We start from the raw sequence: 54970 nt of genomic DNA, 5'->3' as shown, positions 1-54970 counted from the left end.
GGCTCGATCGGGTCCCTGCGGTCACGATCGCTGGCGGTCTGCTGCTTGCGGCCGGCCTCGATCTCGGCCCGGGTCAGCGGCACGGCCTGCTGCCAGTTCTCTTTCTTGACTTCCTTCTTGCGGGCCTCGATCGCCGCCTTGCGCTTGGCGATATCGGGGTCCTTCGGCCAGTTCGGCGCGTTGGCCTGGGCGGCGGAGGCCGGCGCCGGCAGATCGAGCTTCGGCGGCACCACAAGCGGCGACCGCTCGCGGTAGTCGATGTCCTTGTTCGCCATGCTCTTGGCGCCGATGCCGGTCATCAGATTGTCGATGATCCGTTCCTCAAAGCTCATGCCGTCGTCGCCGTCATCGTCGTCGCCGGCGCGCACCGGGCCGGCGGTCATGACGAGGCCGATGCCGGCCGCGACGAAGGCCAGGCGCAGGCTGCGCAGCAGCGCCGGGTGGGATGTCTCGCTCAGGTCGTTTCGGGCCTTGATGTTGCGCATCGCGCCATTCCCATTTCGAAATTCGGTAAGGCGTTCACCGGCTTAGGCACAGTCCGCCGCGGGCAGCCTATCGACTGCCGATCGGCTCGTATCTGCCCGGATCAGGGCGCTTTTGCGGCGGGTACCCCCAGCATGGAATCATACAATAGTGCTGCCACGCCAGCAACGATCGCCACATCGGCGAGGTTGAACACATACCAATTGAAGGTTTTTCCGGCGATTTCGACGTGAAGCAGGGCAAAATCGACCACGGCCCCGTAGGCAAAGCGGTCGATGCCGTTGCCGACCGCGCCGCCGATGATCAGGCCGAGGGCGACCGTGGCGAGCCAGGTCCGCGACCGCGCCATCCAGATCGCGAGCGCAATCACCGCGGCCGCCTTGACCCCCATCAGCGCGATCTGGGCCGCCGGACTCTCGCTCTGGAACCAGCCGAAGCTGATGCCGGGATTCCACGCCAGAACCAGGTCGAAGAACGGCGTCACCCGCACCGGGGCGTGGCGTGCGATGTCCAGCCCATGGAGCAGCCAGAGCTTGGAGGCCTGGTCGGCGATCAACGTCGCGATCGCCGCAAGCACGCCGGCGCGAACGGGAGGGGTCATAGGCTGACCAAAGCCGTCGTCCCGGCGAAGGCCGGGACCCATACGCCGTGTCGGATCTTGTTTGAATGACTCGCGGTCATCAATCTTTGTCCATTCCAAACAGCAGTGGTTATGGGTCCCGGCTCCGTGCGCAAGCGCGCACTCGGCCGGGACGACGTGGTTAGACCGTGACCCCCAGCGCCTTCCACTCGCGCAGCGCCTCGGCGTCGCGCGGCGAGACGTCGGGATACTCCGGATCCTCGCCGACCGTGGGCAGGATCTTCCACGACCGCGCGCATTTGGTGCCGACCGCCTTCTCGACCACGACGGCAACACCCGGCACCGCGTCGAGACGGAAGGCACCGGCCGGCGCCTCGCCTTCGCGCACCTCGTAGCTCGAGGTGATGCAGACCTCCGCGAGGTCGACGTCGAACAGCGTCGCCAGCGTGTCGCGCTCGGCGACATAGATCACTGGCGATGCTTCCAGCGACGAGCCGATCCGCTTGGCGGCGCGTTCGAGCTCGAGCGCGCCGGTGACGACCCGGCGCACGTCGCGGATCGTCTCCCATTTTGCGGCGAGCTTGTCGTCGCGGAACTGCTCGAGACCTTCCGGGAACAGGGTCAGGTGCACCGAAGGCTCGGCGTTCGGCCGGTACATCCGCCAGGATTCCTCGGTGGTGAAGCTGAGGATCGGCGCCAGCCATTTCAGGATCGCGTCGCACAAGATGTCGATCGTGGTCAGCGCGGCCTTGCGCGCCACCGAGGACGGCGGATCGCAATACAGCGTGTCCTTGCGGATGTCGAAATAGAACGCCGACAGCTCCGAGTTCATGAACGCCGCGAGGCTCGCGACCACGGTCTTGTAGTCGAACTCGGCATAGGCCTTGCGGATGGTCTCGGCATGGCCGGCGAGCACGTGCAGCATCAGCCGCTCGAGCTCGGGCATCTCGTCAACGGCGACCTTCTCGGCCTGCTTGAAGTGATGCAGCGTGCCGAGCATCCAGCGGATCGAGTTGCGCAGCTTGCGGTAGGTCTCGATGGTGTTCTTCAGGATCTCAGGGCCGATGCGCTGGTCGTCGGCATAGTCGGTGGCGCAGACCCACAGGCGCAGGATGTCGGCGCCGGAATCCTTGATCACCTTCTGCGGCTCGACGGTGTTGCCGAGCGACTTCGACATCTTGCGGCCGTTCTCGTCGAGCGTGAAGCCGTGGGTCAGCACGATGTCGTAAGGCGCGCGGCCGCGCGTGCCGGCGCTCTCCAAAAGCGACGAGTGGAACCAGCCGCGATGCTGGTCGCTGCCTTCCAGATACATCACGGTGTCGTCGCCGCCGTCGATCTTGCGGACGATGTTGCCGAGTTGCGGGAAGTTCTGGCGGTCCTCCAGCACGAAGGCATGGGTCGAGCCGGAATCGAACCAGACGTCGCAGATGTCGTCGACCTTCTTCCAGTCTTCGCTGGCGCGCGGTCCGAGGAAGCGCTCGCGGGCGCCGTCCATGTACCAGGCGTCGGCGCCTTCCTCCATGAACGCCTCGGTGATGCGCTGGTTGACGACCTCGTCCTGCAGGATCTCGGCGGAGCCGTCGCCCTTCTCGCGCACGAACACCGCGATCGGCACGCCCCAGGCGCGCTGGCGCGAGATCACCCAGTCCGGCCGGTTGGCGATCATGCCGTTGATGCGGTTCTCGCCGGCCGGCGGCACCCATTGCGTCACCGAGATCGCGTGCAGCGCGCGGGCGCGCAGCGTGTCGCCCTTCTTGGCATGGCGGTTCTCGGCGATGTCCGTAGCCCCGGGCTTGCCCGGGGCGTCCAAGATGTCCTTGTCCATCGCGATGAACCATTGCGGCGTATTGCGGAAGATCACCGGCTTCTTGGAGCGCCAGGAATGCGGATACTGGTGCTTGAGATTGCCGCGCGCCAGCAGCTTGCCGGCCTCGATCAATGCCTTGATCACGGCATCGTTGGCGTCGCCCTTCGCGCCTTCATCGTTGATCACGCGCTTGCCGGTGAAGCCGGGAGCTTGCGCGGTGTAGGCGCCGTTCTCGTCCACCGTGTAGGGGATCGCGGTCGCGATGCCGCGGTCGGCGAGCTCGCGCCCATTCGCCATCCAGACGTCGAAGTCCTCGCGGCCATGGCCGGGGGCGGTGTGCACGAAACCGGTACCGGTGTCGTCGGTGACGTGGTCACCGGCGAGCAGCGGCACCGTGAATTCGTAGCCGCCGCCGACGCCGCGCAGCGGATGGGCGCATTCCACGGCATCCAGCGTGTCGCCGGGGATGTCGCGCACCTTCTCATAGGCGGCGACGCGCGCCTTCTTGAACACCTCTTCGGCAAGTGCGTCGGCCAGGATCAGGAGGTCGCCTGTCTTCGCCCATTTGGCGTCCGGCGCATCCGTCACCTTGTAGAGGCCGTAGGCGATCTTCGGCGAGAACGAGATGGCGCGGTTGCCGGGCAGCGTCCACGGCGTGGTGGTCCAGATCACCACCGATGCATTCGCGAGCGCGCCATGCGCCGGCGAGGTGACCGGAAATTTCACCCACACCATGTCGGAGGTGTAATCCTCGTACTCGACCTCGGCCTCGGCGAGCGCGGTCTTCTCGACCACGCTCCACATCACCGGCTTGGAGCCGCGATACAGCGTGCCGTTGGCGGCGAACTTCATCAATTCGCGCGCGATCTGGGCTTCGGCCGGATAGCTCATTGTCTGGTAGGGATGATCCCAGTCGCCGATGATGCCGAGCCGCTTGAACTCCTCGCGCTGCACGTTGATCCAGTGCGTCGCATAGGCGCGGCATTCCCTGCGGAACGCGACCATCGCGGTGGAGTCGCGGAAGTCCGGCTTCTGCTTGCCCTTGGAGCGGTAGTTCTCCTCCTCGATCTTCCATTCGATCGGCAGGCCGTGGCAGTCCCAGCCCGGGACGTAATTGGAGTCGAAGCCCAGCATCTGCTGGCTCTTGGTCACGACATCCTTGAGGATCTTGTTCAGCGCGTGCCCGATATGGATGTTGCCGTTGGCATAGGGCGGGCCGTCATGCAGCACGAATTTGGCGCGGCCCTCGGCCTCCCGGCGTAGCCGGTCGTAGAGGCCGATGTCGTTCCAGTATTTCAGGATTTCCGGCTCGCGCTGCGGCAGGCCGGCGCGCATCGGGAAATCCGTCTGCGGCAGGTAAAGGGTCTTGGAATAGTCCCTAAGGTCAGTCTTTTGGGCGTCGGTTTTTTGCGGCTTGTCGGACATGAAAGCTCTGATTTGGCAGGTGCGGGCGCGGATACGCGATCAATCGCGGGTGAAAACGGCAAAGTCCCGGTCTTGCGCCGAGCCTTCAGGCTCAGGCGGAAGCCGGGCCGCTAATCCGTATGATGCGCCGCGAAAACATGGGGTTTCCATAGCAGCCGGAAGGGGAAATCGCAAAGGCTCCGGAGCGGCGGTGGAATGTTCCGAGGGACCGGCCCCTGGCGAGTACCCCTCGCCTGTCCCCCTGAGAGCGTGTGAATCTTTTGTGGCGGCGGGACTAACAGCGGGGGAGTGCGACGCTTACCCACTAGCGTCGTCCCGGCGAAGGCCGGGACCCATAACCACCGAAGGTCTTTGTTGTGCAGCGTTGGGGCCGCAGCTCGCTTCAACAACCTGACCCTGTGGTTATGGTCCCGGCCTTCGCCGGGACGACGGGGTGGGGATGACGGGTCAAAGAACGGTATGCCTTTAAGCCGCCCGCGGCCGGGCCGGATTTCCCGCCACGATCGCGCCGGGGGCGACGTCCTTCGTCACCACGCTGCCCGCTCCCACCAGGGCGCCGTCGCCGATTGTGACGCCGGGCAGGATGATGGCGCCGCCGCCGATCCAGACATCGCTACCGATCCGGATCGGGCGGCCGAATTCCAGCCCGGCGCGCCGCGTCGCGGCGTCGCGGGGATGGTCGGCGGTATAGATCTGCACCGCCGGGCCGATCTGGGTGCGGTCGCCGATCGCGACCTCGACGACGTCGAGGATCACGCAATTGAAGTTGAGGAACACGCCGTCACTGATGCTGATATTGCCGCCGTAGTCGCAGAAGAACGGCGGCCGGATCACGGCATCCTTGCCGACGTGGCGGAAGCGTTCCGTGAGCAGCGCGTGCAGCTCGCTCGCCGAGGCCGCCCCTGACGCGTTGTAGCGCGCCATCCATCGTTCTGCTTCGGTGTGGTCGGCGGCGAGTTCGGCATCCGGGCGATAGAGCTCGCCGGCGAGCATTTTTTGCTTTTCAGTCTTCAACCAATCGCTCCGAGCTTCGGGAACGCACCGGGCGCTGCGGCCAATGCCGCGCGTGCCTTGGCGCTGTCGTCATCCATCTGGCGTATCAACGCCTCGATGGTGTCGAATTTCAGCTCGTCACGAATGAAACCGATGAAGGCGACGTCGAGCACCTTGCCGTAGAGGTCGCCCTTGAAATCGAACAGGAACACTTCGAGCAGCGGCGCGCCGTTGTCGAAGGTCGGGCGGCGGCCGAAGCTGGCGACACCGTCGATCCGCTCGGAACCGAGGCCGACCCGCACCGCGTAGATGCCGTGCTTCAGCCCGCATTGCTTGTCGAGGCGGATGTTGGCGGTGGGATAGCCGAGATCGCGGCCGCGCTTCTCGCCATGGATCACCTCGCCGGTGACGAACCACGGTCCGCCCAGCATCGTGGTGGCATCCGAGATCTCGCCTTCGGCGAGCGCCATGCGGATCGCGCTCGATGAGACCGGACGTTCTTCGATGTCGACATGCGCCTGCACGTCGACCTCGATGCCGAGCCGCGGCGCTTCGCTGACCAGGAGGCTCGGCGAGCCGACGCGGCCCTTGCCGAAGTGGAAATCGTAGCCGACCGCGATGCCGCTGATGCCGAGGCGGTGGATCAGGTCGTGGTGAATGAAGTCCTGCGCCGTGGTGCCGGCGCGCGCCTTGTCGAAGGTCATCACCACGGCGCCGGCGAGCCCGGTGGCCGCCAGCAGCCGCAGCTTGTTGGTCTCATCGGTGAGACGGAATTGCGGGGTGTTCGGGCTGAAGAATTTGCGCGGATGCGGCTCGAACGTCACCGCGAGCGCCGGCACGCCGCGCGCTCGGCCCATCGCCAGCGCGGCGCCGATCACGGCGCGGTGACCGAGATGGACGCCGTCGAAATTGCCCATCGCGACCACGGCGCCTTTCGGAATGGCGCTGTCGGGGGTGTTGTCGCGGATAACGGTAAAACCGGTGCTCATTTCGTTTCGATTCTTCAAGGATTCTTAAGCATGAACGTTGCCCCAGGACCGTGACGCGGCGGCGGCGCGGAAGTCAAGCGTAGGCCAAAATCGCGCTAAATCCGTAACAATCCGGCCTCAGCGGGTTAACGCGCTGTTTAATGCCTTGCTGTTAGTGGTTCGCAGGAAAGCTGCGGTCGCGCAGAAGCGTCATTGCGTCAGTGTTGTTGGGGGGAAAGATGGCGGTTGATTTGTCCATGCCGGTTCTGGTGGTCGATGACTACAGCACCATGATCCGCATCATCCGGAATCTTCTCAAGCAACTCGGATTCGAGAATATCGACGACGCCTCCGACGGCTCGGCGGCGCTCAACAAGATGCGCGGCAAGAAGTACGGTCTCGTGATCTCCGACTGGAACATGGAGCCGATGACCGGCTACGACCTGCTCAAGGAAGTGCGCGCCGATCCGAATCTGGCGACCACGCCGTTCATCATGATCACCGCGGAATCCAAGACCGAGAACGTGATCGCGGCCAAGAAGGCCGGCGTCAACAATTACATCGTCAAGCCGTTCAACGCGGCGACGCTGAAGACCAAGATCGAGGCGGTGTTCCCGGACATGGCGACGGCGTAAGCCGCCCGTCCATCGCATCAGCTGAATTAACGTCGTGCCCGGGCCTGTCCCGGGCATTTGCGTGTTTGGAGTTCAAGATAAAGTAAGGCGCGGATCGCCGGTGGTCATAGGCGAGCGGAGCGATAGCCCCGTGGCTAAGTGCGTCTGCACGATTTCGGAATATTGGAAGAATATCCCTGAGTTGCCCGACGTGTCAAGTTGCCGGATCGAGGTCGGCCGCCGCGGGCTACTTTGCATGGGGTTGTTTTCGTGGTTTTGGCGCCGCGCCCCTTCACCTCGCCCCGCCTGCGGGGAGAGGTCGGATCGCATGCAGCGCAGCGGAATGCGATCCGGGTGAGGGGGTACAGGTCTAACCGCGTTCAGAACTCGCGGAAGCAGCCCCTCACCCCAACCCTCTAAGAGCGAGCTTCGCTCGTCTCGACCCCGTGAAGAACGGGGAGAGGGGGTGGAGAGAGCATACTACCACTTCAGCTCGCGCATCAGCGCGCGGGGCGGGTGGCCGAACAATTCCTTCACTGAGGCCGGGTCGAGCTGGTCGATGCCCTCGAACTGCTCGGAATGGATGCCGCGGGTGACGAACAGCAGGTCGATGCCGAAGCCATGGGCGCCGGCGAGGTCGGTGCGCACGGAATCGCCGATCGCGAGCACGCGGCTGCGCTCGACCGGACGCCCGCGGCGTTCGGTGGCCAGCGCCATCGCGCGCTCATAGATCGGCCGGTGCGGCTTGCCGTAGAAGATCACCTCGCCGCCGAGTTCGCGATAGAGCTCGGCGACCGCGCCGGCGCAGTAGATCAGCCGGTCGCCGCGCTCGACCACGATATCCGGATTGGCGCAGACCAGCGTCAGCTTGCGTTCGAGCGCCTTCATCAAGGTCTCGCGATAGTCCTCGGCGGACTCGGTCTCGTCGTCGAACAGGCCGGTGCAGATGATGTAGTCCGCCTGCTCGAGCGGCACCAGCGAGGCGTCGAGGCCGCGATGGATCGAGCTGTCGCGCTCGGGGCCGAGCCAGTAGATCTTCTGGCCGGGATGATCCGCCACGAAGTGCCGGGTCAGGTCGCCCGAAGAGACGATGGCGTCATAGGTCTCGTCGGCGACGTTGAGCTTGCGCAGCTGGCGCTGCACGGAATCGGCCGGCCGCGGCGCGTTGGTGATCAGGATGACGGTGCCGCCCTGCCTGCGGAAGGTGTGCAGCGCCTCGCAGGCCTCGGGGAAGGACTCGAGCCCGTTGTGCACGACGCCCCAGATGTCCGACAGCACGACATCGACATCGCCGACGAGGTCGCGCAGCCGCTCGACGAAGCGCAGCGACGTCATGTCGGGGGGCACCACTTAGTTCGGGCCGACGGCGCGACGCGCCAGCGCGGCGTTGCCGGTTGCGCGCGGTGCCGCGGGACTGGAGACGGGTGCTGGATTGCCGGCGCCATTGAGATCCTGTGGCTTGGTCTGCGGAGTGTCGGCGGTAGCAGATGCTCCCTCCGGCCGCAACGGCCGCGGCGGGGCGAACAGGAAACCCTGGCCGAGCCGGACGTCGTAGTCGAGCAGGTCGACCACGGAACGCTCGCCCTCGATCCGCTCGGCGACGAGGTCGATGCCGTAGCGGCCGAGCAGGTCGGAGAGATCGGAGGGGTGGATGTCGGTGGTCGCGATCTGCCTGTCGTCGAGCAGCAGCGCGGCCGGCACCTTGATGAACCGCACGCCGCGGTCGGCGAGCTCGCGCGGCTCGAGGCGGAGGTCCGTGACATGGTCGATCGAGAAGCGGTAGCCGCGCTGCGCCAGCGCGGCGAGGCTTTCGCTCTCGACCGGGCCGAGATGGCGGAACGTCGCCTGCTTGAATTCGAGCACCAGCGAGGGCGCCAGCGCGCGGTTGGCCTCGAGGAAATCGAGGCACTGGATAAAGGTGCCGGGGCTGGCCAGCGTCGCCGCGGAGACGTTGCAGAACACGCCGACATCCTTGCTGCGCACCATCAGGCGGCGCAGCACCTGCACGCTGCGGACCATCACCAGATGGTCGATGCGGCCGATCAGGCCGCCGGCCTCGGCGACCGCGATGAAATCGTCGGCGGCGAGCACCTGGTCGCGCTCGTCGCGCAGCCGCGTCACCGCCTCGTAATAGCGCACCTTGCGCTGCGGCAGCGTCACCATCGGCTGCAGGTAGATGTCGAGTCGGTTCTCGTCGATCGCGCTCTTGATCGCGCCGAGCAGCTGGCTCTGGCTGCGCGGGATCGCCGCGACCGGCGCGGGCGCAAGCTCGGGTTCGGGCTCCGCGGCATAGGCGGGGGCTGCGGCGTAAGTCGGCGCCGGCGCAGATGGCTGGATCAGATCCTCGCGCGGCGGCGGCGCCGGTGCGTGGACGACCGGAGCGGCCGCAAGCATCTCCTCGTGGTGGGCGACGGACGCCGCGAGCTCTCTGACCAGGGTGCCCAGCTCGTTGATCTCGCCGGCCAGCGCCTGGGTGCGGTCGGCGCTGGTGGAGTTGGCCGAGGTCACGCGGCCCTCGACCGCGGCGAGGCGCCGGCCGAATTCGGCGACCTGGCGGGCGAGGTCCGCGGTGCCGCCCGACAGATCGGCGATCTGGTTGCCGACATCGGTGCGATCGCGCAGCCGCATCGAGACCGCGTTGTAGAGGATCAGGAAGGTGAGGGCGGTGAGCGCCACGATCGCCGATTCCGATCCGCTGATGCCCGCCACCGAATACAGGACGAAGCCGAGCGAGGCCGCGACCAGCACCATGCAGATGGCGATGAAGATCGTGGAGATGCGAATCATGCTGCGCGCTGCGCCCTCGGTCCGGATATGCCCAATTGCGCGAGTCTAGCACCATTGTTGATTCGACGGGTGCGCGATCTCAGGAACCGGCTGGAACTGCACATGATTTCGCCCCGTTCGCCGGCGGCCCCCACGATGGCCGGGGCGTTGGGCGCCGATGTCAGAGGTCTGCGGCGCCGATCCAGAACACCTCGCCCTCGGAGTCCTCGGTGTCGAGCCAGAGCAAAGGCAGGGCCGGATACGCGCCCTCGAGGTAGTCGCGGCCGCGGCCGATCTCGCAGAGCAGGCCGCCCTGCGGGGTCAGATGCTGTTTGGCCTCGTCGAGGATGCGGCGGATGATGTCGAGCCCGTCGGCGCCGCCGTCGAAGGCGATTTTTGGCTCGGCGCGGCACTCGCGCGGCAGTGTCGCCATGCCCTCGGCATCGACATACGGCGGGTTGGAGATGATCAGGTCGTAGCGCCGGGGGCCGAGCGGCTCGAACAGGTCGCCGCGATAGAGTGTCAGGCGATCGTCGAGACCGTGGTCGGCGACATTGCGCGCGGCGACCGCGAGCGCATCCTTGGAGATATCCACCGCGTCGACCGCGGCGTTGGGAAAATTCCGGCTGGCGAGGATCGCAAGGCAGCCGGAGCCGGTGCAGAGATCGAGCACGTTTTCGACCTCGGCCGGATCGCCGATCAGCGAAGTGCCGTCCTCGTCGCCGCCGAAATGCGAATCCAGCAATTCGCCGATGAAGGAGCGCGGCACGATGGTGCGCTCGTCGACATAGAACGGCAGGCCACGCATGTAGACCTTGTTGACGAGATAGGCGGCCGGCTTGCGCGTCGCGATGCGGCGCTCGATCAGGTCGAGGATCTGGCGGCCTTCAGCGTTGGTGACGCGCGCGTTGGCGAAGTTTTCGAACTGGTCGGGATGCAGGTGCAGCGTCTCGCAGATCAGGAAGGCGGCTTCGGCGACCGGATCGGTGGTGCCATGCGCGAACACCAGCTTTGCCGCATTGAAGCGGCTCACCGCGTAGCGCAGGAGATCGAACAGGGTGTGAAGCTCACCCGGGCCGACCTTGGGCGGCTTCGGCGCGGCGGGGCTGCGCTTTGCCGACGGCTTGGCCGGCGCTTTGCTGCGCTTGGCCATCAGGATTTGGTCCAGCGCGCGGCGGCCGCATCGTCATGGTCGCGGGCCTCGATCCAGCTGGTGCCGCGGGCGCTTTCCTCGCGCTTCCAGAACGGTGCGTTGGTCTTGAGGTAGTCCATCAGGAATTCGGCGGCCTCGAACGCGGCCAGGCGGTGCGCGGACGCGGTCACGACCAGCACGATGTTCTCGCCCGGCGGGATGCGGCCGAAGCGGTGGATGATGGTGAGGCCCTGCAACGGCCAGCGCGACAGCGCCTCGTCGGCGTGGCGTCCGATCTCGGCCTCGGCCATGCCGGGATAGTGTTCGAGCGTCAGCGCGGCGATCGGCTCGCCTTGCTCATTGCCGCGGCAGATGCCGCTGAAGCTGACGACCGCGCCGACATCGGTGCGGCCCCGGCTCAGCGCCGCGATCTCCTGCGCGACGTCGAAGTCGGCTTCCTGGATACGGATGGTCGCGGCGACAGACATGGAAGGTTAGCCGCCGGTCATCGGCGGGAAGAACGCGATCTCGCGGGCGCCGGAGATGGCGGCGTCCTGCTTGACGTGGGACTGGTCGATTGCGGCGCGGATCACCTTGGGCTTCTCGAACGCATAGGCGTAGGCGTCATCGCGCGCGGCGAGCCAGCCGATCAGGTCGCCGACGGTGCGCACCTCGGCCGGTGGCTCAATCGTCTCCTCGGCCTTGCCGATCCGTTCGCGCACCCAGGCGAAATACTTCAGCTTCATCCCTCATCCTCCTTGATGAGGTGGTGGATGCCGGCGCGGAAGTAGTCCCAGCCGGTGTAGATCGTGAAGATCGCCGACATCCAGAGCAGCGCGATACCGATCAGGGTGGTTGGCGGGAAGATCTGCTCGCCGGCCTCGCCCGCGATCAAAAAGCCGATCGCGACGAGCTGGATCGTGGTCTTCCACTTCGCCAGCTTGGTGACGGGCACGCTGACCCGCAGGCCGGCGAGGTACTCGCGCAGGCCCGAGACCAGGATCTCGCGGCACAGGATCACGATCGCCGCCCACAGCGTCCAGCCATGGATCGAGTTGTCGGCGGCCAGCATCAAGAGGCTGGAGGCGACCAAGAGCTTGTCGGCGATCGGGTCGAGCATCCGCCCGAAGGCCGATTGCTGGTCCCAGATTCGGGCGTAATAGCCGTCGAGATAGTCGGTGACCCCCGCCGCGATGAACACGGCCAGAGCCACCCAGCGCAGCCAGAGCGGGCCGTCCATGATCGATTGCCAGTAGACGCAGCCGATCACCACCGGGATCGCGGCGATCCGGGCGTAGGTCAGGATATTTGGAAGGGACAAGGTCTTGGGCTGTCCCCGGGTCGTCGCGATGTTCATCCGTCCTACCAATACCGCTGAATCGAGAAGGTCAACAGGGCCGACCCAAGATGGTCAGTCGCAGGCGACGCCCTGATGAACAGCTTCTCCTTTAACCCGGCTGGGCGTGGAAAAACTCGAAAATCTTGCGGGCGCTCTCGGCACTGACGCCCGGAACCTTGCCGAGGTCCGCGATCGAGGCCCGCTCGATCTCCTTCAGGGTTCCGAAATGGTGCAGCAACGCACGTTTACGCGACGGGCCGATGCCCGGGATCTCCTGCAAGCCGGCCTCGCGGATATCCTTCTTGCGCAGCTTGCGGTGCGAGCCGATCACGAAGCGGTGGGCCTCGTCGCGCAGCCGCTGGATAAAATACAGCACCGGGTCGCGCGGCTCCAGCTTGATAGCCTCGCGATCCGGCATGAACAGGGTTTCGCGCCCTGCATCGCGCTCCGGTCCCTTGGCGACCGCCATCAGCGCGACCTGGGTCAGGCCGAGGGCCTGGAAGATCTCCCTGGCGGCGTTGAGCTGGCCGCGGCCGCCGTCGATGATCACGAGGTCCGGCCATTGCGGGAACGCATCCTCATCCGCCTTGTCGTCCGGCTTCGTTTTGGCGGCATCGGCCTCCGGCGGCTTCAGCAGGCGCTTGAAGCGCCGCTCCAGCACCTCGCGCATCATTCCGTAGTCGTCGCCGGGCGTCAGCCCCTCGGACTTGATGTTGAACTTGCGGTACTGGTTCTTGATGAAGCCGTCGGGCCCGGCCACGATCATCGCGCCGACCGCGTTGGTGCCCATGATGTGGCTGTTGTCGTAGACCTCGATGCGCTTCGGCGCATGCGGCAGCCCGAGCGTGGTGACCATGGCCTCCAGCAGGCGGCTCTGCGTCGCGGTGTCGGCAAGCTTGCGGCCGAGCGCCTCGCGCGCATTGGTCAGCGCGTGGCCGATCAGCTCCTTCTTCTCGCCGCGCTTGGGGACGGAGACCTCGACCTTGCTGCCGGCCTTGACCGACAGCGCGTCGGCGAGCAGCGCGCTCTCCTCGATCTCGTGCGACAGCAGGATCAGCTTCGGCGGCGGCTTGTCGTCGTAGAATTGCGCGAGGAAGGAAGCCAGCACCTCCTCCGGCGTGAAGGTCTTCTCCGCTTTCGGGAAATAGGCGCGGTTGCCCCAGTTCTGGCCGGTGCGGAAGAAGAACACCTCGACGCAGGAATAGCCGCCCTCCTGGTGGATGGCGAACACGTCGGCCTCTTCGACCGTGCGCGGGTTGATGCCCTGCTGCGACTGGATTGCCGATAGCGCCGCGAGGCGGTCGCGATACAGCGCCGCGGTCTCGAATTCGAGTTCGCCGGAGGCCTTCTCCATCTCGGCCGCAAGCAGCTCCTTCACCGCATGGCTGCGGCCGGACAGGAATTCGGTCGCCTCGCGCACCAATTCGCTGTAGCCGGGGAAATCGATCTCGCGCGTGCAGGGGCCGGCGCAGCGCTTGATCTGGTAGAGCAGGCAGGGCCGGCTGCGGCTCTCGAAGAAGCCGTCGGTGCAGGAGCGGATCAGGAAGGCGCGCTGCAGCGCCGTGATGGTGCGGTTGACCGCGCCGGCGTTGGCGAACGGGCCGAAATAGCGACCGGGCCGCGACTGCGCGCCGCGATGCTTGAGGATCTGCGGCGCCCAATGGTCGCCCGATATCAGGATATAGGGAAACGACTTGTCGTCGCGCAGCTGCACGTTGAACCGCGGCCGGAGCTGCTTGATCAAATTGGCCTCGAGCAGCAGCGCCTCGGTCTCGGTCATGGTCGAGACGATCTCGACCTGGGTCGTCGCTGCGATCATGCGCAGGATGCGCGCCGGCAGCGGCGCGCTGACGCGTGCATAGGACGACAGCCGCTTTTTGACGTTCTTGGCCTTGCCGACATAGAGCACGTCGTTGGCGGCATTGAGCATGCGGTAGACGCCGGGCGAGGTCGGCGCGAGGCGCACCGCGTTCTCGATCGCGGCGTGCCCGACGGCAAGCGTGCCTTCGGTGGCCGCCTCCGCCATATCCGCGTCAGGCAGGCGAGCGTCATCGTCCTCGTCGGTTGCCGAGGTTTCCGGATCGACGTCGCTCGTATCGAGCGTCAGGTCGTCCTGCGGCAGATCGGATCGTGAGCCGCGCCGCGCCTTGCGGGGAGCCGGCGCCGGACGCTCGGAAGAATCGTGAACCATTGCCGTAAACTAAGCGCTTGGGAGGCCGGTCGCCAGCGCCGGCGAGACGGCAAAACAGCTCCGTTTTGCAGCAGCTTATCGGCCCTGCGAGGGCTGCCGCGAACGGTGCGTAACACATTGTTAAGACTGATGAGCGGCGCGGTAACCGGGCTTAACAGGCCTTTAACTTAAAACTCTCGATAAATCCTGGCGAAATAGGTGGAAAACCGTAACCACGCTGGCCCCGCGGCCGGCGGGTTCCGGCAGTTGCGTGGTGGAGAGTCCCGATGACCCGGTTGGTTGCGCGTGCGCTGGCGTTGATCGTCGCCGGCTGGACGACCTCGGCGGCGTCGGCCGACCTCAACTACGGCTCGCCCTACACCGTCAACCAGCCGCTCAACGCCTATAGCTGGGCCGGCCCCTATCTCGGCGGCAACCTCGGCTACGGCTGGGGCTCGGTCGACAACAACCCGACCAAACCGTCCGGCTTCGTCGGCGGCGTGCAGGCCGGCTACAATTTCCAGAACGGCACGCCTTGGGTGTTCGGCATCGAAGGCGACATCCAGGCCTCCGCCGCGGACGACCGCTTCGCGCCGTGGAAGTTCTCCAATCCCTGGTTCGGCACGGTGCGCGGCCGCGCCGGCTACGCCGTCAACAACGTGCTGTTCTATGCGACCGGCGGTCTTGCCTTCGGCGAGCTGCGCGGCGAGACCTTCGGCCTGTCGGAAAGCCACACCAATGTGGGCTTCGCGGTCGGCGCCGGCGCCGAGATGGCCTTTGCCCCGAACTGGAGCGCCAAGATCGAGTATCTCTATGTCGATCTGGCCAGCAGCCACTTCGCCATCACCGGCACATCGAACGGCTACGGCTTCAGCCTGGTCCGCGCCGGCATCAACTATCACTTCTGAGAAGAAAACGTCGACCATCAACTCACGGCCGCGCGTTGCGCGGCCGTTTTTCTTTGGTGGTGTCTGATGTCGTGGAGCGGCGCAGCCGATCGCGTGCCGCGGGTTGAGCGCAACCCGCAAGCATTCGGTCGGCCGCAAATTCCAGCATAGCGGAATCCGCCGATGGCGTCCGCGTCATTAAGCTGTTCGCGCAGCGAGCACGGTCACGTGCCCGGCAGGCTCATCACACGCAACGCTTCATTCCGTTTTCACCGAGAGCCCGGGATCGTGATGTGATCGCACGCAACCGCGGCACGATCCCAGGTCTTACGTGTCCGCATGATCCATTCGGAAACCGGATTCGGTTTTCCGGATCACGCACGCGCTTACGATGAAATCACCAGGTTGACCGCCTTCGGGCCTTTGCCCTTCTTGTCCGGTTCGACCTCGAATGTAATGCGCTGTCCTTCAGTCAGGTCCTTCAATCCGGCCCGCTCGACGGCGGTGATGTGAACGAACACATCGCGGCCGCCATCGTCAGGCTTGATGAAGCCGTAGCCCCGCTCTCCGTTGAAGAACTTGACTGTCCCAGTCATGGCCATCGGGAAAACTCCTCCCCCGTATTGCTCTCCCGCTACACGCATATCGCATAGCGGTTGACCGACATTCGCTTGTCGGAAGCCTGGCCACCTGAACAATCCGGCGTCACGCCGCCGGTCTGCCTGGATTTTATTTCGGCCTTGTCACTCCGCCGCAACCATTCGCGGAAGCGGAACGTAAAGCCAGTCGTAACAGGATGAGCATAATACGGTTCCGCGCAAATTGACTACGATCAAATCGAACTTTTCAAATGGCGCATTCGGGTTAAGGCTTGGGTGCATCTTGGGCATCTCAAGGCTTCGGAGTTTCCAACCTGAAGCGTCCCGCGCCGCCCTGGCCCAGCGGCTTCTCGAGTTCGGGCAAGATGAGTCTTAACTCACCTGCGAGCGTCCAAGGCGGATTCACCATCAAAAGCCCCGTAGAAACCAGGCCTGCGCCGTCTTCTTGCGGCGCCACACTGAATTCCAAACGCAAGCACTTGCCCGCGGGGCGACTTGTTGTCGCTGCTGCAGCGACGCTGCGTGCAAGCTCGTCGGTCGCTCTCCGTGTTTTTACGGGATACCAGATCAGGTACGTGCCCGTCGGCCATTTTGCGAATGCGTCGGCAAACGCGCGCGCCAGTCGCTCGAACTCATCCTTGGCTTCGAACGGTGGATCGATCAGCACGAGGCCGCGTCGCTCGTTCGGTGGCACGAAAGCAGGCAGCGCCATCCAGCCATCGAGATCGACGACGCGCGCCTGTGCGTCGCGGCGCAGCGCATCGATCAGTTGCTTGCGCGCGACGGGTTCGATTTCGCACGCGGTGAGGCGATCCTGCGGCCGCAGCAGTGCCCGCGCGATCAGCGGCGAACCGGGATAGGCTTTCAACTCGCCCTTCGGATTGAAAGCCCTGACGATGTCGAGATAGGGCCCGACCAGCGGCAACACCTTGTCGGAGAGCCGCGCCTGCATCAGCCGCGCGATGCCGGTGAGCCATTCGCCGCCGCGCTGCGCCTCGCTCGACGTCAGGTCGTAGAGTCCGGCGCCGGCATGGGTGTCGATGACGCGGAACGCGGCCTGCTTCTCCTGCAGATAGGTCAGCATGCGCACCAGAACGATGTGCTTGATGACGTCGGCGAAACTGCCGGCATGAAAGGCGTGACGATAGTTCATGGGTCAGCAGTTACCACGTCATCGCGCACGGAGCGACCTCTTCGCTCGGCCTCGCGAAGGGCAAGCGATCCGTCTCTGCTCGCGCGCTGGACGCTTCGTCAGGCGTCTTGCAATGAGAAGAGACGAGGCTATCCGCCGCGCATCGGCGGCATCAGCACCTGGTCGCGGCGGCAGGCGCGGCGGTCGATCTCCTCGCAGGAGCGGAATTGCAGATCCTTGCTGAGGCAGATCCGCACCTCGCTGAGACGCTTGCTGTCGCAGGTCACCGAGATCGCGCCACTGCTCAAGCCCGGATTGATCTTGATGAAGGCGGCTTCCAGCTCGTCGGGCGCGATCGTCTTCGGCTCCGACAATTGCAGGAATTCCTCGGGGATCTTCACTGCGGCGCGGGCCTTGCGGATGGTCTCGAAATAGGCACGCTCGCCGAGGCCGGAGCAGGTGCCGTGCTTGTCCCATTCGTTGAAGACGAGGCCAGGCGCCGGCATCAGGTCGAGCATCGAGGTCATGATGCCGCGGGCGAGCCGCGGTGACGGCCGCTGGCAATATTCCGGGAAGCCGCGCTCGTATTGCGGCCACAGGCCGTGCACCACGAAGGAGTAGGGCCGTCCGCTGCACTGGGCCTGGGTGCCGCGGCCGGTGTTGCCGCGCTCGCTCGCCGCCTCGCAGAACGAGGGCGACCATGACAGTGCCAGCACGTAGAAATCGAACTCGCCCGGCGCGTTCTGCCGGCGGTCCTGGGCCGGGGCCGTCACGGCGCTGCACAGCACAAAGGCTGCAACTGAAATGAGCAATCGGGAAATGGTGACCAACCGAGGCATCAAACGCTCCCTAACTCGACCGCCGGGACCCTAGCAGGTGACCGGAACATTTCAAGAACAAAAGCAGCGGCCCCGGAAGCGGGGCTATCCGGGGCCTGTGGCCGAATTGAAAGTCAGATCAGGGGCGGGCGGCCCTGCAGGAGGGATTGTAGGCCCAGTTGCGGTCGAGTCCGGTAACGCACCATTCGACGCCTGGGCTGAGGCTGACCATATCGCTGATGCCGCCGAAGCCGCCGTCCTCAAGGATCGAAAAGTGCACCGAGCGCACCTTGCCGTCGCTCAGCATCACGTCACCCGAGCAATAGCGGCGTGGAATGTTGTCGGACTGCCAGGGGCGGAATGCGGTCTCGTGGATCCGGCTGAAGCCGGTGATCGCCAGCGGCGAATTCCAGAAGGTGGCCTCCTTCTCGCGGAATTGGTCGGTGATGACCGACAAGGCCCTCTCGCACGGGGCCACGCGGCCGTCGTAGCGGGGGCCGGACAGCCAGAAGTTCAGTTCGAACGGATTGGCGGCCTGCGCCGGGCTCCCAAAGGCCAGCAGGCCGACCACGGCCGCCGCACCGAGGCCGAGCTTGTGGCCGAGTTTTCTGGGGGAGCTGAACAGGTTGCGCATGGGAATCCACCCGATGATCCGATGCGCCGGACGGTGCCGCGAAGCCCCGACAAGGTCAAGTGCAGCGCGGCAACACCTGCGGACAAGTCCACTGTTCGCCGCCGGCTCGTTCTTTTCACGGCCTGCGACGCACTCTATGTTGGCTGCTAGCGAAATGGAGACTGCGATGCGAAGGAAATTGGCCGCGTGCCTGGTTGCCGTTTGCGGGATGCTGGCCGCCGTGCCGGCGCAGGCCGACTGGATGCAGCCGGTGCCGCCGTTCAAGGGCAATGATACCGGCGGTATCATCGCCTACTCGCTGGCGATGCAGTCCGACGCCCGGCAGCTCGCCGTCGACCACTGCGCCACCTACGGCAAGGTGGTGAAGTTCCTGTCCAAGGCGACCTATCCGGGTGGCTACATCTCGTTCGCCTGCCGCTGGGTGCCCTACGGCTCGGCGCAACGGCCGATCCGCACGCTCTACTGAGCGCGACTCAATCTGTTCGACCTTCAGCCGGGAGCGACGCGCATGACGCGACAGCTTGCTTTGCTTGGTTCGGCCTTTGGCCTGATGCTTTCGGCCGGCGCCGCCGGCGCGGTCGACCTGCCGATTCGCAAGCCCGGTCTGTGGGAGATGAAGATGGTGCGCACCGGCGGGCCGTTGCCGGAAATGACCATGCAGCACTGCACCGACGAGACCACCGACAAGGAGATGAGCACGGCGGCCTCGCCGATGGCCAAGCAGATGTGCTCCAAGCAGGACATCCAGAAGACCGCGACCGGCTATGTCAGCGATTCCGTCTGCGGCATCGCCGGCGTCAACGTGACCTCGCATGCCGAGATCACCGGTGACTTCAATTCCGCCTATTCGGTGAAGACCACCTCGCATTCCGAGGGCGGCCCGTCGGGTGCCCACGACGCCACCATGACCATCGAGGCGAAGTGGCTCGGCGCCTGCAAGAGCGACCAGAAGCCCGGCGACATCGTCATGCCCGGCGGCATGAAGATGAACGTCAAGGACATGGAAAAGCTGAAGGCCCTGCTGCCGAAGCAGGCACCGAAGTAGCGGCGACCTCGAATCTCACCACGCGTCGTCCCGGCGAAAGCCGGGACCCATAACCACAGGGTGAGGTTGTTCAAGCGAGCTGCGGCCCCAGCGTTGCGCAACAATAACCTTCAGTGGTTATGGGTCCCGGCTTTCGCCGGGACGACGCGTGGGGAGAGCGAAGATCGATTCCGTCTCTGAGTCTTAGCCCGGATGGAGCGCAGCGAAATCCGGGGCTGGTCAATCGACAAGGCAAAGCTTCCCGGATTGCGCTTCGCTGCATCCGGGCTACGTGATCTGTCCTACACCGGCACGCGCACCGCGGCGCGGAGGCCGCCCATCGGGCTTTCGCCGAGCATGATGTCGCCGCCGTGCGAGCGGGCGATGTCGCGGGCGATGGCGAGGCCGAGGCCGCTGCCGCCTTCGTCCTGGTTGCGCGCATCGTCGAGCCGCAGGAACGGCTTGAACACCTCTTCGCGCATGTTGGCGGGGATGCCGGGGCCGTCATCGTCGATGGTGACGGTGAGGTAACGGTGATCGCGATGGCCGGTGATCGAGATCGTGTTGGCGTGGCGCGCCGCGTTCGACACGAGGTTGGCGAGGCAGCGCTTGAACGAGGCCGGCTTCACCGTCACCACAGGCAGGCCATGGAAGGCGACCGTCGCGGTGTGGCCGTGCCGCTCGGCATCGCTGCGCAGCTCTTCCAGCGCCATCGCCATGTCGGTCGGCTGCGCGACCTCGCCGGAATCGCCGCGGGCGAAGGCGAGATAGTCCTCCAGCATCATCGACATCTCGTCGACGTCCTTGCGCATCGCATCGATCTCGGGACCTTCGCCGATCAGCGCCAGCTCGAGCTTGAAGCGGGTCAGGATGGTGCGCAGGTCGTGCGAGACGCCGGCCAGCATCGCGGTGCGCTGCTCGATCGAGCGCTCGACGCGCGCCTTCATCTCGATGAAGGCCTGCGCCGCGCGCCGCACCTCGCGCGCGCCGCGCGGCCGGAAGTTCGGCGCCTCACGGCCCTTGCCGAAGCTTTCGGCGGCATCGGCCAGTCGCAGGATCGGCTTGATCTGGTTGCGCAGGAACAGCACGGCGACGATCAGAAGGATGGTCGAGGTGCCGAGCATCCAGAAGATGAAGATCTCCGAATTGGAGGCATAGGCCGCGCTGCGCTGCGCGAAGATGCGCATCACGGAATCGTCGAGCTGCACGCGGATCTCGACCAAATTGGACTTGCCGACGGTGTCGATCCAGAACGGACGGTTGATCTGCCGGCCGAGCTGCACCGACAGCGTCTGGTCGAGCAGCGAGAAGAACGGCTTCGGTCCCGGCGGCGGCATATCGCCCGCGGGCAGGAAGTCGACCACGAGCTGCAGCTTCTGGGCGATGCGGCGCAGCTGGGTGCGGTCCTTGTCCTGGGGATAGTTCTTGTAGACGTCGATCAATGCGGCGATGTCGGACACCACCGCGGCCGACAGACGGCGCGTCACCGTGTTCCAGTGCCGCTCCATGAAGACGAAGGCGACGACCGTCTGCAGGATCACCATCGGCACGATCATGATCAGCAGCGCGCGGGCATAGAGGCCGGTCGGCATCCAGCTCTTGAACGCGTTGCCCATCCAGCCATTGGCCTTCGAGACGCGCTGCGACGCGTTCTTGATCAGGGTCAGGCCGGAGTCGAGCGTGCTCATGAAATGTCTTCCGCGGTGTCCTACGGCGCGGCCACCAGCCGATAGCCGATGCCGCGCACCGCCTGCAGGAACAGCGGATTGGCCGGATCGTGCTCGATCTTGCGGCGCAGGCGGTTGATCTGCACATCGACGGCGCGCTCGTTGACGGTGCCGCCGCTGGTCAATTCGCCGCGCGGCACGGTCTCGCCCGGTGAGTTGGCGAGAATGCGCAGCATCTCGCGCTCGCGGTCGGTCAGATGGATGATCTCCTCGCCCTGGCGCAGTTCGCTGCGCTCGAGATGGAAGATGTACGGACCGAACGCGATCTGCTCGACGATCGCGACCTGCGGCGGCGCGGTGCGCTTGAGGATGTTGCCGATCCGCAGCACCAGCTCGCGCGGCTCGAACGGCTTGGCGACGTAATCGTCGGCGCCGATCTGCAGGCCCTCGATGCGGGCCTCCGCCTCGTGGCGCGCGGTCAGCATGATGATCGGCACCGTCGACGACGTCCGGATGAAGCGGGCGAGGTCGAAGCCGTTCTCGCCCGGCATCATCACGTCGAGGATCAGCAGGTCGAAATGCAGTCCCAGCAGTTTCGCGCGGGCGTCGCTGGCGCTCATCGCCGTGGTGACGCGGTAGCCCTCGCCGGACAGGAAGCGCGACAACAGGTCGCGGATGCGCCGGTCGTCGTCAACCAGCAGGATATGCGGCGCATCGTCGGCCGGCTCGGCCGGCGCCCGCATCATGGTTGCAGCCTGCGCCACTGTCACTCCCTTGCTTTCTTGCCGCCGCCGAAGATCGCCTCGAGCACCTTGTCGGGATCGTCGCGGTCGATCATCGCGCGCAGGAACTGGCGCACCGTCTCGGCGCCGGCCGCATCGATGCCGGCGAGCGCACGGTTGATGCGGTCGGTCTGCAGCCCGGCGAGCTTGGCGACCAGCGCCTCGCCCTTGGGCGTCGCGTAGAGCAGACGCTGCCGGCGGTCGTTGTTGCCGGTCTTCTGCACGATGTAGCCCTCGTCGAGCAGCTGCTTGAGCACGCGGCCGAGCGACTGCTTGGTGATGCGCAGCACGTCGAGCAGGTCGGCGACCTTGAGCCCGGGATAGCGGGTGACGAAGTGGATCACCCGGTGATGGGCGCGGCCGAAGCCGAACGCCTCCAGCTCCTGGTCGGCGTCACCGACAAAGTCGCGGTAGGCGAAGAACAGCAGCTCGATGATGTCCCAGCGCAGCTCGCGCGTGCCGCCCGCCGCGGCGGACGCGGTCTCGCTTCCCTGCGAATCGGGCTTGGCAGCCATGCCTGAGTAATTTATGTCAGTCATATTGACGTATCTTGGGTTCAATGTTACAAAACTGCATGTCGTGACGAAATATTAGGTCGTTTCGTCTCCGACAGCGTTTGAGGCGGCCTGAATGAGCCAGCGATGGCGGTTTGGGCCGCGAATTGGACTACCGTGCGATTGTCGAGCGGCATTTCGGCAAACATACTGGACTTCAGCAATCCGCAAAAGCATGTCTAACCGGCATGTTGGCGACGGAAACCGGCCGCTTCGCCGGTGGTGATGAAGTCCGGACCAACCAAGGCCTTCAGGCCCCCGGGGGAAACAGGCCGGCGCCGGACATCGCGCCGGTTCCGACAGCGGAAAGCAAGACAATGAGTTTGAAATTCGACATCAAGCCGACGCCGAACCCGACGTCCGACAAGGAACGCGCGGCAAGGCTCGCGGACCCGGGCTTCGGCCGGATTTTCACCGATCACATGGCCATCGTCCGCTACAGCCAGGCCAATGGCTGGCACGATGCGCGCATCGAGGCGCGGGCGAATTTTCCGCTCGATCCGGCCGGCGCGGTGCTGCACTACGCGCAGGAGATCTTCGAGGGCCTCAAGGCCTACAAGCGCGACGACGGCGGCGTGAACCTGTTCCGTCCCGACGCCAATGCCCGCCGCTTCCGTGATTCGGCCGAGCGCATGGCGATGGCGCCGCTGCCCGAGGACGTCTTCATCGACGCGGTCGACCAGCTGGTGCGGATCGATCGCGCCTGGATCCCGGGCGGCGAGGGCAGCCTCTATCTGCGTCCCTTCATGATCGCGAGCGAGATCTTCCTCGGCGTCAAGCCGTCGGCGGAATACATCTTCTCGGTGATCGCTTCGCCCGTCGGCTCCTACTTCAAGGGCGGGCCTGCGCCGGTCTCGATCTGGGTGTCGGAGAATTACACGCGCGCTGCGATCGGCGGCACCGGCGCCGTCAAATGCGGCGGCAACTACGCCGCGAGCCTGCGCGCGCAGGCCGAGGCGATCCAGCACGGCTGCGACCAGGTGGTGTTCCTCGATGCGGTCGAGCGCCGCTACATCGAGGAGCTCGGCGGCATGAACGTGTTCTTCGTGTTCGACGACGGCTCGCTGGCGACGCCGCCACTCGGCACCATCCTGCCCGGCATCACCCGCGACTCGATCATCGCGCTGGCCAAGGATGCCGGCACCAAGGTGCGCGAGGAGCCCTACACCATCCAGCAGTGGCGCGCGGATGCCGCCAGCGGCCGGCTGAAGGAGGCGTTCGCCTGCGGCACCGCCGCGGTGATTTCCCCGATCGGCAAGGTCTGCTCGGCGAGCGGCAATTTCGAGATCAGCGGCGGCGTGGCCGGTCCGGTCGCGATGGGGCTGCGCAAGAAGCTGGTCGACATCCAGTATGGCCGCACCAACGATCCGCACAACTGGATCCGCAACGTCGCGTAAGGCGTGCGGTGTGAGGCAGGCACGCTCTCTCACTCCCTCGCCCCGCTCTCGCGGGGAGAGGGTGGGGTGAGGGGCGCTTCTCTCCGCAGACACCGCATTTTGCGACGACCTCCCTGCCATGCCCCTCACCCGAAATTCGCTCACGCGAATTTCGACCTCTCCCCGCAAAAGGGCGGGGAGAGGTTGAAGGCGCGCTGTCATTTTCTGACTGCCGTGAACGGCGCGGCGCGATCGCGCGACAAAGGTCTCGGTTGCTCCTCAGATCATCCCAGCCTCTCGCGTGACAATATGACCAAGCCTCTCACGACACATTTGAACTGCGCCGCGCTCATCCTCGTCGCGGCCTTCTGGTTCACCGGACCCGGCTCGCCGGTCCAGGCCGAGGATCGCTCGGCCGTCATCGACGTGCGGACCACCGATCCGGAAATGAACGTCGCGATCGGCCATGCCCGCGAGACGCTGCCGACCTTCTGGGCCTCCTATGAGGCGCCGAAGCCGTCGGAGAGCGGGCATTCGCTCAAGGTCCGCTTTCCGACCGGCGGCAGCCGCGCCGAGCACATCTGGATGGCCGACGTGAAGAAGCTGCCGAACGGCGGCTATTCCGGTCGCTTCGCCAACCAGCCGCGCGACCTGCCGGGCAAGCAGGCCGGCGATCTCGTCGAGTTCAAGCAAGCCGACATCTCCGACTGGATGTTCATGCGCAATGGCAAGATCGTCGGCGGCGAGACCATCAAGCCGCTCCTGAAGTCGATGCCGAAGGCCGACGCCGACGCCCTCCGCGCGCGGATGGAGCAGCCGTAAGCGGCGGCGGAAGCACGGTCCCGGGTTGCCGCTAAGCGCGGCGGCTGGTAAACGCCGCCGATGGCCGACAAACCGAAAAAATCGCAGAAACTGAAGGCGCGCCTGCCGCGCGGGCTGGAAGATCGTGGCCCGGCCGCGATCAACGCTACGCGCCGGATGGTGGAAAAAATCCGCGCCGTCTACGAACTCTACGGCTTCGAGCCGGTGGAGACGCCGGCGATGGAATACACCGACGCGCTCGGCAAATTCCTGCCCGATCAGGACCGCCCCAACGAGGGCGTGTTCTCGTTCCAGGACGATGACGAGCAGTGGATCTCACTGCGCTACGACCTCACCGCGCCGCTCGCGCGCTATGTCGCGGAAAATTTCGACGCGCTGCCGAAGCCTTATCGTTCTTATCGGTTCGGCTACGTGTTCCGCAACGAGAAGCCTGGCCCCGGCCGCTTCCGGCAGTTCATGCAATTCGATGCCGACACGGTCGGCTCCGCTTCGCCCGCGGCGGATGCCGAGATCTGCATGATGGCCGCCGACACGATGGAAGCGCTCGGCATTCCGCGCGGCTCCTATGTCGTCAAGGTGAATAACCGAAAGGTGCTCGACGGCGTGCTCGAGGCCATCGGCCTCGGCGGCGATGACAATGCAGGCCGACGCCTCACCGTGCTGCGCGCGATCGACAAGCTGGACAAGTTTCCCGCCGAGGAAGTTCGCAAGCTGCTTGGTCCCGGACGATGGGATGGCGGCGAAGAGGGCAAGGGCGATTTCACCAAGGGCGCCGACTTGAGCGCGGCCGATGCCGATATCGTCCTGGCCGTCACGCAGAAGCGCGACGACTGGAAAGACGCGATCGCCGCGGCCGAGACCTACCTCGCCAAGAGCGAAATCGGCCAGGCCGGCGTGAGCGAACTCGAAGAGATCGCCAAGCTCGTTGCCGGGTCCGGCTATGGAGCGGATCGCATCATCATCGATCCCTCCGTCGTGCGCGGCCTCGAATACTACACTGGTCCGGTCTACGAGGTTGAGTTGCTGCTCGACACCAAGGACGAGAAGGGCCGCCCGGTGCGGTTCGGCTCGGTCGGCGGCGGCGGGCGCTATGATGGCCTCGTCTCGCGCTTCCGCGGCGAGCCGGTGCCGGCGACCGGCTTCTCGATCGGCGTGTCGCGCCTGCAGGCCGCGCTCACGATGCTCGGCCAGCTCGACGCGCGCGCCGAGTTCGGCCCCGTCGTCGTCACGGTGTTCGATCGCGACCGCGTCGCCGACTACCAGAAGATGGTGGCGCAACTGCGCCAGGCCGGCATCCGCGCCGAGCTCTATCTCGGCAATCCGAAGAACATGGGCAATCAGCTCAAATACGCCGATCGCCGCAACTCGCCCTGCGTCATCATCCAGGGCTCGGACGAGAAGGCGCGTGGCGAGGTGCAGATCAAGGACCTGATCGAAGGCGCCAAGGCCGCGGCCGCGATCGCCTCCAACCAGGAGTGGCGCGAGACGCGCCCGGCGCAGTTCTCCTGCACGGAAGCCGACCTCGTCGCCAAGGTCCGCGAGGTGCTGGCGCGGCATGACGTGACGTGGTCGTGATCCTCATTGTGAGCCTGGGATAGCTGGATTGTCCTGCGTGGGCTTGACCCGCGCTGCCATCTTCAAAAAGATGGCGCGCCGAACCCGGCAATGACCGGTTCATGCGTCAACAACAACCAGGGAGTTCTTCCAATGCCCGAGATCACCGTCAGCATGGCCGCCGGCCGCACCGAAGAGCAGAAGCTCGGCATGATGCGCGACATCACCCAGGCGCTGGTGAAGAATCTCGGCGTCGATGCGGAAGCCGTCGTGATCCAGATCAACGAGGCGCCGCTGCACCACAAGATGAAGGGCGGCAAGAGCTTCGTCGAGCGCGCGGCGGCAGCTAAGAAGTAACTCTCTCGGTCGTCCCGGCTCAAGGCCGGGACGAGACTGGTTATGAGGCACAATGGACGCACGCGACTTCATCTCCATCGGCATGAGCGCCGAGCGCATGCTGGTGGTGCCGCCGGAGCGCACGGTCGGGCATTTCGTGCCCGGCATGCCGATGGTCTATGCGACGCCGATGATGATCCTGGACATGGAGATGGCGTCGGGCGACGCCATCCGCGCCGCGCTTCAGCCCGGCTGGGTCACCGTCGGCACCGAGGTCGACATCCGGCATCTGGCGGCGGTGCTGGTCGGCGCCACGGTGCGGACGACGTCGAAAGTGGTCGCTGTCGAGCGCCGCGTGATCCGCTTCGAGGTCGCCGCATTCGAAGGCACGCGCAAGCTCGGCGAAGGCCGCCACGCCCGCGGCCTGATCAATGTCGAGACGTTCAACAAGCGGCTCGCCGGCCAGTCGGGCTCGTAGCCGTAGTGCACGTTTCGCCTTAGAAAATAACTTTGGCCACACGCCAGTGTCATCCTGAGGTGCGAGCGGAGCGAGCCTCGAAGGATTGGCCACGGGCCGTGCACCCTTCGAGGCTCGCTCCGCTCGCACCTCCAGCGTCAACGGCAAAGCCGTTGCGCGGGGGTGACGGAGCAGTGAAACGCGCTACTTCGCCAATTCCTTCGAGCGCCTGGTCGCCGCGGCGATGGCGCGGGTCATCAGCGGCTGCATGCCGTCGCCAGCCATCAGCACCTCGAGCGCCGCGGCGGTGGTGCCGCCGGGCGAGGTGACGTTCTGGCGCAAGGTCGCCGACGGCAGCTCCGAGCGATGCAGCAATTCGCCGGAGCCGGCGACGGTGGCGCGCGCCAGCGTGGTCGCGAGCTGCTCGGGCAGGCCCGCGGCGATGCCGGCGCGCGCGAGCTCTTCGGCGAGCAGGAACACATAGGCCGGGCCGGAGCCGGAGACCGCGGTCACCGCATCCATCAGGCTTTCATCCTCGACCCATTCGACGAGACCGGTCGCGCGCAGCAATGCGTCGGTGATGCCACGCTGCGCGGCGGTGACGCGCTGCGCCGGCACCGCGACGGTGATGCCGCGGCCGATCGCCGCCGGGGTATTCGGCATCGCGCGCACCACGGCGCCGCCGACCACCTCTTCCAGCGCGGCGATGGTGGTGCCGGCCATGATCGAGACCACCAGCGTCGACGGTGCGACGTAGGCCTTCAGCGCGGCGCCGGCCTCGCGGAACGATTGCGGCTTCACCGCGACGACCAGCGTGTCGACCGTGCCGACGTCCTGCGCCTTCGGATTGAGGCGGACGCCCTTGGCGGCAAGCGCCGCAATCTCCGGCGCAAGATGCGGATCGATCACCACGACCCGCTCGGGTGCCAGCCCCTGCGCCAGCCAGCCGGTCAGCATCGCGCCGCCCATCTTGCCCGCGCCCGCAAGCGCGATGGTGCCGGTCGTGTTTTGCAATGCGCTCGATGTGTTCACGGGAATCACCGTTCGTCGTCCCGGCCTAGTGCGCAATTGCGCACGGGGGCCGGGACCCATAACCACCAGCGGTTCTAGTGAAGTGCGGCGCGAGCGACAAGCGGTTTGCTCAAACACTACGGCCGCGGAGTATGGGTCCCGGCCCCCGTGCGCAATTGCGCACTAGGCCGGGACGACACCGGTTTTGCGGAGGCGCCTTACGCCTCGCCCTCGGTGTCGAACATCGCGGCCGACATCGCTTCCGCGGCCGACTTGCCGGCCCACACCACGAACTGGAATGCGGGGTAGTAGCGTTCGCAGGCGTGGATCGCGTTGACTACCATCGCTTCGCACTGCGCGGTCGAGGCGGTGAGGCCGCCGGGCAGCACCAGCGCCTGGCGATGCATGACCATGCCGGTGTGGGTCCACAGGTCGAAATGGCCGACCCACAATTGCTCGTTGATCGCCGCGACCAGCCGCTGCACCTCGGCGCGCCGTGCCGATGGCATCTTCATGTCGAAGGCGCACGCAAGATGCAGCGCCTCGATCTCGCCCATCCAGGTGAACGAGAGCTGATAGTCGATCCAGTCGCCCTTGGAGACGATCGTGACTTCGTCTTCGCCCGAACGCTCGAACGCCCAGTTGTTGTCGGTGGCGATATCCTCCACCACCGCAAGCGGGTTACTGCGGGACTCGATAATGCTTTCGAGGAGGGACATGCCGTCTCGACCCTTATTCTTATGATCGCTTGATACGCACACGGAAGCCGGCACGTGCGACAACTGCGTCGTGGCCGAGTGCAGTTCCTTGAAGCGGGCTTCCGGATGCCCCTGGACCTGACGCGGATGAAGTGATGTGATTTGCGGAATCCGCGCAACCGCACCACGAGTCCGTCCACAGCCAAAGCGCGCATCGTCCACAGCTGATCTCCGCCATACTTGTGATTTCGAGAACAAACCGGAATCGGTGCGACGTCGTAACGGTTTGTTAACCATTTGCCCGCGCCGAAAGCGGCCATGAATCAGCCACAAGACCTCCGCAAATGGCGTTGCCCGAGACGCGCACAGCGCACTTCGAGACGCGCACAGCGCTCATGGGGACATGTCGATTCTCCGTGCCGGAGGCCTTGCCCGCCTGTCGCGGTTTAGTCATATTTCCGCTCAGGCACGTCCATTCCGGGCGTGCCGATGTTCTCAGGGCGGGGTGAAAGTCCCCACCGGCGGTAAAGGGCGATGAGCCCAAGCCCGCGAGCGCCTTGTTCCGCGAAGCCGGAGCAAGGGTCAGCAGATTCGGTGCAACTCCGAAGCCGACGGTTAAAGTCCGGATGAAAGAGAACGGTTGCGGCAGCCCGCGCGGTAAGCGTGGGGCTCGTGTCGTTGTCCGTATGCCCTGATTCTGGTCCTGAAAGAGGAAAGCCATGAATCAGATGTTGCAAGACCAAGACGTCCAAGCTTCCGAAGTCCAAACCCCCGAAGTGGAAAATGCGTCCGACACGCCGGCATCGCCGCCGGTGGTCGAACATCCGCGCTTCGCAAAACCGCAGCGCGTCGCCTTCGTGCAATCGTCCTGGCATCGCGAGGTGGTCGAGGAGTGCCGCATCGCCTTCCTGAAGGAGATCGAGGCGCGCCACATCACCAATGTCGATGTGTTCGAGGTGCCGGGCTCATTCGAGATCCCGCTGCATGCGCAGATCCTGGCGAAGACACGGCGCTACACCGCGATCGTCGCCGCCGGGCTCGTCGTCGACGGCGGCATCTACCGCCACGAGTTCGTCGCCGACACCGTGATCAAGGCGCTGATGGACGTGCAGCTGCGCACCGAAGTGCCGATGTTCTCGGCGGTGCTGACGCCGCAGCAATTCCACGAGACCGAGGTGCACTACGATTTCTTCCGCCGTCACTTCTCCATCAAGGGCGTCGAGGTCGCGGAAGCCTGTGCCAATACGCTGCTCAGCCTGGAGCGGCTGCGCGGCCAGGTCGCGGCGGGGATCGTCGGGTAGCACTGGTGTAAATGCGATCCCGGCATGCGCGCCGGGATCGCTCGCTTGCCGCGCTTTCGGCTATGCTTGCGAGCATAAAACAAAAGCGCGGGAGGCGACCATGACCGAACAACATTCCACCGACTGGCTCGGCCTGTCCGGCCGCGTTGCCGTCGTTACCGGTGGCGGCGGCGGCATCGGCCGTGCCACCGCCGTCAGCTTCGCGCGTGCCGGCGTCAAGGTCGCCGCGATCGATCGCGACGAGCGCGGGCTTGCCGGCACCAAGGAGGCCCTGCGCGAGTTCGGCGATCATCACTTGGTCGAGAGCTGCGATACGACCAGCGAGGCCAGCGTTGCGACTGTCGCCGCAAGCGTGGAGCGCACGCTCGGGCCTTGCGACATCCTGGTCAACACCGCCGCGGTGTTGCGCCCGGGCGGGCTCGACACGCTGTCGATCGCCGAATGGAATTCGGTGCTGGCGGTCAATCTCACCGGCTATCTGATCTGCGCGCAGGCGTTCGGCCGCCAGATGCGCAAGATCGGACGCGGCAGCCTCATTCATGTGGCCTCGATTGCCGCCAGCAACGCGCAGGGCCAGAGCGGCGCCTACAGCGTCAGCAAGGCCGGCGTCGTGATGCTCTCGCAGCAGCTCGCCGCCGAATGGGGACCGCACGGCATCCGCAGTAATGTGGTCAGCCCCGGCCTCGTGCTGACGCCGATGAGCCAGGCGTTCTACGATACGCCCGGGGTCACCGAGCGCCGCACCGCCGTGGTGCCGATGCGCCGGATCGGCGCGCCGCAGGACATGGCGGACGCGACACTGTTCCTTGCCAGCGACCGCTCGTCCTACGTCAACGGCGAGGAGATCATCGTCGATGGCGGCTATGTGCGGACGCTGATGAGCCACGTGCCGCGGCCGGGGTTTTAAGCCGGCGGCGCCATATACTTGCAACCTGCGTAGGGTGGGCAAAGCGAAGCGTGCCCACCCTCACGAGCAGTGCATTTGAAGGTGGGCACGGCGCAAGCGCGCCTTTGCCCACCCTACGCAGTTGCGTTCAATCGAACAAACTCGACACCGACTCTTCCGCCGCGGTACGGCCGATCGCTTCGGCGATCAGGCCGGCGATCGAGAGGGTGCGGATGTTCGGCGCCTTGCTGACGGCCTCGGTCGGCAGGATCGAGTCGGTGATCACGAGCTCCTTCAGCCGCGACGAGGCGATCCGCGCGGCAGCGCCGCCGGACAGCACGCCGTGGGTGATGTAGGCCGAGACTTCCTTGGCGCCATGCTTGATCAGCGCCTCGGCCGCGTTCACCAGCGTGCCGCCGGAGTCGACGATGTCGTCGACCAGGATGCAGTTGTAGCCCGAGACGTCGCCGATCACGTTCATCACCTCGGACTCGCCGGGGCGCTCACGGCGCTTGTCAACGATCGCGAGCGGGGTGTTGATGCGCTTGGCGAGCCCGCGCGCGCGCGCCACGCCGCCGACGTCGGGCGACACCACCATCACCTTGGCGAGGTCGAACTTTTCCCTGATATCGCGCACCATCAGCGGCGCCGCGAACAAATTGTCGGTCGGGATGTCGAAGAAGCCCTGGATCTGGCCGGCGTGCAGGTCGAGCGTCATGACGCGGTCGACGCCGGCATGGGCGATCAGATTGGCGACGAGCTTGGCCGAGATCGGCGTGCGCGAGCCAGAGCGGCGGTCCTGCCGGGCGTAGCCGAAATAGGGGATCACCGCCGTGATGCGGCGCGCTGAGGAGCGGCGCAGCGCGTCGGTGATGATCAACAGTTCCATCAGATTGTCGTTCGCCGGAAACGACGTCGACTGCAGGATGAACATGTCCGAGCCGCGGACGTTCTCCTGGATCTCGACGAAGATCTCCATGTCGGCGAAGCGCCGGACCACGGCCTTGGTCAGTTCGATGCCGAGTCCCTTGGCGATGTCCTGCGCCAGCGCAGGATTGGAGTTGCCGGCGACGAGCTTGATTGATCCGTTCTTTGCCGACATCGATGCTTCCCCCCGCGCCTTGCTGGATACGACGTGCAGCATCTCAAGTCCTTACAGAACCGGCGGGTTTTCGGTGCGCGAGGGAATATCAGGATGCCGGCTCGGCTGGCAACCCATTAGCCCGGCCTGCCCAGCGTTTTCTTGGGCAAAAATGCCCCGCCTCCGGGAAATGCCGGGGTTTTAGTTAGCGGAATATCCGAGCGCGACGGTCTCGGTCGAGGCGGGCGCCGGGGCGTCCGCCACCGCTGGGCCGCGGAGCTCGGGGGCCGGGCCGCCGTTGATCATGCCGGAGAGGCCGCTGAGGCCGGCCTGGGCGATCTTGCGCAGCACGAGATCGTCGGCGGCGGCCCAGGCGTCGCGGCCGGCCTTGCCGCCGGGCTCCTCGCCGGAGAGGCGGAGCGCGCGCTGCTGATTGCTGTCGTAGACGTCCCACACCCAGGCGATCACGGTGCGGCCGCGCACCACCTGCGCCGACAGATAGCTGCGGATGCGATAGGCCGCGGTGCCTTCGCGCGACACGATCGACAGGCTGCGCAGCTTCGACTCGCTGTCGAGCACGCCGACCATGCGGTCGAACACTTGAGGCGGCGGACCGTCGATCGATTCGAACGCCACTGTCGCGCCGCTCGCCGCCGGGGTGGCCATCGCGTAGGAATCGGTAGCACTGCCGCCGGCCGCGCAGCCGCCGAGCGTCGCGGCAACCGCAAGCCATGTGCCGGCGATCGCGCAACGCACGATCGTCCCAGTCTGAAACCGGCCGTTTGACGCTTCCCTCATTGCGTCCTGCGATATCGTTAAAACCGCTTAACGTCTAGGGCAGGGAGGGCACACGGCGCCGGACGCATAAGATCTCGAGCGATAATTGTGTCCAGATCGCGCCGGGAATACACGCCGAAACAAGGCCATAGAGCCGGGTTCTTGATCGACCAGAACCCGGCTCGAGGAAGCGGATTTTCCTGTTCAGTCAGCCAGATGATGGCGCATGGCATCGACGATCCAGGCCCATTCCCGGTTCGGGCTGGCGTCAGAACGCTGCCCCCGCATGATCGCGACCAGCTCCCAATAACGCGCGGCGCGGTCGTCGTGCTGGGCGTATTTGGCGCGCAGCCAGTTGCGGAAATCGAGATCAGGCTGCCGGCCCATCAGCCGGGCCGAGGTTTCCAGCCACTCGCGCGCGATCAAATTGCCGGCATCTGATGTTGGCGCGAGTCCGTCGTCGATCGCCCGCTTTGCCTGTTGCACCATGGCGTTGCTGGCAGCCTGATAGGCCTGCATGTCGAAGCTGTCGCGATCCCAGGTGTCGCTGGCATTGGCACGCATGTTGGCGATGAAGGAGGGATCGCCCAGGATCGCCGACAATTCGATCCAGGCATCGCACTGCTCGGGCGTCGGATCGTCGGGCAATTCGGGCACCGTCGTCTCGATCATCTGGCGGACCCATTTCCGATCGATGTTGATGCCGTCGGACACCTTCTCGAAAAAGCGCTCGACGACATCGCGGCGTTCGCTGCGGGACAGCTGCGTCATGGTCAGGTATCTCCTCAAGTCTGCTTCGGTGAGTTGCGATGAACGCAACGCAGCCCGCAGGGCCGAGGCGACGCGGCGCTGTGCCGCGATCTCAGCTTCCAGCGTCTCGAGGCGGAGTGTCAGCGCCTCGGTCAGCGAGAGCTCCCGGGACAGGACCTCACGGATGATTTCGAGACCGACCCCCGCATCGCGCAGGCAGCGGATCAGGTCGAGGCGGACCAGGTCCGCGTCGGTGAAGACGCGATAGCCGCTCGCGGTGCGTCCTGCCGGCGGCAGCAAGCCCTGATCCGAGTAGAAGCGGATGTTGCGGACCGAAACCCCGCTGAGCCGCGCCGCCTCGCCGATGCTGTAGGTGCGTTGTGTCATGCGCCGCTTGTCCCGCCTCCACTGGGTGGAGAGTCAAGCGCGTTATCGCACAATCCTGGCGAAGACTCGCCTCAGCCTTCCAGCGCAATCGCGTGAACCAGCCGGCCGTAATCGGCTTCCTTGCGGTGCACGGAGCGGCGGTAGCTGAAACAACGCTCGTCGGAATAGGTGTCGATGCCGAGATCGTCGATCATCAGCACGCCGGCGTTCTCCAGCCGCATCCGGATGAAGCCGGCGAGATCGAACATCGCGTGGCCGTCGCGTTCGCCGGGCATGAAGAACATCCCGTACTCGGCATCGGCCTCGATGAAGCGTTCGACGAACTCGTTGCCGACCTCGTAGGATTCCTTGCGGATCAGGGGCCCGATCGCGGCGACGATGCCGCTGCGATCGGCGCCGAGCTTTTCCATCGCCGCGACGGTCGATTCCAGCACGCCGGTCAGCGCGCCCTTCCAGCCGGCATGCGCCGCGCCGATCACCCGCGCCTTGGGATCGACGAACAGGATCGGGCCGCAATCGGCCGTGCTTACCGAGATCGCAAGGCCCTCGGTGCGCGTCACCAGCGCATCCGCCTTGGGACGCGGGGTGCCGTTCCACGGCTCGGCGACGACGGCGACGTCAGGCGAATGAACCTGGTGGACGCTGATCAGATGAGCCAGCGGCACGCCGAGCTGCTCCGCCATCCGCTGCCGGTTCTCGGTGACTTTCGCCGGATCGTCGCGCGAGCCGAGGCCGCCATTGAGGCTGGCATAGACGCCCTCGGAGACGCCGCCCTCGGAGGAGAAGAATGCATGGCGCAAGCCAGGTACGGCCGACAGCAGCGCTGATCCAAACATCATGATCTATTCGGCCTCGTCAGGCTCATCGCTCAGGCCGGCGATCGAGGTGATGCGGGAATCGGAGACGGCCATCGCCTTGAACATCGAGCCCATGCCGCCGCGGCCGGAATCGGTCAGGCGCTTCAGCGCGCCGGCGATGTCGGCGGAAACCTCCGGTGAGGCCTTGGCCATCAGGCCGGCGGCGCGCGCTTCGACGCCGAGCCGCTTCAGGAAATCGCCCTGTGTCACCGGCCCGTGGACGTTGGCGCCGACATCCTCGGCGGCGCGCGCCAGCGCCTGGAAATCGACATGCGCGGTGACGTCGGCCTCGCCCGGATTCTTCAAGGGATCGGCGAAGCTGTGGCGCGCGATCGCCTGGAAGGTGTCGCCGGCGTCGCTGCGCAGATGGCCGTAATCGATGATCAGCGCGGCACCGTCCTGGTCGCGCACCCGCGTGGCGAGCTTCATGATCTCGGTGTCGGGGCGCCATTCGAACACCGCGCCGACCGGCGCGGCGCGCACCAGCGGCGGCAGCAGCACTTCGAAGCCCGGCGTCGGCTCGGGCGCGGGAGCGAAATACAGATTGCCGTTGGCATCCATGCCGACGTTGCGTTCGTGCCAGCCGGTCTCGCGCCGGACCATCTGATGGATCGGCAGCACGTCGAAATATTCGTTGGCGAGGATCACCGCCGGCCCTTCCGGCACCTCGTCGATGCTGTCGTACCAGGCGACGTCGCCGAAGCCCGCCAGCGCTTCGTACTGCTTCTCCCGCAGCACCGGATTGACCTCGACGAGATGGACGCTCAGCGACTGGTAGAGCGGCGGCAGCACTCGGAGCGCGCGCAGCGCGTCGGCCATCATGGTGCCGCGGCCCGGCCCGAGCTCGATCAGATGCAGCGTCGCCGGCGAGCCGATTGCGCGCCAGATCGAGGCGCTCCACAGCCCGAGCAGTTCGCCGAACATCTGGCTGACTTCCGGCGAGGTGGTGAAATCGCCCTCGCGGCCGAGCGGATCGCGCGACACGTAGTAGCCGTACTGCGGATGCACCAGGCACAATTCCATGTAGCGCCAGACCGGCATCGGCCCGGACAGCTTGATCAGCTTCCTGATCTCGTCCAGCAGCGGGGAGGGTTCGTTCACGGACTTCCTTAGGTTGAGCTCGGAACGGAGCCGGATGCCGGCTCCCTTGCCCCGCGTCGGACCGAGGCCACGATGATGATAGCGCCCACAATAAGCATTGGCACCGACAGCAGCATCCCCATGGTTAGTCCGCCCCACAGGAATCCGAGCTGCGGGTCCGGCTCCCGGAAGTGCTCACCGATGATCCGGGCAATGCCGTAGAACGCGATGAAGCTGCCGAGGATCAGGCCGGGCCGCTTCAGCGCGCCCATCCGGATCATGACGGCCAGCACCAGAAACAGCACGATGCCTTCGAGCCCGGCCTCGTAGAGCTGGCTCGGATGGCGCGGCAGCGGTCCGCCATTGGGGAAGATCATGGCCCACGGCAGGCTCGGGTCTGCCGGGCGGCCCCACAATTCGCTGTTGATGAAGTTGGCGATACGGCCGAGCAAGAGCCCGATCGGCGCCACCGCGGTGGTGATGTCGCCGAGCGAAAGGATCGAGATGCCGTTGCGGCGGGCGAACAGCATCACGGCGGCGACGCAGCCGAGGAAGCCGCCGTGGAACGACATGCCGCCCTTCCACAGTTCGAAGATCTCCGCCGGATGCGCCATGAAGAACGGCAGATTGTAGAACAGCACATAGCCGGTGCGGCCGCCGACGATGATGCCGATGGTGACCCAGAGGATGAAGTCGTCGAGCTGGGGCAGCGTGATCGGGACCTCGCCGCCCCACAGCCGTTCCTTCTTGATCAGCGAGCGGGCATAGACCCAGCCCAGCACGATGCCGACGATGTAGGCCAGCGCATACCAGCGGATCACGATCGGCCCGAGCGAGACCGCGACGGGGTTGAACACCGGAAAGTCGATCAGCAGGAACGGCATCGTGCGTATTGGGCTTTCAGGTCTTGGCTTTCAGGTCTTGGGCTCAGCTTGCGAGGTTGCGGCGATAGAGCGCGAGCAGCCGTTCCCAGTGGCGTTCGGCGGCGTCGCGGTCATAGACCGGGCGCTTGGGGAAGGCAAAGCCGTGATGCGTGCCGGGATAGACCTCGACCTCGTTGCTCGATCCCTTCATGCCGTCCTTGACCTTCTCGATGATCTCCTGCGGTGCGTAGATATCGGTCTCGGCGCAGGCGAAATAGAGTTCGGCTTTGGTCTTTTGCGCGGCAAGGTGCGGGCTGTCGGCCTGGTCGGTCGCCAGATGGGTGCCGTAGACGGAAGCGGCCGCCTTGACGCGATCCGGGAAATGCGTCGCCGCGTTCACCGCGTAGCGGCCGCTCATGCAGTAGCCGACGGTGCCGATGATCTTGGTGTTGGCGGCCTTCTGCGTCTCGGCATAGGCGAGCAGGCCCTTGGTGTCCTCCATCACCAGCGGGATGCTGAGCGAGTTCATCAGCGCGAACATCTTCTTGCGTTCCGGCGATTCCGGATCGGGATTGATCGGGCCGAGCTCCATCACGCCGGCGCGGTAGTACATGTTGGGCAGCATCACATAGTAGCCGGAGGTGCCGAGCCGCCGCGCCATGTCGCGCAGCTCCTCGCGGATCGCCGGCGCGTCCATGTAGAAGATGACGACGGGAAATGGGCCTCCGCGTTCGGGATGGGTGATGAAGGTGGTGGTCTTGCCGTCCTTGGTCTCGATTTCGACGGTGTGCTCTATCATGGCGTTCCTGCTCGCGTTGCTGTGCGATTTCTGTTGTGGGTTCAATACGATTGCAAGGAAACCGGAGCATGACAAGGCGAGCGGCGGAGGGCCTGCCATTCGCATCGCACTTGAACCAATCGGTGCAGATCGCCATTGTCTTGCCGCGAGGCCAGTGAACGCGGAGAGCTTGTGAGATGACCCAGACCAACAACCGGTTTTTCGACGAGATCGGCCGTCTGATGAACGACGCCGCCGGCGCCGCCCAGGGCGTCAAGCGCGAGGTCGATCAGGTCATGCGCAACCAGGCCGAACGCATCCTGCGCGACCTCGACGTGGTCAAGCGCGAGGAGTTCGACGCGGTCAAGGACATGGCCCGCCTGGCGCGCGAGGAGAACGAGGCGCTGAAGGCGAGGATCGCCGCGCTGGAAGCCAAGCTCGGAACCACGGGTTAACGAGGGCTCCCGTAGCCCGGATGGAGCGAAGCGAAATCCGGGGCAGGACCGTCCGCGGTTACAGCGGCCCCGGATTGCGCTGCGCTCCATCCGGGCTACGCGCAGGCGCTTGGGGCAAAGCAAGAAAATTTCCTTCATTTCCTTGTCATTTCGCCCCTTTGAGGCTAAAAGCCCGCCACGTCCGCGGCCCCCGCACCCCTGGAGGCTTGCTGTGGACTTGAGCATGGGCCGCGTTGCGGCCTTTAACTTTTCAAATACAAGGACTTAACGCTATGGCGACCGTCAAGGAATTGAAGGCGACCGCGCGTCCGCAGAGCGGCAAGGGGGCCGCCCGGGCAGAGCGTCGCGCCGGGAGAGTTCCCGGAGTGATCTACGGCAACAACCAGCCCCCGGTGACCATCTCGGTCGACGACCGCGAACTGCGCCAGCGCATTCTCGCCGGCCGGTTCCTGACCACGATTTATGACATCGAGCTCGAGGGCAAGAAGCACCGCGTGATTCCGCGCGACTTCCACCTCGATCCGGTGAAGGATTTCCCGCTTCACGTCGACTTCATGCGGCTCGGCGAAGGCGCCACCATCCGCGTCAGCGTTCCGCTGCACGTCGTCGGTGCTGAAGCTGCGCCCGGCATCAAGCGCGGCGGCACCGTCAACATCGTCACCCACGCGCTCGACCTCGAGTGCTCGGTCGACAACATCCCGCAATACATCGAAGCCGATGTCGGCAGCCTCGAGATCAGCCACTCGCTGCATCTGTCCGACGTCAAGCTGCCGGCCGGCGTGAAGTCGCTGACCCGCGAGGACGCGACGCTGGTCACCATCGTGCCGCCGTCCGGCTACGCCGAAGAGCAGAAGGCCGCTGCGGCTGCTGCTGGCGCTGCTCCGGCTGCGGGTGCCGCGGCTCCGGCCGCTGCGGCGGCTCCGGCTGCGGGCGCTGCTGCGCCGGCCGCGGGTGCCAAGGCGCCTGCCGGCGGTGGCGACAAGAAGAAGTAACGGGTCAGGTCGGCGCGCGATCATCTGATGGCGCGCCGGCACGGGATGCCGCGCCATGCGCCTCTTTGTCGGTCTCGGTAATCCCGGCGCCAAATACGCCAGCAACCGGCACAATATCGGCTTTCTGGCGGTCGACGAGATTCAGCGGCGTCATGGTTTCGCACCATGGCGCCGTCGCTTTCAGGGCGAGACCTCCGAAGGCGTGCTCGACCATGCCAAGGTCGTGCTGCTGAAGCCGACCACCTACATGAATGAGTCCGGGCGCGCGGTGCAGGAGGCGGCGAACTTCTTCAAGCTCGCGCCGGCTGACGTCACCGTGTTCCAGGACGAACTCGAACTGCCGCCCGCCAAGGTGCGCGTCAAGATCGGCGGCGGCATCGCCGGCCATAACGGGCTGCGCTCGATCTCGGCGCATATCGGCAATGAATATCGCCGCGTGCGGCTCGGGATCGGTCATCCCGGCGTCAAGGAGCTGGTGCACAGCCACGTGCTGTCGGACTTCGCCAAGAGCGACCGGGCGTGGGTGGAGGCCTTGTGCCAGGCCCTCGCCGACAATGCCGGCCTGCTTGCTGTGGGGCACGACGCATCGTTCGCCAACAAGGTGCATCTGACGATGCAGGCCAAGGGATTTTTCGACAAGGATGAGAACGGCACGCCGTGATGCGCTGCGCGTCTCCAACGGAACTCGGGACGGACAATGGGATTCAAATGCGGGATCGTCGGGCTGCCTAACGTCGGCAAGTCCACGCTGTTCAATGCGCTGACCGAGACGGCAGCCGCCCAGGCGGCGAACTATCCGTTCTGCACCATCGAGCCGAATGTCGGCGAGGTGGCGGTGCCCGATCCGCGGCTGGAGAAGCTGTCGGCGATCGCCAAATCCGCGCAGATCATCCCGACCCGGCTGACCTTCGTCGACATCGCGGGCCTCGTGCGCGGCGCCTCGCAGGGCGAAGGGCTCGGCAACCAGTTCCTCGCCAACATCCGCGAGACCGATGCGATTGCCCACGTGGTGCGCTGCTTCGAGGATTCCGACATCACCCATGTCGAGGGCAAGATCGCGCCGATCGCCGACATCGAGACCATCGAAACCGAGCTGATGCTGTCCGATCTCGACAGCCTCGAGAAGCGCGTCGACAACCTCACCAAGAAGGCCAAGGGCAACGACAAGGACGCCAAGGAACAGCTCGAGCTGGTCAACCGCGCCCTGGTGCTGCTGCGCGACGGCAAGCCGGCTCGCATGCTGGAGCGCAAGCCGGAGGAGGAGCGCGCGTTCCGCATGCTCGGCCTCTTGAGCTCGAAGCCCGTGCTCTACGTCTGCAACGTCGAGGAAGGCTCGGCCAAGGACGGCAACAATTTCTCGAAGGCGGTGTTCGAACGCGCGAAGCAAGAGGGCGCGGTCGCGGTCGTCATTTCGGCCAAGATCGAATCCGAGATCGCGACGTTGTCGCGCGAGGAGCGCGTCGACTTCCTGGAGACGCTGGGTCTGGAAGAGGCCGGGCTCGACCGCCTGATCCGCGCCGGGTACCAGCTCCTCGACCTCATCACCTATTTCACCGTCGGCCCGAAGGAAGCGCGCGCCTGGACCATCGACCGCGGCACCAAGGCTCCGGCGGCGGCCGGCGTGATCCATACCGATTTCGAGAAGGGTTTCATCCGCGCCGAGACCATCGCCTATGACGACTACATCGCCGGCAACGGCGAAGCCGGCGCGCGCGACGCCGGCAAGCTGCGGCTCGAAGGCAAGGACTACGTCGTCGCCGACGGCGACGTGATGCATTTCCGGTTCAACACCTGATCGGGGAATCTTCGTAGCCCGGATGGAGCGAAGCGAAATCCGGGAAAGTCCCGCCGCGGTGAGCCTTCCCCGGATTGCGCTACGCTCCATCCGGGCTACGTGACTCCTATGCGGGAGTTACGAGGCCATCTCTCCCCACGTCGTCCCGGGCAAGCGAAGCGCGACCCGGGACCCATAACCACAGGGCCGAGTTTGGCGAAGGCTGGAGCCCCAGCGCGCGCCTCCACAACTCACATTGGTGGTTATGGGTCCCTGCTTTCGCAAGGACGACACCGAATTTGCGGGCCTAGCGATCCGCCCGCCCGATCACATCCATCAGCTCGGTGATCTTGCGCCGCTGGTCGGCCTTGTCACCGGACGAGATCGCATGTTCCACGCAATGCGCGACGTGGTCGCGCAGCACTTCCTCCTCGACGCGGCGCAGCGCTGCGCGCGCCGCGGCGATCTGCGTCACCACGTCGATGCAGTAGCGGTCGTCCTCGACCATGCCGGCGAGGCCGCGGATCTGGCCCTCGATCCGTTTGAGGCGTTTTAAGCAGGATGCCTTGATCTCTTCGCGCATAGGCGTCATATACCCCCATAGGGTATACTAATCAAGAGGCCGGGGTCCCGGCCGGGAAGACGTCTCGTGGCACACGCCGAACACGACCATTCGCACGCCCATCACAACCATGATCACGGCGCGGCCGCGCATTCCTGTTGCGGTGGCAAGCATGGCAGCGAACCGGCGGAGGCGTTGGCGATCGATCCGGTCTGCGGCATGAAGGTCAATCCGGCGACCGCCAAGCATCGCTTCACCTACAAGGGCGAAGAGTATCTGTTCTGCAGCGGCCGCTGCCGCGAGCGCTTCGAGGCCGAGCCGGAAAAGTTTCTGAAACCCCGCGAGCCGGAGCCGCCGGCGCCTGCCGGCACGATCTACACCTGCCCGATGCATCCCGAGGTGCGCCAGGTCGGCCCCGGCAGCTGCCCGATCTGCGGCATGGCGCTGGAGCCGGAGCAGGTCTCGCTCGACGACGGGCCGGATCCCGAATTGATCGACATGACGCGCCGGTTCTGGATCGCGCTTGCGCTCACGCTGCCGGTGTTCGTGCTCGAGATGGGCAGCCATCTCGGGCTGATGCATCTGGTGCCGCAGAGCTGGTCGAACTGGATCTCGTTCGTGCTGGCGACGCCGGTGGTGCTGTGGGCCGGTGCACCGTTCTTCGTGCGCGGCTGGCAGTCGCTGGTCACGCGCAACCTGAACATGTTCACGCTGATCGCGATGGGCACCGGCGTCGCCTATGTCTACAGCGTGATCGCAACGCTGGCGCCGAACCTGTTCCCGCCGGCCTTCCGCGACATGCATGGCGCGGTCGCGGTGTATTTCGAGGCGGCGGCCGTGATCACGGTGCTGGTGCTGCTCGGTCAGGTGCTGGAGCTGCGGGCCCGCGCGCAGACCTCGGGCGCGATCCGCGCGCTGCTCGGCCTTGCGCCGAAGACTGCGCGCCGCATCACCGATCACGGCGACGAGGACGTCGACATCGACGCGATCAAGCTCGGCGACCGGCTGCGCGTGCGCCCCGGCGAGAAGGTCCCGGTCGACGGCGTTGTCCTCGAGGGCAACGCTGTGATCGACGAGTCCATGGTGACGGGTGAATCGATGCCGGTCAGCAAGGCCGAAGGCGCGAGCGTGATCGGCGGCACCGTGAACCGGAGCGGCGGCCTCGTGATGCGCGCCGACAAGATCGGGCGCGACACCATGCTGTCGCGCATCGTCGACATGGTGGCGAAGGCGCAGCGCTCACGCGCGCCGATCCAGCGGCTCGCCGATCGCGTCGCCGGCTGGTTCGTGCCGGCGGTGATCGCCGCCGCCGTGCTTGCGTTCATCGCCTGGACCACGTTCGGCCCCGAGCCGCGCCTGACCTTCGCGCTGGTTGCGGCCGTCACGGTGCTGATCATCGCCTGCCCCTGCGCGCTCGGGCTGGCGACGCCGATGTCGATCATGGTCGGCGTCGGCCGCGGCGCGCATTCCGGCATCCTGATCCGCGACGCGGAGGCGCTGGAGCGGATGGAGGCGATCGACACGCTGGTGATCGACAAGACCGGCACGCTCACGGAAGGCAAGCCGAAGCTCACCCGTATCATGACCGCCGAAGGTTTTGACGAGGACGGCGTGCTGCGCCTCGCCGCCAGCGTCGAGCAGGGCAGCGAGCATCCGCTGGCGCAGGCGATCCTCGCGACCGCGAAGGAACGTGCGCTCGCTCTCGCCGCGGTCAGCGGCTTCGCCTCGCCGTCCGGCAAGGGTGCGACCGGCACGGTCGAGGGCCGTCAGGTGGCGCTCGGCAACGCGCTGCTGATGGGCGAGCTGAAGATCGCGACATCGGCGCTGGACGAGGCCGCCGAGGCGGCGCGCCGGGACGGCGCGACTGCGATCTTCGTCGCGGTCGATGGCCGCATCGCCGGCGTGATCGCGATCGCCGATCCGGTCAAGCCCTCGGCTGCAAACGCGCTGCAGGCGTTGCGCGGAGAAGGCCTGCGCATCGTGATGCTGACCGGCGACAATGAGACCACGGCGCGCGCGGTGGCGCGCACGCTCGGCATCGAGGAGGTCGAGGCCGGCGTGCTGCCGGAGCGCAAGAGCGCGGTGGTGCAGCGGCTGCGCGGCGAAGGCCGTGTCGTCGCGATGGCCGGCGACGGCGTCAACGATGCGCCGGCGCTGGCCGCGGCCGATGTCGGCATCGCGATGGGCGGCGGCACTGATGTTGCGATCGAGAGCGCCGGCATCACGCTGCTCACCGGCGATCTGACCGGCCTCGTCCGGGCACGAAAACTGTCGGTCGCGACCATGCGCAACATCCGCCAGAACCTGGCGTTCGCCTTCGTCTACAACGCCGCCGGCGTTCCGATCGCGGCCGGCGTGCTCTATCCGCTGTTCGGCATCCTGCTCTCGCCGATGCTCGGCGCCGCCGCGATGGCGCTGTCCTCGGTCAGCGTCATCGGCAACGCGCTGCGGCTCTCGCGCGTGCAGCTGGATTGAAGGCTCTCCCTCTCCCCGCAAGAGCGGGGAGAGGGAGAAGAGCATCACGCCGGCTGCAGCACCTGCGCGCGCCGCTCGATCTCGGCGTCGAGCCAGCTCGCGAGATCCTCGCTGACCTCGACCATCGGCAGCCGCACCTCGCGGCTGTCGATCAACCCCTGGCGCCACAGCCAGTGCTTGGCCGGCGCCGGGCTCGGTTCGGCGAACAGCAATCGCGTCAGGCCCGCAACGCTCTGCCAGGCGGCCAGCGCCGCATCGCGATTGCCTTGCCGTAGCAGCGTCCGGATCGCGGCGAAGGTCTTTGTTTCGAGATGTGCGGACAGCAGGATCGCGCCGTCGGCGCCGTCGGAGAGCGCATCGAAGGTCTGCGCGTCTTCGCCGGTCAGCACGCGGAAGCCGGCCGGCCGCCGGTTGAGGAAGTCGATCGACTGCGCGCGGTCGGCACTGCAATCCTTCATGCCGACGATGTTCGGATGCGCGGCGAGCGCCAGCAGCGTCTCGTTGGTCAGGTTCACCGCCGTGCGATACGGGATGTTGTAGAGCACGATCGGCCAGGCGGCGTGATCGGCCAGCGCATTGAAGTGCTGCACGAGGCCGCGCTGCGACGGCCGGATGTAGTAGGGGCTCGCGATCAGATAGCCGTCGATCGGCCAGTCGGCGGTGTCGTCCAGCGTCTCCTTCATCCTTGCCGTGCTGGCGCCGGACAGCCCGAGGCAGATCGGCAGATGGCAGGAGCTGGCAGCAAGCTCGGCGAGCACCACGCTCACCAGCCCCTCCAGCTCGGCCGTCGTCAGCGACATGCCTTCACCGGAGGTTGCGCCGAGGATCAGGCCATCGATCGGCTCACCGGCGTAGTGCCGCACGATGCGGCGGAGCGATGTGACGTCGAGTGCGCCATCACGAAACGGTGTGATCAGCGGCAGCCAGAGGCCGTGCAATCGGGATTGTAGATCGGTCATGTTCCATCTCCTTGGGAAGGCAGAGCCGGAGACGGGACCAACAAAAAACCCCGTCCAGGCGGCGGGGTTTCGGGATCGGCTGAAGGCGAGTGTGATCTTATCGCGCGCGATCTCGTGTCCCCGGGAGGGGAGCTTTTTTCGAGACCAGAGCTGCGCACGAAGTCGTGATCATGCAGCAATGATGCTGCGCCGCGAGGTTGTTGTCAATCCGCGTGCTGACCGCACCGCGAGCCGCGAAATCGCGCAGCGATGCGTGGTGACGTCACACATCGCAAAGAAAAAAAGCCGGGCTCAAGAGAGCCCGGCTTAAGGTATTGGCCACGTGAGGCCGACACAATCACCTTCCAAGAGGGATTACTGAACTTCCGCGCCACTGGAGGAGGGGGACATATGCGCGACGCGAACGCTCAGCGTGCAAGCACTATGATCCCCATTGGCGCCATGCAGCAACCGTCCGAGCCGCATGTCAGACATGCGGAGTCTTTGGGGGTATCTACATCCAAAGGACGTCCAGCGGACGCCCGAGAGCGACGCTGGCTGCGTATAACGAAGTCGTATAAGGGCCGCTTAATCAGGACGGCCAGCGCTGCGCCTTGCTGACGACGAAGTCGCGGAACACCTGCACGCGCGCGACCGTCTTCAACTCCTCGGGATAGACGAAGTAGGTGTCGAGCGCGATCGAGTCGGACTCGCCGAACAGCTGCACGAGGTTGTTCTGTTCGACGAGGTAATCCGGCAGCGCCGCAATGCCGAGGCCCTGCTGGCAGGCCCGCACCAAACCAAGGATGTTGTTGACCTTGAAGTAGGGCTCGCGCGGTCCGGAGCCGTTGCGGCCGGCGTCGATCAGCCAGCTGCGGTTCTGCAGATGCGGCGGCACCTGCGCGTCGCCGAGCATGATGATGCGATGTGAGTCGAGATCGTCGAGCGTGCGCGGCGTGCCGAAGCGCTTGATGTATTCCGGCGAGCAATAGGCGTGGAAGCCGATCGAGAACAGCTTGCGCTGGATCAGGTCGGGCTGCGTCGGCTTGCGGGTGCGGATCGCAACGTCGGCCTCGCGCATCGAGAGGTCGAGGTCCTCGTCGGTGACGATCAGCGAGATCCGGATGTCTGGATAGAGCGCGGTGAATTCGTCGAGCCGCGGGATCAGCCAGTTGATGCCGAGCGCCGGCGGCGTCGTGATCTTGAGATCGCCTGACGGCCGCTCGCGGCTGTCGGTGAGCTTTGCGCGCGCCGCCTGCAACTGCATGAAGACGTCATGCGCGGTGCGGAACAAGAGGTCGCCCTGTTCGGTGAGGATCAGGCCGCGGGCGTGGCGGTGGAACAGCGACACCGAGAGCTCCTGCTCCAGCGCGCTGACCTGGCGGGAGACCGCCGATTGCGAAAGCCCAAGCTGTTCGCCGGCATGCGTGAAGCTGCCCGCCTCCGCCGCTGCGTGGAAGACCTTCAGCTTGTCCCAATCCATATCCGTAAATCCGTCGCGAGATCGTGCCATGGTTATTCCGCCGCTGCGCGATCGCTCGCGCGTAGAGCCAGGAAGCGTTCCGCCTCGAGCGCCGCCATGCAGCCGAGGCCGGCGGCGGTCACCGCCTGCCGATAGGTCTCGTCCGCCACGTCGCCGGCGGCGAACAGGCCGGGCACCGAGGTCGCCGTGGAGTTCGGCGCCACCTCGACATAGCCTGATGGTTTCAGTTTGATCTGGCCCTTGACCAGTTCCGTCGCCGGCGCATGGCCGATCGCGACGAAGACGCCGTCGGTCTTCAGGTCCGTCAGCGCGCCGCTCTTGACGTTCTTCAGCCGCACATGGGTGACCTTGTTCGGGTTCTCCGTGCCGCAGATCTCGTCGACGACGGCGTCCCAGACCACCTTGATCTTGGGATGCTTGAACAGCCGCTCCTGCAGGATGCGCTCGGCGCGGAAGTGGTCGCGGCGATGCACGATGGTAACCTGCGTAGCGTGGTTGGTGAGGTACAGCGCCTCCTCGACCGCGGTGTTGCCGCCGCCGACCACCACGACCTCCTTGCCGCGATAGAAGAAGCCGTCGCAGGTGGCGCAGGCCGATACGCCGCCGCCCTGGAATTTCTCTTCCGAGGGCAAGCCGAGCCAGCGCGCCTGGGCGCCGGTCGCGAGGATCACCGTCTCGGCGAGATAGACGTCGCCGCTGTCGCAGGTCAGGCGGAACGGCCGCTGGCCGAGCTCGAGCTTGTTGACGAGATCGGTGACGATCTTGGTGCCGACGTGGGCCGCCTGCTTCTCCATCTGCTCCATCAGCCAGGGGCCCTGGATCACGTCGGCGAAGCCCGGGTAGTTCTCGACGTCGGTGGTGATGGTCAGTTGCCCGCCCGCCTGGATGCCCTGGATCAGCACCGGCTCGAGCATCGCGCGCGCCGCGTAGATCGCTGCGGTGTAACCGGCGGGGCCGGACCCGATAATGACGACCTTGGCATGGACAGGCGCAGGCATTTTGTCGATCCCTCTGTTTTGGGGACTTTGATGAGGACTTGTGCGGGGGGCGCCCCGGAAACGCGTCGCGGCGGCGCCAAAAGTGTCAAATCCAAGTCTAGGATATCTGGGGAGCCATGCAAGAACTGCAATCCATGGCGGCGATTTTTCCCCGGAACTGAAGTCAAATTCGCGAAATCGGCCAATCTTCGCGCAATAAAATTGCGCAGCGGCGGTCGCTTGGGCTATGAGAGTTGCCGGCAAGCCTTTCCAGCTATTCAAGTTCCAGGGAACCGTAGTCGCGTGTCGAAGAACCTTGACGAGATCGACCTCAAAATCCTCGCCGAAATCCAGGCCGACGGCCGAATCACCAACGTGGAACTGGCCAAACGGGTCGGCATCTCGCCGCCGCCCTGCCTGCGCCGGGTCAGGGCGCTCGAGGAGGAGGGCTACATCCAGGGCTACCGTGGGCTGCTCGACCCGCGCCGCCTCGGCTTCGACGTCACGGTGTTCGCCGCGGTGCATCTGTCGAGCCAGGCCGATGCGGACCTGCGCGCGTTCGAGAATTTCGTGCGCGCCGAGCCGCTGGTACGGGAATGCTGGATGCTGTCGGGCGAGGTCGATTTCATCCTCAAATGCGTCGCGCCCGACATGGCGACGTTCCAGGATTTCGTCACCCACCTGACCGCCGCACCCCACGTGCGCAACGTGCGGACTTCGCTGGTGCTGCACAATTCGAAATATGAGGCTGCGGTGCCGCTGGACCTGAAGGCGGCGGGTTAGGGTGCCGGCGAGTCATTCCGGGTTCGCTCATTTCATTCGCGCCCCGGAATGACGACTACGTCGTCACTTCTTCCGCATCTCATCGACGCTGATCGGGCCCGGGCCCGAGGTCGCCAGATAGAGGCAGGCGAAGCAGAACAGGATCGCCGCGGTGCCGCCGTTGAGCAGCGGCAGGAACACCGGCTCGTCGGGTTTCTTGAACATGTGGCCGAGGAAATAGGCGAAGGCCATCTCGCCCGACAGGATGAACGCGACCAGCCGCGAGAACAGGCCGATCATCAAGAGCGCACCGAGGATCAGTTCGAGCCCGCCCGCGGCCGTGATCAGCGGCGGGATATTTGCGAAGTACGGCAGCGCCGGAAACTTGAAGATCTTGGCGATGCCATACTGAAACAGCAGCAGCCCCGTGATGAAGCGGAACAGGCTCAGCACCACCGGCTGAAATTTCGAGAACGTCTGGTCCATTGTCATTTACCCCCTGTAGACACGCTGGAACGTTGCATGAATCGGAAATACACGGTGTCTGCCACCGGAGTGTGATGTCAACACCGTGCACCCTGGAATCATTCCGCGCCGATCGAAGCTGCGGCAAGCGAGACGCTGACGCGCGTAAACCAGAGGTCGCGTGCTGCGGCGCAATCGTCGTGTGCTGATCCCGGTCCCCCGACATGATTATTTCGGATAATCGTGTCACGGCCTCACTAGTATGGGCCGCCGTGCCTCTCCATTCACATTGACGTCAGAGGCGGGGTCAAAAGCGCGCACAAAAAAAGCCGCGTGGTGAACGCGGCTTTCCTGCATCAGTCACTCGAGAGTAACTAGCGCCACTCGACCTTGGTGATCTCGTAGGCCTTGGCGCCACCCGGCGCCATCACCTCGACGGTCGCGCCTTTCTTCTTGCCGATCAGCGCGCGCGCCAGCGGCGAGGTGATCGAGATGCGGCCCTTCTTGGCGTCGGCCTCGACCTCGCCGACGAGCTGCCACACCGCCTTCTTCTCGGTGTCCTCGTCGACCAGCGTCACGGTGGCGCCGAACTTGATGGTGTCGCCGGAGAGCTTGGAGATGTCGATGATGTCGGCGCGCGCGAGCTTGTCCTCGAGCTCGGCGATGCGGCCCTCATTATGCGACTGCTCTTCCTTGGCGGCGTGATACTCGGCGTTCTCCGACAGGTCGCCGTGCGAACGCGCCTCCGCGATATGTTCGATGATGCGCGGACGATCCTCCGATTGGCGACGCTTCAACTCGTCCGTCAGCGCGGCGTATCCACCCGCAGTCATCGGAACCTTATCCATCATCTTCGTCCTTCGTCGTGCGCGTCCCGCGGCGTGCACGAATATCCAGTTCAGCTGACGCAGGAATCAGGGCGCTAACGTGCCCGGAAACCCAGTGATATTCGGCCCCGCTAAGGGCCGTGACAACATCTAATCGCGCGGTGAGTTCCAGCCGTTCGGCTAATTGCCGACCGATTCGGACCTTCTAGCCCGGGCAGCGGTCAGCTCTCGGAAAAGTAACTCTGAAGCGTGCGGACCTCAAGGTCCCCGTCCCGATAGGCCCGGATGCCCCGTGCGGCCGCCACCGCGCCCGAAAGAGTGGTGTAATACGGCACTTTATGCAAGAGGGCAGCGCGCCGCAGCGAACGGCTGTCGGCCAGCGCCTGCGGACCCTCGGTGGTATTGAAGACCAGCTGGACGTCGCCATTGGTGATGGCGTCGACGATATGCGGCCGTCCCTCGAGGACTTTGTTTACCTTCTCGGTCGGCACGCCGTTGTCGCTGAGATAGCGCTGGGTGCCCGAGGTCGCCATTACCTTGAAGCCGAGCGAGTGCAGCAGCCGCACCGCATCCGCGATGCGCATCTTGTCGTCGCCGCGCACCGAGACGAACACGGTGCCACGGCGCGGCACCCGCGTGCCGCCGCCGAGCTGGCTCTTGGCGAACGCGACCTCGAACGAGCGGTCGAGGCCCATCACCTCGCCGGTCGAGCGCATCTCCGGCCCGAGCACGGTGTCGACGCCGGGGAAGCGGGCGAACGGGAAGACCGATTCCTTGACGCCGACATGGCCGAGCTGTTTCTTCTTCAGCTTGAAGTCGGCGAGCTTCTCGCCGGCCATGATCCGCGCCGCGATCTTGGCGACCGGCGTGCCGACCACCTTGGCGACGAACGGCACCGTGCGCGAGGCGCGCGGGTTGACTTCGAGCACGTAGATCTCGCCGTCCTTGATGGCGTATTGCACGTTCATCAGGCCGACCACGTCGAGGCCGAGTGCCAGCTCGTGGGTCTGCCGCTCCAGCTCCTCGATCATCCTGGCGTCGAGCGAGTGCGGCGGCAGCGAGCAGGCGGAGTCGCCGGAATGGATGCCGGCTTCCTCGATGTGCTCCATGATGCCGACGACGAAGGTGTCCTTGCCATCCGAGAGGCAGTCGACGTCGACCTCGGTCGCATCCGATAGATAGCGGTCGAACAGCAGCGGGTTCTTGCCGAGCACGGTGTTGATCTGGCCGGTCTTGTCGTTCGGATAGCGCGCCTTGACGTCGGCGGGTACCAGCTCGGGCAGGGTGCCGAGCAGGTAATCGTTGAGCTGGTTCTCCTCGCGGATGATCTGCATCGCGCGGCCGCCGAGCACGTAGGACGGGCGCACCACCAGCGGCAGGCCGAGATCGGCGGACACCAGGCGTGCCTGCTCGACCGAATAGGCGATGCCGTTCTTCGGCTGCTTGAGGCGAAGCTTGTCGAGCACGCGCTTGAAGCGGTCGCGGTCCTCGGCGAGGTCGATCGCGTCGGGCGAGGTGCCGAGGATCGGCACCTCGGCGGCCTCCAGCGCGCGCGCGAGCTTCAGCGGGGTCTGGCCGCCGAATTGCACGATCACGCCGTGCAGCGTGCCGTTCTTGCGCTCGGTCGCAATGATCTCGAGCACGTCCTCGGCGGTGAGCGGCTCGAAATAGAGGCGATCGGCGGTGTCGTAGTCGGTCGACACGGTCTCCGGATTGCAGTTGACCATGATGGTCTCATAGCCGGCGTCGGCGAGCGCGAAGCAGGCATGGCAACAGCAATAGTCGAACTCGATGCCCTGGCCGATGCGGTTCGGTCCGCCGCCGAGGATGATCACCTTCTTGCGGTCGGACGGATCGCTCTCGTCGGCGAGCTTGCCGGCGAACGGCCGCTCATAGGTCGAATACATGTAGGCGGTGGGCGAAGCGAACTCCGCGGCGCAGGTGTCGATGCGCTTGAACACCGGGCGCACGTCGAGCGCATGGCGCTTCGCGGTGATGTCCTGCTCTGTGGTCTGCGTGAGCACGGCGAGCCGTGCGTCGGAGAAGCCCATCGCCTTCAGCATCCGCATCGCGAACGCGTTCTCGGGCAGGCCGCTGTTGCGGATCTTGTCTTCCATGTCGACGATGCCGCGCAGCTCGGCGAGGAACCAGGGATCGATCTTGCAGGAATTGAAGATCTCTTCGTTGGTCCAGCCGAGCCGCATCGCCTGCGCGACCTGCAGGATGCGGTTCGGCGTCGGCGTGCCCAGTGCGGCGCGGATTGCGTTCTTGTCGTCGCCGCGGCCGAGCCCCTCGATCTCGATTTCGTCGAGGCCGGTGAGGCCGGTCTCGAGCCCGCGCAGCGCCTTTTGCAGGCTCTCCTGGAAGGTCCGGCCGATCGCCATCACTTCGCCGACCGACTTCATCGATGTGGTCAGCGTCGAGGAGGCGCCGGGGAATTTCTCGAACGCAAAGCGCGGAATTTTGGTGACGACGTAGTCGATGGTCGGCTCGAACGAGGCCGGGGTGGCGCCGCCGGTGATGTCGTTGGCGATTTCGTCGAGGGTGTAGCCGACTGCGAGCTTGGCCGCGACCTTGGCAATCGGGAAGCCGGTGGCTTTCGAGGCCAGCGCCGAGGAGCGCGACACACGCGGGTTCATTTCGATCACGACCATGCGGCCGTCGTCCGGATTGACGCCGAACTGGACGTTGGAGCCGCCGGTCTCGACCCCGATCTCGCGCAGCACCGCCAGCGAGGCGTCGCGCATGATCTGGTATTCCTTGTCGGTCAGCGTCAGGGCCGGGGCGATGGTGATGGAGTCGCCGGTATGCACGCCCATCGGATCGAGGTTCTCGATCGAGCAGATGATGATGCAATTGTCTTTCTTGTCGCGCACCACCTCCATCTCGTACTCTTTCCAGCCGAGCACGCTTTCCTCGATCAGCACCTCGTTGGTCGGCGAGGCATCCAGCCCGCGCTCGATGATGTCGAGAAACTCTTCCCTGTTGTAGGCGATGCCGCCGCCGGTGCCGCCCATGGTGAAGGAGGGCCGGATGATCGCCGGCAGTCCGATCTCCGACAGCGCCATCAGCGCTTCACCCAACGCATGTTCCTGATAGCGCTTGCGGCGGTCGTTCTCGCCGAGCGTCCATTGCCGCTCATGCTCTTCAAGCGCGGCGCCGGACAATTTTTCCCGCTCGGCGTGATGTTTGTCGCGAAACGATTTCTTCAGCGCGGAGGCGTTGGCAAGGCGCGATTTCGGCGTCTCCAGCCCAATCTTGGTCATCGCCTCGCGGAACAGCTGGCGGTCTTCGGCCTTGTCGATGGCGTCGGCGGTCGCGCCGATCATCTCGACGTCGAACTTGTCGAGGGTGCCTTCACGGCGCAGCGACAGCGCGCAGTTCAGCGCGGTCTGGCCGCCCATGGTCGGCAGCAGCGCAAAGCCGCCCGGGATGACGTTGCGCTCCTTTTCGATGATCTTGCCGACGATTTCGGGCGTGATCGGCTCGATATAGGTCGCGTCAGCCAGCTCCGGGTCGGTCATGATCGTGGCCGGATTGGAATTGACCAGGACGACCCGGTACCCCTCCTCCTTCAGAGCCTTCACCGCCTGCGTGCCGGAATAGTCGAATTCGCAGGCCTGGCCGATCACGATGGGACCGGCGCCGATGATCAGGATGGTGGAGATGTCGGTTCTTTTGGGCATCAGCTCTCGCGGACTGGAATTTGGGCACAAAAAAAGGGCGCGCGTCCCGCGCGTCCCTCGAGGCCCTGCGCTACATGGGGTAGCGCCGGAAGCGCGATCCCTCGCGCGCGGGTGGTCTTTAGACCAGTTTCCGCACCCGCGAAACCCCCAAAAAGGCCGAATCCACCCTGATTCTTGGGGGAAAATACCCGCCCCGGGGAGCCGTCAGATTTCGAGGGGGAGGGCCACTGAAGACCCGGATGATCTGCCGATCCGAAACCAGCGAAGGCTGGAGGCCCGGCCTGGATTTGAACCAGGATAAACAGTGTTGCACCACTGCCGCGTCGACGCTTCCGCCACCGGGCCGGACGGATCATTGCCGAATATTTCAGGGGCGGCCATGATTCCTTCCCGACAGAGTTAACACTTGCTGCAACCTATGCTTGGGGATTCGCCACGAAGGTCATTCGCCACGGATTGTGGCCGATGTTGCGGGGCGCGCGCGTCACGCTGAAGCCGGCCGCGCCGAGCTTGGCGATCATCTCGGCCTCGCCGTAGCGCTGCAGCCCGATCTTGGTACGCAGCTGCCGGTAATCGGAGAGTGCGGTGCTGACCAGCCCGATCAGCGCGTCGCGCAGGAAGCCATGGGTCGCGGCGAAGCGCAGCAGCGCCACCACGTCCCTGACCATGCCGACCTCGGGCCGCAGGATGTCGCCGACCACGAGGCGGCCCGACGGCTTCAGCAGGCGGTGGACGACGGCGAATGCGCCATCGAGCTCCTGCGCCGTCATGTATTGCGCGACCGAATTCATCACGACGAGGTCGATCGAGCCTGCGTCGATGGTCTTGAGGTCGTCGAGCGAGCGCACGCGGATCTTGCCGTTGGGCGCAAAGCGCGCGGCGAGCCGGCCGCGCACGCCGGGCGCCGGCTCGGCGAGATAGAGCACGGCGCAGGCGTCCGCGACCTTCGTCGCCGACAGCGCCTCGCCGCAGGCATAGTCCAGCACCACGCTGTCGGGCGCCTTGATGTAGCCGATGATGTCGCGCGCGATGAGCTCAAAATGCAGGTCGCGGTGCAGCTTGCTGGCATAGATCGTATGCGTGGAATCGTAATAGTCGATCCAGTCATCCATCGCGTTCGGTGTCCGGTAGAGCAGGGGTTCCCGGCCGCAGGAACCGGTGTGTGGGTGATGCGTTAGCGGACCGGCAGCCAGCATTCAATGCGCCGATAGTCCGGTTCCTAACAGGAAGGTTCACCGTGAGCAAAGCCAACGACAAATCCAGCAAGATTTCCCCCGATCTCGATACGCCGAGCGACCTGCCGCAGGCCGCGGTGGACACGATCTCGGCCTCGCTCAACACGCTTCTGGCCGATGCGTTTGCGCTCTACCTGAAGACCAAGAATTTCCACTGGCACGTCAGCGGCCGGCATTTCCACGATTACCATCTGCTGCTGGACGAGCAGTCGGACGCGATCTTCGCCACCACCGACCAGCTCGCGGAGCGCGTGCGCAAGCTCGGCGGGGTCACGCTGAAATCGATCGGCGATATCGCCAAGCATCAGACCATCAAGGACAATAACGAGAACTATGTCCCCCCGCGCGAGATGTTGCGCGAACTGATGGAAGACAACAAGCACATGGCCGCCGCGATGCGCAAGGCGCACAAGGTCGCCGACGATCACGAGGATTCCGGCACCGCCGGCTTGCTCGAAACCTTCATCGACGAGACCGAGCGCCGCACCTGGTTCCTGTTCGAAGCCAGCCGCCAGGAAGGCAGCAACGCGGCGTAGGTGGGGAAGGTCTCGTAGGATGGGTGGAGCGAAGCGATACCCATCATGTCCCGGCGTGGATACAATTTGATGGGTATCGCTCCGCTCCACCCATCCTACGAGCTTAAGCGAGGCCGTGGCCCAGTTTCGTAGGGTGGGCAAAGGAGCGCAGCGACGTGCCCACCATTTTCGTCGTGCTCGCGATGGTGGGCACGCTTCCGCCTTCGCTCTTCGAGCTACGGCGGACAAGTCGCTTTGCCCACCCTACGTCTGTGGCCTCAGCTCACCCAGCGTATGATTTCGGAATATTGGAAGTGTATCGCTGAGTTGCCCGACGTGTCAAGCCGCGTCGGATCGCCTGTCAGTAGCTCGTGATCTGTCGCCTGTTTGTAGCTCGTGAAGTGTCGTGTTTTCGGTGCCCCGGAACAAGGGGGAC

General features: G+C 65.4%; 54 protein-coding genes, 1 tRNA gene and 1 riboswitch (1 of these 56 cut by a window edge). Of the genes, 18 read left to right on the top strand and 37 right to left on the bottom strand.

Annotated features, from left to right (window positions below; translation table 11 throughout):
• The 5 genes from JQ633_RS26300 to JQ633_RS26280 form a co-directional block, all read right to left on the bottom strand.
• A protein-coding gene (locus tag JQ633_RS26300) for a hypothetical protein (protein ID WP_211988008.1) crosses the window boundary here: on the bottom strand, window positions 1-485 show its 5' portion. The gene continues 247 nt to the left of window position 1, outside the view; 485 of the gene's 732 nt are visible here — the first part of the coding sequence; the start codon lies at window positions 483-485; the stop codon falls past the left edge of the window.
• A 101-nt stretch (window positions 486-586) separates the two neighbouring features.
• The gene (lspA, locus tag JQ633_RS26295; RefSeq protein ID WP_433995695.1) at window positions 587-1126 is read right to left on the bottom strand and encodes a signal peptidase II; all 540 of its coding nucleotides are present in this window, start codon (window positions 1124-1126) and stop codon (window positions 587-589) included.
• Between the two features lie 118 nt (window positions 1127-1244).
• Window positions 1245-4295: an isoleucine--tRNA ligase gene (ileS, locus tag JQ633_RS26290; RefSeq protein ID WP_211988007.1), complete on the bottom strand. Its 3051-nt coding sequence runs from the start codon at window positions 4293-4295 to the stop codon at window positions 1245-1247.
• A gap of 465 nt (window positions 4296-4760) precedes the next feature.
• Window positions 4761-5288 (bottom strand): sugar O-acetyltransferase, encoded by a 528-nt coding sequence (locus JQ633_RS26285; protein ID WP_211988230.1) that lies wholly within the window; start codon window positions 5286-5288, stop codon window positions 4761-4763.
• A gap of 17 nt (window positions 5289-5305) precedes the next feature.
• Complete coding sequence (locus JQ633_RS26280) at window positions 5306-6277, bottom strand: bifunctional riboflavin kinase/FAD synthetase (RefSeq protein WP_211988006.1); 972 nt, start codon at window positions 6275-6277, stop codon at window positions 5306-5308.
• 218 nt (window positions 6278-6495) lie between these two features.
• Here JQ633_RS26280 and JQ633_RS26275 point away from each other — a divergent pair, with 218 nt between their 5' ends.
• Window positions 6496-6891 carry a response regulator gene (locus tag JQ633_RS26275; RefSeq protein WP_016844467.1) on the top strand — a complete coding sequence of 132 codons (396 nt, stop codon included), beginning with the start codon at window positions 6496-6498 and terminating at the stop codon, window positions 6889-6891.
• A 459-nt stretch (window positions 6892-7350) separates the two neighbouring features.
• Here JQ633_RS26275 and JQ633_RS26270 read toward each other — a convergent pair whose 3' ends face one another.
• From JQ633_RS26270 to uvrC, 7 genes are all read right to left on the bottom strand, one after another.
• The gene (locus JQ633_RS26270) at window positions 7351-8205 is read right to left on the bottom strand and encodes a TIGR01459 family HAD-type hydrolase (protein ID WP_211988005.1); all 855 of its coding nucleotides are present in this window, start codon (window positions 8203-8205) and stop codon (window positions 7351-7353) included.
• Window positions 8206-8220: 15 nt separating this feature from the next.
• Window positions 8221-9657, bottom strand: coding sequence for an EAL domain-containing protein (locus JQ633_RS26265; protein WP_211988004.1), 1437 nt, complete (start codon window positions 9655-9657; stop codon window positions 8221-8223).
• A 160-nt stretch (window positions 9658-9817) separates the two neighbouring features.
• Window positions 9818-10789 (bottom strand): 50S ribosomal protein L3 N(5)-glutamine methyltransferase, encoded by a 972-nt coding sequence (gene prmB / locus JQ633_RS26260; RefSeq protein WP_211988003.1) that lies wholly within the window; start codon window positions 10787-10789, stop codon window positions 9818-9820.
• On the bottom strand, window positions 10789-11256 hold the full coding sequence (locus JQ633_RS26255) for a molybdenum cofactor biosynthesis protein MoaE (protein WP_211988002.1): 468 nt from the start codon (window positions 11254-11256) through the stop codon (window positions 10789-10791). The genes prmB and JQ633_RS26255 overlap by 1 nt, the downstream gene beginning before the upstream one ends.
• 6 nt (window positions 11257-11262) lie before the next feature.
• Complete coding sequence (gene moaD, locus JQ633_RS26250; protein ID WP_211988001.1) at window positions 11263-11514, bottom strand: molybdopterin converting factor subunit 1; 252 nt, start codon at window positions 11512-11514, stop codon at window positions 11263-11265.
• A complete protein-coding gene (gene pgsA / locus JQ633_RS26245) occupies window positions 11511-12125 on the bottom strand; it encodes a CDP-diacylglycerol--glycerol-3-phosphate 3-phosphatidyltransferase (protein ID WP_211988000.1) in 615 nt (204 codons plus the stop codon). Before pgsA ends, moaD begins: the two co-directional genes overlap by 4 nt.
• Before the next feature lie 91 nt (window positions 12126-12216).
• Window positions 12217-14298, bottom strand: a complete 2082-nt coding sequence (gene uvrC / locus JQ633_RS26240; RefSeq protein WP_211987999.1) for an excinuclease ABC subunit UvrC — start codon at window positions 14296-14298, stop codon at window positions 12217-12219.
• 266 nt (window positions 14299-14564) lie between these two features.
• On the opposite strand from uvrC, the gene JQ633_RS26235 reads away from it, so the two are divergent.
• Window positions 14565-15185 (top strand): outer membrane protein, encoded by a 621-nt coding sequence (locus JQ633_RS26235; protein ID WP_211987998.1) that lies wholly within the window; start codon window positions 14565-14567, stop codon window positions 15183-15185.
• Window positions 15186-15550: 365 nt separating this feature from the next.
• On the opposite strand, the gene JQ633_RS26230 is transcribed toward JQ633_RS26235, so the two are convergent.
• The 4 genes from JQ633_RS26230 to JQ633_RS26215 form a co-directional block, all read right to left on the bottom strand.
• A complete protein-coding gene (locus tag JQ633_RS26230) occupies window positions 15551-15766 on the bottom strand; it encodes a cold-shock protein (protein ID WP_028350729.1) in 216 nt (71 codons plus the stop codon).
• A 289-nt stretch (window positions 15767-16055) separates the two neighbouring features.
• Window positions 16056-16916, bottom strand: a complete 861-nt coding sequence (locus JQ633_RS26225; RefSeq protein WP_211987997.1) for a 23S rRNA (adenine(2030)-N(6))-methyltransferase RlmJ — start codon at window positions 16914-16916, stop codon at window positions 16056-16058.
• A 128-nt stretch (window positions 16917-17044) separates the two neighbouring features.
• Complete coding sequence (locus JQ633_RS26220) at window positions 17045-17734, bottom strand: ribonuclease T2 family protein (RefSeq protein ID WP_211987996.1); 690 nt, start codon at window positions 17732-17734, stop codon at window positions 17045-17047.
• A gap of 118 nt (window positions 17735-17852) precedes the next feature.
• Window positions 17853-18347: a hypothetical protein gene (locus JQ633_RS26215; protein WP_211987995.1), complete on the bottom strand. Its 495-nt coding sequence runs from the start codon at window positions 18345-18347 to the stop codon at window positions 17853-17855.
• 166 nt (window positions 18348-18513) lie between these two features.
• Here JQ633_RS26215 and JQ633_RS26210 point away from each other — a divergent pair, with 166 nt between their 5' ends.
• Window positions 18514-18813: a hypothetical protein gene (locus JQ633_RS26210; protein ID WP_211987994.1), complete on the top strand. Its 300-nt coding sequence runs from the start codon at window positions 18514-18516 to the stop codon at window positions 18811-18813.
• Between the two features lie 42 nt (window positions 18814-18855).
• Window positions 18856-19392 carry a DUF3617 domain-containing protein gene (locus JQ633_RS26205; RefSeq protein ID WP_211987993.1) on the top strand — a complete coding sequence of 179 codons (537 nt, stop codon included), beginning with the start codon at window positions 18856-18858 and terminating at the stop codon, window positions 19390-19392.
• A gap of 281 nt (window positions 19393-19673) precedes the next feature.
• Here the strand turns inward: JQ633_RS26205 and JQ633_RS26200 are convergent, their stop codons facing one another.
• The 3 genes from JQ633_RS26200 to JQ633_RS26190 are packed head-to-tail and all read right to left on the bottom strand — an operon-like array spanning window position 19674 to window position 22359.
• Window positions 19674-21059, bottom strand: coding sequence for an ATP-binding protein (locus JQ633_RS26200; RefSeq protein ID WP_211987992.1), 1386 nt, complete (start codon window positions 21057-21059; stop codon window positions 19674-19676).
• A gap of 20 nt (window positions 21060-21079) precedes the next feature.
• On the bottom strand, window positions 21080-21808 hold the full coding sequence (locus JQ633_RS26195; RefSeq protein WP_433995694.1) for a response regulator: 729 nt from the start codon (window positions 21806-21808) through the stop codon (window positions 21080-21082).
• Complete coding sequence (locus JQ633_RS26190; RefSeq protein WP_211987991.1) at window positions 21805-22359, bottom strand: MarR family winged helix-turn-helix transcriptional regulator; 555 nt, start codon at window positions 22357-22359, stop codon at window positions 21805-21807. Before JQ633_RS26190 ends, JQ633_RS26195 begins: the two co-directional genes overlap by 4 nt.
• Window positions 22360-22691: 332 nt before the next feature.
• Between JQ633_RS26190 and JQ633_RS26185 the strand changes: the two genes are divergently transcribed.
• The 5 genes from JQ633_RS26185 to JQ633_RS26165 all read left to right on the top strand — a co-directional run bounded on the left by JQ633_RS26185 (window position 22692) and on the right by JQ633_RS26165 (window position 26940).
• A complete protein-coding gene (locus tag JQ633_RS26185) occupies window positions 22692-23771 on the top strand; it encodes a branched-chain amino acid aminotransferase (protein ID WP_211987990.1) in 1080 nt (359 codons plus the stop codon).
• A 288-nt stretch (window positions 23772-24059) separates the two neighbouring features.
• A complete protein-coding gene (locus JQ633_RS26180; RefSeq protein ID WP_211987989.1) occupies window positions 24060-24572 on the top strand; it encodes a YegJ family protein in 513 nt (170 codons plus the stop codon).
• A gap of 60 nt (window positions 24573-24632) precedes the next feature.
• Window positions 24633-26147 carry a histidine--tRNA ligase gene (gene hisS / locus JQ633_RS26175; RefSeq protein ID WP_211987988.1) on the top strand — a complete coding sequence of 505 codons (1515 nt, stop codon included), beginning with the start codon at window positions 24633-24635 and terminating at the stop codon, window positions 26145-26147.
• 132 nt (window positions 26148-26279) lie between these two features.
• Complete coding sequence (locus JQ633_RS26170; protein WP_211987987.1) at window positions 26280-26483, top strand: tautomerase family protein; 204 nt, start codon at window positions 26280-26282, stop codon at window positions 26481-26483.
• Window positions 26484-26535: 52 nt separating this feature from the next.
• The gene (locus JQ633_RS26165; protein WP_211987986.1) at window positions 26536-26940 is read left to right on the top strand and encodes a thioesterase family protein; all 405 of its coding nucleotides are present in this window, start codon (window positions 26536-26538) and stop codon (window positions 26938-26940) included.
• Between the two features lie 183 nt (window positions 26941-27123).
• Here JQ633_RS26165 and proC read toward each other — a convergent pair whose 3' ends face one another.
• Together proC and JQ633_RS26155 are read right to left on the bottom strand one after the other, a co-directional pair.
• Window positions 27124-28011, bottom strand: a complete 888-nt coding sequence (gene proC / locus JQ633_RS26160; RefSeq protein ID WP_283812829.1) for a pyrroline-5-carboxylate reductase — start codon at window positions 28009-28011, stop codon at window positions 27124-27126.
• A 137-nt stretch (window positions 28012-28148) separates the two neighbouring features.
• Complete coding sequence (locus tag JQ633_RS26155; protein ID WP_211987984.1) at window positions 28149-28649, bottom strand: YbjN domain-containing protein; 501 nt, start codon at window positions 28647-28649, stop codon at window positions 28149-28151.
• 466 nt (window positions 28650-29115) lie between these two features.
• Window positions 29116-29270, top strand: a riboswitch (FMN riboswitch).
• Window positions 29271-29347: 77 nt separating this feature from the next.
• Here JQ633_RS26155 and JQ633_RS26150 point away from each other — a divergent pair.
• Both JQ633_RS26150 and JQ633_RS26145 read left to right on the top strand, forming a co-directional pair.
• Complete coding sequence (locus tag JQ633_RS26150; protein ID WP_211987983.1) at window positions 29348-29929, top strand: 6,7-dimethyl-8-ribityllumazine synthase; 582 nt, start codon at window positions 29348-29350, stop codon at window positions 29927-29929.
• 100 nt (window positions 29930-30029) lie between these two features.
• Window positions 30030-30836 carry an SDR family NAD(P)-dependent oxidoreductase gene (locus JQ633_RS26145; RefSeq protein WP_211987982.1) on the top strand — a complete coding sequence of 269 codons (807 nt, stop codon included), beginning with the start codon at window positions 30030-30032 and terminating at the stop codon, window positions 30834-30836.
• A gap of 127 nt (window positions 30837-30963) precedes the next feature.
• Here the strand turns inward: JQ633_RS26145 and JQ633_RS26140 are convergent, their stop codons facing one another.
• The 7 genes from JQ633_RS26140 to JQ633_RS26110 form a co-directional block, all read right to left on the bottom strand.
• Window positions 30964-31917: a ribose-phosphate pyrophosphokinase gene (locus JQ633_RS26140; protein ID WP_211987981.1), complete on the bottom strand. Its 954-nt coding sequence runs from the start codon at window positions 31915-31917 to the stop codon at window positions 30964-30966.
• 180 nt (window positions 31918-32097) lie between these two features.
• Window positions 32098-32694: a hypothetical protein gene (locus JQ633_RS26135; protein WP_211987980.1), complete on the bottom strand. Its 597-nt coding sequence runs from the start codon at window positions 32692-32694 to the stop codon at window positions 32098-32100.
• Between the two features lie 183 nt (window positions 32695-32877).
• Window positions 32878-33810: a MerR family transcriptional regulator gene (locus JQ633_RS26130; protein WP_211987979.1), complete on the bottom strand. Its 933-nt coding sequence runs from the start codon at window positions 33808-33810 to the stop codon at window positions 32878-32880.
• A gap of 71 nt (window positions 33811-33881) precedes the next feature.
• Window positions 33882-34649 (bottom strand): peptidoglycan editing factor PgeF, encoded by a 768-nt coding sequence (gene pgeF, locus JQ633_RS26125; RefSeq protein ID WP_211987978.1) that lies wholly within the window; start codon window positions 34647-34649, stop codon window positions 33882-33884.
• Window positions 34650-34652: 3 nt separating this feature from the next.
• The gene (locus JQ633_RS26120; RefSeq protein ID WP_211988228.1) at window positions 34653-35708 is read right to left on the bottom strand and encodes a class I SAM-dependent methyltransferase; all 1056 of its coding nucleotides are present in this window, start codon (window positions 35706-35708) and stop codon (window positions 34653-34655) included.
• 68 nt (window positions 35709-35776) lie between these two features.
• The gene (gene lgt / locus JQ633_RS26115) at window positions 35777-36631 is read right to left on the bottom strand and encodes a prolipoprotein diacylglyceryl transferase (RefSeq protein ID WP_211987977.1); all 855 of its coding nucleotides are present in this window, start codon (window positions 36629-36631) and stop codon (window positions 35777-35779) included.
• A gap of 43 nt (window positions 36632-36674) precedes the next feature.
• Window positions 36675-37409, bottom strand: coding sequence for a dienelactone hydrolase family protein (locus tag JQ633_RS26110; protein WP_211987976.1), 735 nt, complete (start codon window positions 37407-37409; stop codon window positions 36675-36677).
• Between the two features lie 176 nt (window positions 37410-37585).
• Here JQ633_RS26110 and JQ633_RS26105 point away from each other — a divergent pair, with 176 nt between their 5' ends.
• The 4 genes from JQ633_RS26105 to ychF all read left to right on the top strand — a co-directional run bounded on the left by JQ633_RS26105 (window position 37586) and on the right by ychF (window position 40630).
• Window positions 37586-37843 carry an accessory factor UbiK family protein gene (locus JQ633_RS26105; protein WP_211987975.1) on the top strand — a complete coding sequence of 86 codons (258 nt, stop codon included), beginning with the start codon at window positions 37586-37588 and terminating at the stop codon, window positions 37841-37843.
• Window positions 37844-38115: 272 nt separating this feature from the next.
• Window positions 38116-38835 (top strand): 50S ribosomal protein L25/general stress protein Ctc, encoded by a 720-nt coding sequence (locus tag JQ633_RS26100; RefSeq protein WP_211987974.1) that lies wholly within the window; start codon window positions 38116-38118, stop codon window positions 38833-38835.
• A 55-nt stretch (window positions 38836-38890) separates the two neighbouring features.
• On the top strand, window positions 38891-39496 hold the full coding sequence (pth, locus tag JQ633_RS26095) for an aminoacyl-tRNA hydrolase (protein WP_211987973.1): 606 nt from the start codon (window positions 38891-38893) through the stop codon (window positions 39494-39496).
• 36 nt (window positions 39497-39532) lie between these two features.
• Window positions 39533-40630, top strand: coding sequence for a redox-regulated ATPase YchF (ychF, locus tag JQ633_RS26090; RefSeq protein WP_211987972.1), 1098 nt, complete (start codon window positions 39533-39535; stop codon window positions 40628-40630).
• 286 nt (window positions 40631-40916) lie between these two features.
• Here ychF and JQ633_RS26085 read toward each other — a convergent pair whose 3' ends face one another.
• On the bottom strand, window positions 40917-41192 hold the full coding sequence (locus JQ633_RS26085; RefSeq protein ID WP_139480984.1) for a metal-sensitive transcriptional regulator: 276 nt from the start codon (window positions 41190-41192) through the stop codon (window positions 40917-40919).
• A gap of 66 nt (window positions 41193-41258) precedes the next feature.
• Between JQ633_RS26085 and JQ633_RS26080 the strand changes: the two genes are divergently transcribed.
• The gene (locus tag JQ633_RS26080; RefSeq protein WP_211987971.1) at window positions 41259-43646 is read left to right on the top strand and encodes a heavy metal translocating P-type ATPase; all 2388 of its coding nucleotides are present in this window, start codon (window positions 41259-41261) and stop codon (window positions 43644-43646) included.
• Window positions 43647-43690: 44 nt separating this feature from the next.
• Here JQ633_RS26080 and JQ633_RS26075 read toward each other — a convergent pair whose 3' ends face one another.
• The 3 genes from JQ633_RS26075 to trxB all read right to left on the bottom strand — a co-directional run bounded on the left by JQ633_RS26075 (window position 43691) and on the right by trxB (window position 47065).
• Window positions 43691-44605, bottom strand: coding sequence for a 4-hydroxy-tetrahydrodipicolinate synthase family protein (locus JQ633_RS26075; protein ID WP_211987970.1), 915 nt, complete (start codon window positions 44603-44605; stop codon window positions 43691-43693).
• A gap of 571 nt (window positions 44606-45176) precedes the next feature.
• Window positions 45177-46097, bottom strand: a complete 921-nt coding sequence (locus tag JQ633_RS26070; RefSeq protein ID WP_172626690.1) for a LysR family transcriptional regulator — start codon at window positions 46095-46097, stop codon at window positions 45177-45179.
• Between the two features lie 2 nt (window positions 46098-46099).
• Window positions 46100-47065: a thioredoxin-disulfide reductase gene (trxB, locus tag JQ633_RS26065; RefSeq protein ID WP_211987969.1), complete on the bottom strand. Its 966-nt coding sequence runs from the start codon at window positions 47063-47065 to the stop codon at window positions 46100-46102.
• A 282-nt stretch (window positions 47066-47347) separates the two neighbouring features.
• Here trxB and JQ633_RS26060 point away from each other — a divergent pair, with 282 nt between their 5' ends.
• Window positions 47348-47827: an Lrp/AsnC family transcriptional regulator gene (locus tag JQ633_RS26060; protein WP_211987968.1), complete on the top strand. Its 480-nt coding sequence runs from the start codon at window positions 47348-47350 to the stop codon at window positions 47825-47827.
• Window positions 47828-47890: 63 nt separating this feature from the next.
• On the opposite strand, the gene JQ633_RS26055 is transcribed toward JQ633_RS26060, so the two are convergent.
• The 5 genes from JQ633_RS26055 to JQ633_RS26035 form a co-directional block, all read right to left on the bottom strand.
• A complete protein-coding gene (locus JQ633_RS26055; protein ID WP_211987967.1) occupies window positions 47891-48292 on the bottom strand; it encodes a DoxX family protein in 402 nt (133 codons plus the stop codon).
• A 353-nt stretch (window positions 48293-48645) separates the two neighbouring features.
• Window positions 48646-49119 carry a transcription elongation factor GreA gene (gene greA / locus JQ633_RS26050; RefSeq protein WP_100555215.1) on the bottom strand — a complete coding sequence of 158 codons (474 nt, stop codon included), beginning with the start codon at window positions 49117-49119 and terminating at the stop codon, window positions 48646-48648.
• 200 nt (window positions 49120-49319) lie between these two features.
• Window positions 49320-52784, bottom strand: a complete 3465-nt coding sequence (gene carB / locus JQ633_RS26045; RefSeq protein WP_211987966.1) for a carbamoyl-phosphate synthase large subunit — start codon at window positions 52782-52784, stop codon at window positions 49320-49322.
• A gap of 269 nt (window positions 52785-53053) precedes the next feature.
• A tRNA-OTHER gene (locus tag JQ633_RS26040) sits at window positions 53054-53129 on the bottom strand.
• A 71-nt stretch (window positions 53130-53200) separates the two neighbouring features.
• Window positions 53201-53896, bottom strand: a complete 696-nt coding sequence (locus tag JQ633_RS26035) for a class I SAM-dependent methyltransferase (RefSeq protein WP_211987965.1) — start codon at window positions 53894-53896, stop codon at window positions 53201-53203.
• A gap of 125 nt (window positions 53897-54021) precedes the next feature.
• On the opposite strand from JQ633_RS26035, the gene JQ633_RS26030 reads away from it, so the two are divergent.
• Entirely contained in the window at window positions 54022-54555 is a 534-nt protein-coding gene (locus JQ633_RS26030) for a Dps family protein (protein ID WP_211987964.1), read from the top strand.
• Window positions 54556-54970: the final 415 nt, after the last annotated feature.

It is taken from the genome of Bradyrhizobium tropiciagri, assembly GCF_018130505.1.
Taxonomy (GTDB): Bacteria; Pseudomonadota; Alphaproteobacteria; order Rhizobiales; family Xanthobacteraceae; genus Bradyrhizobium; species Bradyrhizobium tropiciagri_B.
Note: the sequence above shows the minus strand (reverse complement) of the source record. Positions and strands in the feature narration are given on the sequence as shown.

Excerpts from the sequence above, each read along its gene's own strand:
- JQ633_RS26155 (WP_211987984.1), bottom strand. The coding sequence starts at position 28,649 with ATGTCCCTCCTCGAAAGCATTATCGAGTCCCGCAGTAACCCGCTTGCG.
- JQ633_RS26185 (WP_211987990.1), top strand. The coding sequence starts at position 22,692 with ATGAGTTTGAAATTCGACATCAAGCCGACGCCGAACCCGACGTCCGAC.
- lgt (WP_211987977.1), bottom strand. The coding sequence starts at position 36,631 with ATGCCGTTCCTGCTGATCGACTTTCCGGTGTTCAACCCCGTCGCGGTC.
- JQ633_RS26130 (WP_211987979.1), bottom strand. The coding sequence starts at position 33,810 with ATGACACAACGCACCTACAGCATCGGCGAGGCGGCGCGGCTCAGCGGG.
- ileS (WP_211988007.1), bottom strand. The coding sequence starts at position 4,295 with ATGTCCGACAAGCCGCAAAAAACCGACGCCCAAAAGACTGACCTTAGG.
- JQ633_RS26280 (WP_211988006.1), bottom strand. The coding sequence starts at position 6,277 with ATGAGCACCGGTTTTACCGTTATCCGCGACAACACCCCCGACAGCGCC.
- JQ633_RS26210 (WP_211987994.1), top strand. The coding sequence starts at position 18,514 with ATGCGAAGGAAATTGGCCGCGTGCCTGGTTGCCGTTTGCGGGATGCTG.
- JQ633_RS26285 (WP_211988230.1), bottom strand. The coding sequence starts at position 5,288 with ATGCTCGCCGGCGAGCTCTATCGCCCGGATGCCGAACTCGCCGCCGAC.
- JQ633_RS26150 (WP_211987983.1), top strand. The coding sequence starts at position 29,348 with ATGAATCAGATGTTGCAAGACCAAGACGTCCAAGCTTCCGAAGTCCAA.
- JQ633_RS26055 (WP_211987967.1), bottom strand. The coding sequence starts at position 48,292 with ATGGACCAGACGTTCTCGAAATTTCAGCCGGTGGTGCTGAGCCTGTTC.
- uvrC (WP_211987999.1), bottom strand. The coding sequence starts at position 14,298 with ATGGTTCACGATTCTTCCGAGCGTCCGGCGCCGGCTCCCCGCAAGGCG.
- JQ633_RS26225 (WP_211987997.1), bottom strand. The coding sequence starts at position 16,916 with ATGAACTATCGTCACGCCTTTCATGCCGGCAGTTTCGCCGACGTCATC.
- JQ633_RS26140 (WP_211987981.1), bottom strand. The coding sequence starts at position 31,917 with ATGTCGGCAAAGAACGGATCAATCAAGCTCGTCGCCGGCAACTCCAAT.
- JQ633_RS26215 (WP_211987995.1), bottom strand. The coding sequence starts at position 18,347 with ATGCGCAACCTGTTCAGCTCCCCCAGAAAACTCGGCCACAAGCTCGGC.
- ychF (WP_211987972.1), top strand. The coding sequence starts at position 39,533 with ATGGGATTCAAATGCGGGATCGTCGGGCTGCCTAACGTCGGCAAGTCC.
- pgeF (WP_211987978.1), bottom strand. The coding sequence starts at position 34,649 with ATGATGTTTGGATCAGCGCTGCTGTCGGCCGTACCTGGCTTGCGCCAT.
- greA (WP_100555215.1), bottom strand. The coding sequence starts at position 49,119 with ATGGATAAGGTTCCGATGACTGCGGGTGGATACGCCGCGCTGACGGAC.
- JQ633_RS26145 (WP_211987982.1), top strand. The coding sequence starts at position 30,030 with ATGACCGAACAACATTCCACCGACTGGCTCGGCCTGTCCGGCCGCGTT.
- pgsA (WP_211988000.1), bottom strand. The coding sequence starts at position 12,125 with ATGAACATCGCGACGACCCGGGGACAGCCCAAGACCTTGTCCCTTCCA.
- JQ633_RS26165 (WP_211987986.1), top strand. The coding sequence starts at position 26,536 with ATGGACGCACGCGACTTCATCTCCATCGGCATGAGCGCCGAGCGCATG.
- JQ633_RS26235 (WP_211987998.1), top strand. The coding sequence starts at position 14,565 with ATGACCCGGTTGGTTGCGCGTGCGCTGGCGTTGATCGTCGCCGGCTGG.
- trxB (WP_211987969.1), bottom strand. The coding sequence starts at position 47,065 with ATGCCTGCGCCTGTCCATGCCAAGGTCGTCATTATCGGGTCCGGCCCC.
- JQ633_RS26180 (WP_211987989.1), top strand. The coding sequence starts at position 24,060 with ATGACCAAGCCTCTCACGACACATTTGAACTGCGCCGCGCTCATCCTC.
- JQ633_RS26085 (WP_139480984.1), bottom strand. The coding sequence starts at position 41,192 with ATGCGCGAAGAGATCAAGGCATCCTGCTTAAAACGCCTCAAACGGATC.
- hisS (WP_211987988.1), top strand. The coding sequence starts at position 24,633 with ATGGCCGACAAACCGAAAAAATCGCAGAAACTGAAGGCGCGCCTGCCG.
- JQ633_RS26135 (WP_211987980.1), bottom strand. The coding sequence starts at position 32,694 with ATGAGGGAAGCGTCAAACGGCCGGTTTCAGACTGGGACGATCGTGCGT.
- JQ633_RS26120 (WP_211988228.1), bottom strand. The coding sequence starts at position 35,708 with ATGCCGGTCTGGCGCTACATGGAATTGTGCCTGGTGCATCCGCAGTAC.
- JQ633_RS26230 (WP_028350729.1), bottom strand. The coding sequence starts at position 15,766 with ATGGCCATGACTGGGACAGTCAAGTTCTTCAACGGAGAGCGGGGCTAC.
- JQ633_RS26220 (WP_211987996.1), bottom strand. The coding sequence starts at position 17,734 with ATGCCTCGGTTGGTCACCATTTCCCGATTGCTCATTTCAGTTGCAGCC.
- JQ633_RS26110 (WP_211987976.1), bottom strand. The coding sequence starts at position 37,409 with ATGATAGAGCACACCGTCGAAATCGAGACCAAGGACGGCAAGACCACC.
- lspA (WP_433995695.1), bottom strand. The coding sequence starts at position 1,126 with ATGGGTCCCGGCCTTCGCCGGGACGACGGCTTTGGTCAGCCTATGACC.
- JQ633_RS26100 (WP_211987974.1), top strand. The coding sequence starts at position 38,116 with ATGGCGACCGTCAAGGAATTGAAGGCGACCGCGCGTCCGCAGAGCGGC.
- JQ633_RS26070 (WP_172626690.1), bottom strand. The coding sequence starts at position 46,097 with ATGGCACGATCTCGCGACGGATTTACGGATATGGATTGGGACAAGCTG.
- pth (WP_211987973.1), top strand. The coding sequence starts at position 38,891 with ATGCGCCTCTTTGTCGGTCTCGGTAATCCCGGCGCCAAATACGCCAGC.
- proC (WP_283812829.1), bottom strand. The coding sequence starts at position 28,011 with ATGGGTCCCGGCCCCCGTGCGCAATTGCGCACTAGGCCGGGACGACGA.
- JQ633_RS26265 (WP_211988004.1), bottom strand. The coding sequence starts at position 9,657 with ATGATTCGCATCTCCACGATCTTCATCGCCATCTGCATGGTGCTGGTC.
- JQ633_RS26035 (WP_211987965.1), bottom strand. The coding sequence starts at position 53,896 with ATGGATGACTGGATCGACTATTACGATTCCACGCATACGATCTATGCC.
- JQ633_RS26200 (WP_211987992.1), bottom strand. The coding sequence starts at position 21,059 with ATGAGCACGCTCGACTCCGGCCTGACCCTGATCAAGAACGCGTCGCAG.
- JQ633_RS26170 (WP_211987987.1), top strand. The coding sequence starts at position 26,280 with ATGCCCGAGATCACCGTCAGCATGGCCGCCGGCCGCACCGAAGAGCAG.
- JQ633_RS26105 (WP_211987975.1), top strand. The coding sequence starts at position 37,586 with ATGACCCAGACCAACAACCGGTTTTTCGACGAGATCGGCCGTCTGATG.
- JQ633_RS26255 (WP_211988002.1), bottom strand. The coding sequence starts at position 11,256 with ATGTCTGTCGCCGCGACCATCCGTATCCAGGAAGCCGACTTCGACGTC.
- JQ633_RS26205 (WP_211987993.1), top strand. The coding sequence starts at position 18,856 with ATGACGCGACAGCTTGCTTTGCTTGGTTCGGCCTTTGGCCTGATGCTT.
- JQ633_RS26275 (WP_016844467.1), top strand. The coding sequence starts at position 6,496 with ATGGCGGTTGATTTGTCCATGCCGGTTCTGGTGGTCGATGACTACAGC.
- JQ633_RS26190 (WP_211987991.1), bottom strand. The coding sequence starts at position 22,359 with ATGACTGACATAAATTACTCAGGCATGGCTGCCAAGCCCGATTCGCAG.
- JQ633_RS26270 (WP_211988005.1), bottom strand. The coding sequence starts at position 8,205 with ATGACGTCGCTGCGCTTCGTCGAGCGGCTGCGCGACCTCGTCGGCGAT.
- moaD (WP_211988001.1), bottom strand. The coding sequence starts at position 11,514 with ATGAAGCTGAAGTATTTCGCCTGGGTGCGCGAACGGATCGGCAAGGCC.
- prmB (WP_211988003.1), bottom strand. The coding sequence starts at position 10,789 with ATGGCCAAGCGCAGCAAAGCGCCGGCCAAGCCGTCGGCAAAGCGCAGC.
- carB (WP_211987966.1), bottom strand. The coding sequence starts at position 52,784 with ATGCCCAAAAGAACCGACATCTCCACCATCCTGATCATCGGCGCCGGT.
- JQ633_RS26075 (WP_211987970.1), bottom strand. The coding sequence starts at position 44,605 with ATGACCGATCTACAATCCCGATTGCACGGCCTCTGGCTGCCGCTGATC.